Annotated in this window: 50 protein-coding genes, 2 tRNA genes, 2 pseudogenes and 1 other annotated feature (1 of these 55 only partly in view); of the genes and pseudogenes, 26 read left to right on the top strand and 28 right to left on the bottom strand. The window is 53.3% G+C overall.

Annotation, left to right across the window (positions count from 1 at the left end; all coding sequences use genetic code 11):
• Window positions 1–196: 196 nt before the first annotated feature.
• The 4 genes from nac to HFD92_RS09425 all read right to left on the bottom strand — a co-directional run bounded on the left by nac (window position 197) and on the right by HFD92_RS09425 (window position 5056).
• Window positions 197–1114 (bottom strand): nitrogen assimilation transcriptional regulator NAC, encoded by a 918-nt coding sequence (gene nac, locus HFD92_RS09440; protein ID WP_009089395.1) that lies wholly within the window; start codon window positions 1112–1114, stop codon window positions 197–199.
• Between the two features lie 452 nt (window positions 1115–1566).
• A complete protein-coding gene (locus HFD92_RS09435; protein ID WP_181161923.1) occupies window positions 1567–2592 on the bottom strand; it encodes an ABC transporter permease in 1026 nt (341 codons plus the stop codon).
• Between the two features lie 23 nt (window positions 2593–2615).
• Window positions 2616–4100: a sugar ABC transporter ATP-binding protein gene (locus HFD92_RS09430; protein ID WP_046102148.1), complete on the bottom strand. Its 1485-nt coding sequence runs from the start codon at window positions 4098–4100 to the stop codon at window positions 2616–2618.
• A 32-nt stretch (window positions 4101–4132) separates the two neighbouring features.
• Window positions 4133–5056 (bottom strand): sugar ABC transporter substrate-binding protein, encoded by a 924-nt coding sequence (locus HFD92_RS09425; protein WP_009089392.1) that lies wholly within the window; start codon window positions 5054–5056, stop codon window positions 4133–4135.
• A gap of 505 nt (window positions 5057–5561) precedes the next feature.
• Here HFD92_RS09425 and HFD92_RS09420 point away from each other — a divergent pair.
• The 3 genes and pseudogenes from HFD92_RS09420 to HFD92_RS09415 all read left to right on the top strand — a co-directional run bounded on the left by HFD92_RS09420 (window position 5562) and on the right by HFD92_RS09415 (window position 7012).
• A tRNA-Asn gene (locus tag HFD92_RS09420) sits at window positions 5562–5637 on the top strand.
• A 199-nt stretch (window positions 5638–5836) separates the two neighbouring features.
• Window positions 5837–6088, top strand: a pseudogene (locus tag HFD92_RS21895) (integrase); the annotation flags it as partial.
• A gap of 345 nt (window positions 6089–6433) precedes the next feature.
• Entirely contained in the window at window positions 6434–7012 is a 579-nt protein-coding gene (locus tag HFD92_RS09415) for a hypothetical protein (RefSeq protein ID WP_167428824.1), read from the top strand.
• 158 nt (window positions 7013–7170) lie between these two features.
• Here the strand turns inward: HFD92_RS09415 and HFD92_RS09410 are convergent, their stop codons facing one another.
• Window positions 7171–8553, bottom strand: coding sequence for a DHA2 family efflux MFS transporter permease subunit (locus HFD92_RS09410; RefSeq protein WP_167428823.1), 1383 nt, complete (start codon window positions 8551–8553; stop codon window positions 7171–7173).
• Window positions 8554–8989: 436 nt separating this feature from the next.
• Here HFD92_RS09410 and HFD92_RS09405 point away from each other — a divergent pair, with 436 nt between their 5' ends.
• Window positions 8990–9877, top strand: coding sequence for a LysR family transcriptional regulator (locus HFD92_RS09405; RefSeq protein ID WP_111208619.1), 888 nt, complete (start codon window positions 8990–8992; stop codon window positions 9875–9877).
• Window positions 9878–10016: 139 nt separating this feature from the next.
• Here the strand turns inward: HFD92_RS09405 and HFD92_RS09400 are convergent, their stop codons facing one another.
• From HFD92_RS09400 to HFD92_RS09375, 6 genes and pseudogenes are all read right to left on the bottom strand, one after another.
• Window positions 10017–10853: an MBL fold metallo-hydrolase gene (locus tag HFD92_RS09400; protein WP_111208618.1), complete on the bottom strand. Its 837-nt coding sequence runs from the start codon at window positions 10851–10853 to the stop codon at window positions 10017–10019.
• 10 nt (window positions 10854–10863) lie between these two features.
• Complete coding sequence (locus HFD92_RS09395; RefSeq protein WP_167428822.1) at window positions 10864–11190, bottom strand: hypothetical protein; 327 nt, start codon at window positions 11188–11190, stop codon at window positions 10864–10866.
• A gap of 59 nt (window positions 11191–11249) precedes the next feature.
• Window positions 11250–11717 carry a peptidylprolyl isomerase gene (locus tag HFD92_RS09390; RefSeq protein WP_233501049.1) on the bottom strand — a complete coding sequence of 156 codons (468 nt, stop codon included), beginning with the start codon at window positions 11715–11717 and terminating at the stop codon, window positions 11250–11252.
• A gap of 190 nt (window positions 11718–11907) precedes the next feature.
• Window positions 11908–12684, bottom strand: coding sequence for an alpha/beta fold hydrolase (locus HFD92_RS09385; protein WP_111208615.1), 777 nt, complete (start codon window positions 12682–12684; stop codon window positions 11908–11910).
• 470 nt (window positions 12685–13154) lie between these two features.
• A pseudogene (locus HFD92_RS09380) lies at window positions 13155–13553 on the bottom strand (cell envelope integrity TolA C-terminal domain-containing protein); the annotation flags it as partial.
• Between the two features lie 104 nt (window positions 13554–13657).
• The gene (locus tag HFD92_RS09375) at window positions 13658–13930 is read right to left on the bottom strand and encodes a hypothetical protein (RefSeq protein ID WP_167428821.1); all 273 of its coding nucleotides are present in this window, start codon (window positions 13928–13930) and stop codon (window positions 13658–13660) included.
• A gap of 614 nt (window positions 13931–14544) precedes the next feature.
• Between HFD92_RS09375 and HFD92_RS09370 the strand changes: the two genes are divergently transcribed.
• On the top strand, window positions 14545–16467 hold the full coding sequence (locus tag HFD92_RS09370; RefSeq protein WP_167428820.1) for a methyl-accepting chemotaxis protein: 1923 nt from the start codon (window positions 14545–14547) through the stop codon (window positions 16465–16467).
• Window positions 16468–16677: 210 nt separating this feature from the next.
• Here the strand turns inward: HFD92_RS09370 and HFD92_RS09365 are convergent, their stop codons facing one another.
• Entirely contained in the window at window positions 16678–16938 is a 261-nt protein-coding gene (locus HFD92_RS09365) for a hypothetical protein (RefSeq protein ID WP_009089378.1), read from the bottom strand.
• A 224-nt stretch (window positions 16939–17162) separates the two neighbouring features.
• Between HFD92_RS09365 and HFD92_RS09360 the strand changes: the two genes are divergently transcribed.
• Complete coding sequence (locus HFD92_RS09360) at window positions 17163–17861, top strand: RluA family pseudouridine synthase (protein ID WP_111208611.1); 699 nt, start codon at window positions 17163–17165, stop codon at window positions 17859–17861.
• A gap of 16 nt (window positions 17862–17877) precedes the next feature.
• Here HFD92_RS09360 and HFD92_RS09355 read toward each other — a convergent pair whose 3' ends face one another.
• A complete protein-coding gene (locus tag HFD92_RS09355; RefSeq protein ID WP_111208610.1) occupies window positions 17878–18417 on the bottom strand; it encodes a DUF2058 domain-containing protein in 540 nt (179 codons plus the stop codon).
• A gap of 139 nt (window positions 18418–18556) precedes the next feature.
• Here HFD92_RS09355 and HFD92_RS09350 point away from each other — a divergent pair, with 139 nt between their 5' ends.
• From HFD92_RS09350 to HFD92_RS09340, 3 genes are all read left to right on the top strand, one after another.
• Window positions 18557–19189, top strand: a complete 633-nt coding sequence (locus HFD92_RS09350) for a TetR family transcriptional regulator (protein WP_009089375.1) — start codon at window positions 18557–18559, stop codon at window positions 19187–19189.
• An 83-nt stretch (window positions 19190–19272) separates the two neighbouring features.
• Window positions 19273–20655 (top strand): D-arabinono-1,4-lactone oxidase, encoded by a 1383-nt coding sequence (locus HFD92_RS09345; protein ID WP_167428819.1) that lies wholly within the window; start codon window positions 19273–19275, stop codon window positions 20653–20655.
• A gap of 8 nt (window positions 20656–20663) precedes the next feature.
• Window positions 20664–21494 (top strand): glycosyltransferase family 8 protein, encoded by an 831-nt coding sequence (locus HFD92_RS09340; protein ID WP_009089371.1) that lies wholly within the window; start codon window positions 20664–20666, stop codon window positions 21492–21494.
• A 68-nt stretch (window positions 21495–21562) separates the two neighbouring features.
• On the opposite strand, the gene HFD92_RS09335 is transcribed toward HFD92_RS09340, so the two are convergent.
• Window positions 21563–22684, bottom strand: a complete 1122-nt coding sequence (locus HFD92_RS09335; protein WP_167428818.1) for a Gfo/Idh/MocA family protein — start codon at window positions 22682–22684, stop codon at window positions 21563–21565.
• 333 nt (window positions 22685–23017) lie between these two features.
• On the opposite strand from HFD92_RS09335, the gene HFD92_RS09330 reads away from it, so the two are divergent.
• A tRNA-Asn gene (locus HFD92_RS09330) sits at window positions 23018–23093 on the top strand.
• Between the two features lie 362 nt (window positions 23094–23455).
• On the opposite strand, the gene HFD92_RS09325 is transcribed toward HFD92_RS09330, so the two are convergent.
• The gene (locus HFD92_RS09325) at window positions 23456–24145 is read right to left on the bottom strand and encodes a hypothetical protein (RefSeq protein WP_140028955.1); all 690 of its coding nucleotides are present in this window, start codon (window positions 24143–24145) and stop codon (window positions 23456–23458) included.
• Window positions 24146–24213: 68 nt separating this feature from the next.
• Between HFD92_RS09325 and HFD92_RS09320 the strand changes: the two genes are divergently transcribed.
• The gene (locus HFD92_RS09320) at window positions 24214–24453 is read left to right on the top strand and encodes a hypothetical protein (RefSeq protein WP_033736515.1); all 240 of its coding nucleotides are present in this window, start codon (window positions 24214–24216) and stop codon (window positions 24451–24453) included.
• Between the two features lie 435 nt (window positions 24454–24888).
• On the opposite strand, the gene katG is transcribed toward HFD92_RS09320, so the two are convergent.
• Entirely contained in the window at window positions 24889–27120 is a 2232-nt protein-coding gene (gene katG / locus HFD92_RS09315) for a catalase/peroxidase HPI (protein ID WP_167428817.1), read from the bottom strand.
• A gap of 388 nt (window positions 27121–27508) precedes the next feature.
• Complete coding sequence (locus tag HFD92_RS09310; protein WP_046102167.1) at window positions 27509–28531, bottom strand: LLM class flavin-dependent oxidoreductase; 1023 nt, start codon at window positions 28529–28531, stop codon at window positions 27509–27511.
• Window positions 28532–28750: 219 nt separating this feature from the next.
• Here HFD92_RS09310 and HFD92_RS09305 point away from each other — a divergent pair, with 219 nt between their 5' ends.
• From HFD92_RS09305 to HFD92_RS09295, 3 genes are all read left to right on the top strand, one after another.
• Window positions 28751–29524 (top strand): phosphate/phosphite/phosphonate ABC transporter substrate-binding protein, encoded by a 774-nt coding sequence (locus HFD92_RS09305; protein WP_167428816.1) that lies wholly within the window; start codon window positions 28751–28753, stop codon window positions 29522–29524.
• A 153-nt stretch (window positions 29525–29677) separates the two neighbouring features.
• Window positions 29678–30592 carry a ketopantoate reductase family protein gene (locus HFD92_RS09300; protein WP_167428815.1) on the top strand — a complete coding sequence of 305 codons (915 nt, stop codon included), beginning with the start codon at window positions 29678–29680 and terminating at the stop codon, window positions 30590–30592.
• A gap of 132 nt (window positions 30593–30724) precedes the next feature.
• Complete coding sequence (locus HFD92_RS09295) at window positions 30725–31786, top strand: LacI family DNA-binding transcriptional regulator (RefSeq protein ID WP_154927660.1); 1062 nt, start codon at window positions 30725–30727, stop codon at window positions 31784–31786.
• Between the two features lie 96 nt (window positions 31787–31882).
• Here the strand turns inward: HFD92_RS09295 and tmaR are convergent, their stop codons facing one another.
• The 3 genes from tmaR to dacD all read right to left on the bottom strand — a co-directional run bounded on the left by tmaR (window position 31883) and on the right by dacD (window position 34854).
• Entirely contained in the window at window positions 31883–32209 is a 327-nt protein-coding gene (tmaR, locus tag HFD92_RS09290; protein ID WP_004571340.1) for a PTS system regulator TmaR, read from the bottom strand.
• 160 nt (window positions 32210–32369) lie between these two features.
• The gene (locus HFD92_RS09285) at window positions 32370–33428 is read right to left on the bottom strand and encodes an FUSC family protein (protein WP_009089353.1); all 1059 of its coding nucleotides are present in this window, start codon (window positions 33426–33428) and stop codon (window positions 32370–32372) included.
• A gap of 262 nt (window positions 33429–33690) precedes the next feature.
• A complete protein-coding gene (gene dacD, locus HFD92_RS09280; RefSeq protein WP_009089351.1) occupies window positions 33691–34854 on the bottom strand; it encodes a serine-type D-Ala-D-Ala carboxypeptidase DacD in 1164 nt (387 codons plus the stop codon).
• A gap of 528 nt (window positions 34855–35382) precedes the next feature.
• Between dacD and HFD92_RS09275 the strand changes: the two genes are divergently transcribed.
• The 3 genes from HFD92_RS09275 (at window position 35383) to sbcB (ending at window position 38648) form a co-directional block, all read left to right on the top strand.
• Window positions 35383–35904, top strand: coding sequence for a DUF2778 domain-containing protein (locus HFD92_RS09275; protein WP_167428814.1), 522 nt, complete (start codon window positions 35383–35385; stop codon window positions 35902–35904).
• 242 nt (window positions 35905–36146) lie between these two features.
• Window positions 36147–36638: a type VI secretion system tube protein TssD gene (locus HFD92_RS09270; protein ID WP_009089346.1), complete on the top strand. Its 492-nt coding sequence runs from the start codon at window positions 36147–36149 to the stop codon at window positions 36636–36638.
• Between the two features lie 582 nt (window positions 36639–37220).
• Window positions 37221–38648: an exodeoxyribonuclease I gene (sbcB, locus tag HFD92_RS09265; RefSeq protein WP_167428813.1), complete on the top strand. Its 1428-nt coding sequence runs from the start codon at window positions 37221–37223 to the stop codon at window positions 38646–38648.
• 56 nt (window positions 38649–38704) lie between these two features.
• Here the strand turns inward: sbcB and HFD92_RS09260 are convergent, their stop codons facing one another.
• The 5 genes from HFD92_RS09260 to ltnD form a co-directional block, all read right to left on the bottom strand.
• Window positions 38705–40060, bottom strand: coding sequence for a GntP family transporter (locus HFD92_RS09260; protein ID WP_111208601.1), 1356 nt, complete (start codon window positions 40058–40060; stop codon window positions 38705–38707).
• Window positions 40061–40186: 126 nt separating this feature from the next.
• Complete coding sequence (locus tag HFD92_RS09255; RefSeq protein WP_167428812.1) at window positions 40187–40972, bottom strand: HPr family phosphocarrier protein; 786 nt, start codon at window positions 40970–40972, stop codon at window positions 40187–40189.
• Window positions 40972–41616, bottom strand: coding sequence for an aldolase (locus HFD92_RS09250; protein WP_009089340.1), 645 nt, complete (start codon window positions 41614–41616; stop codon window positions 40972–40974). Before HFD92_RS09250 ends, HFD92_RS09255 begins: the two co-directional genes overlap by 1 nt.
• Window positions 41609–42871, bottom strand: coding sequence for a 3-oxo-tetronate kinase (gene otnK / locus HFD92_RS09245; protein ID WP_167428825.1), 1263 nt, complete (start codon window positions 42869–42871; stop codon window positions 41609–41611). The genes HFD92_RS09250 and otnK overlap by 8 nt, the downstream gene beginning before the upstream one ends.
• Complete coding sequence (ltnD, locus tag HFD92_RS09240; RefSeq protein ID WP_167428811.1) at window positions 42871–43776, bottom strand: L-threonate dehydrogenase; 906 nt, start codon at window positions 43774–43776, stop codon at window positions 42871–42873. The genes otnK and ltnD overlap by 1 nt, the downstream gene beginning before the upstream one ends.
• Window positions 43777–44029: 253 nt before the next feature.
• Between ltnD and ygbI the strand changes: the two genes are divergently transcribed.
• Window positions 44030–44791, top strand: a complete 762-nt coding sequence (gene ygbI, locus HFD92_RS09235) for a DNA-binding transcriptional repressor YgbI (protein ID WP_046102172.1) — start codon at window positions 44030–44032, stop codon at window positions 44789–44791.
• A gap of 50 nt (window positions 44792–44841) precedes the next feature.
• Here the strand turns inward: ygbI and HFD92_RS09230 are convergent, their stop codons facing one another.
• Window positions 44842–46200 carry an APC family permease gene (locus HFD92_RS09230; RefSeq protein ID WP_009089331.1) on the bottom strand — a complete coding sequence of 453 codons (1359 nt, stop codon included), beginning with the start codon at window positions 46198–46200 and terminating at the stop codon, window positions 44842–44844.
• Window positions 46201–46602: 402 nt separating this feature from the next.
• A complete protein-coding gene (locus HFD92_RS09225) occupies window positions 46603–48021 on the bottom strand; it encodes a glutamine synthetase family protein (protein ID WP_181161925.1) in 1419 nt (472 codons plus the stop codon).
• A 201-nt stretch (window positions 48022–48222) separates the two neighbouring features.
• Here HFD92_RS09225 and puuD point away from each other — a divergent pair, with 201 nt between their 5' ends.
• From puuD to HFD92_RS09195, 6 genes are all read left to right on the top strand, one after another.
• Window positions 48223–48987: a gamma-glutamyl-gamma-aminobutyrate hydrolase gene (puuD, locus tag HFD92_RS09220; RefSeq protein WP_167428810.1), complete on the top strand. Its 765-nt coding sequence runs from the start codon at window positions 48223–48225 to the stop codon at window positions 48985–48987.
• On the top strand, window positions 48980–49537 hold the full coding sequence (gene puuR / locus HFD92_RS09215; protein WP_009089325.1) for an HTH-type transcriptional regulator PuuR: 558 nt from the start codon (window positions 48980–48982) through the stop codon (window positions 49535–49537). The genes puuD and puuR overlap by 8 nt, the downstream gene beginning before the upstream one ends.
• Before the next feature lie 19 nt (window positions 49538–49556).
• On the top strand, window positions 49557–50834 hold the full coding sequence (locus HFD92_RS09210; protein ID WP_167428809.1) for an FAD-binding oxidoreductase: 1278 nt from the start codon (window positions 49557–49559) through the stop codon (window positions 50832–50834).
• Window positions 50835–51146: 312 nt separating this feature from the next.
• Complete coding sequence (locus HFD92_RS09205) at window positions 51147–51506, top strand: GtrA family protein (protein ID WP_111208224.1); 360 nt, start codon at window positions 51147–51149, stop codon at window positions 51504–51506.
• Window positions 51503–52426: a glycosyltransferase family 2 protein gene (locus HFD92_RS09200; protein WP_167428808.1), complete on the top strand. Its 924-nt coding sequence runs from the start codon at window positions 51503–51505 to the stop codon at window positions 52424–52426. The genes HFD92_RS09205 and HFD92_RS09200 overlap by 4 nt, the downstream gene beginning before the upstream one ends.
• A 185-nt stretch (window positions 52427–52611) precedes the next feature.
• Window positions 52612–54054: a glucosyltransferase domain-containing protein gene (locus tag HFD92_RS09195; RefSeq protein WP_167428807.1), complete on the top strand. Its 1443-nt coding sequence runs from the start codon at window positions 52612–52614 to the stop codon at window positions 54052–54054.
• A 460-nt stretch (window positions 54055–54514) separates the two neighbouring features.
• Here HFD92_RS09195 and HFD92_RS09190 read toward each other — a convergent pair whose 3' ends face one another.
• Window positions 54515–55342, bottom strand: a complete 828-nt coding sequence (locus HFD92_RS09190) for an NAD-dependent epimerase/dehydratase family protein (RefSeq protein ID WP_167428806.1) — start codon at window positions 55340–55342, stop codon at window positions 54515–54517.
• 179 nt (window positions 55343–55521) lie between these two features.
• Here HFD92_RS09190 and hisL point away from each other — a divergent pair, with 179 nt between their 5' ends.
• A complete protein-coding gene (hisL, locus tag HFD92_RS09185) occupies window positions 55522–55569 on the top strand; it encodes a his operon leader peptide (RefSeq protein WP_100396937.1) in 48 nt (15 codons plus the stop codon).
• Window positions 55545–55665: a sequence feature (His leader region), on the top strand. Its footprint overlaps the gene before it by 25 nt.
• Window positions 55666–55713: 48 nt before the next feature.
• Window positions 55714–56570, top strand: partial view of an ATP phosphoribosyltransferase gene (gene hisG / locus HFD92_RS09180; RefSeq protein WP_009089318.1) — the 5' portion only. 43 nt of this gene lie beyond the right edge of the window; 857 of the gene's 900 nt are visible here — the first part of the coding sequence; its start codon is at window positions 55714–55716; the stop codon falls past the right edge of the window.

Here is a 56570-nt window from a genome sequence, read left to right as displayed (position 1 = left end):
TAAGGGGCGGGCGTCCGCCCCTTGACGCGTCCGCCTGCACGGGCAGGCTGAAACTCCCTCACGCCTGGCGGGCGAAATCTTCTCAGAGCCAGCCCGCCGCCAGGTAAACACTCCCTCACGCCTGGCGGGCGAAACCTTCCCAGAGCCAGCCCACCGCCAGGTGAAAACGCCCCGCGCCTGGCAGGCCCCCCCACCATTAACTCACTAACATCAGCTCCCGCTCCTCGTTCAGTGGCGTGTTCAGCAGCGACAGCAGGATGTTTTTCACCGCCTGCGCGGAAGGCGACAGCGGCAACCGCGCGGAGATGTTCAGCGACAGCGGCAGACTGAGTGAGGGACTGTTGATGCGCGCCATCCAGGCATCCGTCGAGCCCACCAGCGAACGGGCGGCGGATTCCGGTAATACGGTTACGCCCATGCCGCTGGAAATGGCGGCGGTCAGGGTAGAAATCGATTCAATCTCACCGATAATGCGGGCGCTCAGGCGACGCAGGGAGAACGCCTCATCAACCCGCTTACGCACCGCACTGTAGTCGCGCGGCAGGAACAGGCTCATCTGCGCCACATCCGCCAGATCGACACTGGCTCCCGGGCAGTCGGTGGCGCCCACCAGATAGAGATCCTCTTTCATCAGCGGCATGCTGTTGATCCCGGCGGTGGGCGCGCGGTCGTAGAGCACCGCCATATCCAGCTGACCGGACATCACTTTCTCATTCAGTACGCTGCCGCTGTTTTCGTGCAGGTAGACCAGGACTTCAGGAAACTGATCGCGAACGGTCTGCAGCAGCGGCATCGTCAGCGAAGAGGCTGCGGTGCCTGGTGCCAGACCAATTGAAACCTGACCACTGAGGATCTGACCGGCATTGATGACCGCCGTCTGGGCCTGCTCACACTGGCGCAGAATGGTGCGCGCATGACCATAGAGAATCTTACCGGCCTCTGTCGGCGTGACGCCCCGCTTGGTGCGGATCAGTAACTGCTGATCCAGTTCATTCTCCAGCGTGGCGACCTGCTGACTGAGTGCAGGCTGGGCGATATGCAGCACTTCCGCTGCCTGCGTCAGACTGCCGATATCGACGATTTTCACAAAGTATTTCAGTCGTCTTAAATTCATCTTGCCTCCGTCACTAGCCCTGAATAGCGAATAGGATCTGCGTCCTTCGCCTGATGAGAGGGATTTTGCAAGATGCAGGCCAGGTTTAAATCTCGCTCCCTGACCAGGCTCAGGATTTTTCCTAACGGCCCGGAAAATAAGCGTTTCTGATTACCTCTTAGGGGTTAATAAGGATCGGGAATGGCTGAGCCGGGAAGCCAGACCGCCCGGACGCACTGTGACAGTGCATTTGCTGCGAGGCGGGTGTGCAGAAAAGTGATGACGGGTTGTACAGTTTTAGTGCAGTGAAAGGGCATGACATCGGCTGAAGGCCTGTCTGGCCTGCATCGCGGCTTAACCGGCCTGAAAACGATGTAACCGCTATCAGCGGGATTTCTTATCACAAAGCGCCGTGATGAATAAACAGCAGGTGCTGCCCTCTCCCTGTCGCTGAAGAGGGCAACGGTTGCCGGTCAGCGTTTTTTGCGGTTGCGATGCATATCGATAGAGACGGCGGCCACGATAATGATCCCTTTAATAATGTCCTGAATGTAGGCATCGACACCCACGAAGGTGAATCCGCTTTTAATCAGGCCGAGGATCACCGCACCAATCAATGTACCCGTGATACGCCCGACGCCGCCCATCAGACTGCTGCCACCGATAACGGCTGCAGCAATGGCGTCCAGCTCGTAGGACATCCCCATGCTTGACTGACCGCTGCTGACGCGCGCCGCCAGAACCACACCAGCCAGACCCGACAGGGCACCCGCAATGGTGTAGACAATGATCAGATACTTATTAACGTTGATCCCGGAGACTTTCGCCGAGGTCATGTTGCCGCCGATGGCATACACATATTTGCCGTAGCGGGTATGTTTCAGGGCGATATGGAACAGCAGCGCGACCGCCAGGAAAATCACGACCGGCATGGCGCCCTGGCCTATGGCGGTAAAGCCGTCAGAGAGGAAGCTGATCGGATTGCCCTGAGTGTAGTACTGCGCAAGGCCGCGAGCCGACACCATCATACCCAGCGTGGCGATAAAGGGCGGAATACCGGTGCGGGTAATCAGCACCCCGTTGACCAGCCCTGCCAGCAGCCCGACCCCGATACCGGCAGCAACCGGGATGACCGCGGGCATATTGACCAGTGACGGAAACATCGGTGAGAGACTGTCGGAGGTCTGTGCCAGACTTGCAGCCACCACCGCCGCCAGGGCGATCACGGAGCCGGAGGAGAGATCGATGCCGGTCGTAATGATGACCTGGGTCACGCCGACGGCAATAATCCCGATAATCGCCACCTGCAGCACAATCAGGATCAGGCGATTGGTGTTGAGCAGGAAAGACTGGTCACGCACATACCAGCCGAACATTTCAAAAATCAGTGCAATCCCCACCATCACCACAAAAATGCCGGTATCTTTTGGCAGCTTATGACGCAGACTGGCAAAAAAAGAGGGTTGCTGCGGGGCTGCCGGGGTGGCAGTAACTTTCATATTGCTCATAGTGGTTTCGCGCCTCATTCGGATGCCAACGACAGAATGGTTTCCTGATCGGCTTCTTCTTTATCGAGGATGCCGGTTATACGCCCGCCGTGCATGACCATCACCCGGTCGCTCATGCCAAGGATTTCCGGCAGTTCAGAGGAGACCATGATGATCGCCACGCCACGGTTGGCGAGTTCACTGATTAAGCGGTAAATCTCCGCTTTTGCGCCGACGTCAATGCCACGGGTCGGCTCGTCCAGAATCAGAATCTTCGGCTGAGCCAGCAGCCAGCGGGCAATCAGGACTTTCTGCTGATTCCCGCCGCTGAGGTTATTGATGATCTGATCCATGGTCGGGGTTTTGATGTTGAGACGGCGGATTTGGTCCATGCAGTCCTGCGCCATCTTCACATGGCTGACAAAGCCGCTTTTACCGCTGTACTCCGGCATATTGACGATGCTCATGTTCTCCATCACTGAGAGCACCAGAAAGAGTCCGGATTTCTTACGGTCTTCGGTCAGGAACGCCATGCCCTTTTCGATCGCGGTGGACGGCGAGTCGATCGTCACCGGTACGCCATCAATTAAGATCTCGCCGCTGTCGAAGCTCTCCATGCCAAACAGACTCTCCATCACCTCGCTGCGACCGGCGCCCACCAGCCCGGCGACGCCGAGGATCTCTCCGCGCCGCACGCTGAAGCTGACATCGGTGAAACGATCTTTGCAGGTGAGGTTTCGCACCGTCAGCACCTCTTCGCCAATGGCGCTGTTAAATTTCGGAAACAGCTGGGTCAGCTCACGCCCGACCATCTGGGTGATCAGCGACTGGCGGGTATACTTCTCCGTCTGGTCGCTGGCGATCCAGCTGCCATCACGGAAAATGCTGACCTCATCGGTGATGGTGAAGATTTCATCCATCTTGTGACTGATGTAGATGATCGCTTTGCCCTGCTCGCGCAGGTCGCGAATGATGGTGAAGAGGTGCGCCACTTCGGTTTCCGTAAGCGCGGAGGTGGGCTCGTCCATGATGACGACGTCCGAGTCCCAGGAGACCGCTCTGGCAATCTCGACCATCTGCTGTGAGGCGATGCTCAGTTCACCCACCATCCGATCGGCTTTCAGGCGGATATTCAGGCGGTTGAGCAGCTCCTGTGTCACCTGATTGAGCCGGGCGTGATCGACAAAACCAAATTTCATCGGCTCGCGGCCCAGCCAGATATTCTCAGCGACGGTCATGTAGGGCACCAGGTTAAGCTCCTGGTGAATCATCGAAATGCCGGAACGCAACGCGTCCATGGTGTCGTGAAACTGCACCGGCTCCCCTTTAATTTTGATGGTGCCCTTATCGGGACGATAGATCCCGATAAGGCACTTCATTAAAGTGGATTTGCCCGCGCCATTTTCGCCCATCAAGGCATGTACCGTTCCCGGACGCACCCGCAACGAGACGTTGTCGAGGGCTTTCACGCCGGGGAAGAACTTGCTGATGCCTTCGGCTTCAAGCGCAAACGCGTTCATACATCACCTCCGTCAGGCTGAGTCGGGAACGATTATTTCAGGTTACGCTGGGTAAACTGCTCCATGTTCTCTTTGGTAATCAGCTGGTAAGGGATGTTGATAATTTTCTGGACCTGTTCGCCTTTCACCAGTTTGATCGCCGTCTGCACCGAGCCTTCGCCCTGCCCCTTCGCATCCTGGAAGACGGTGGCGACCATCTTGCCCTGCTTCAGCATCTGCAGTGCATCCGGTGTACCATCGACGCCAGCAATCAGGATTTTGTTCGGGTTTTTACCCAGTGCCTGCAGCGCACCGATTGCCATTTCATCGTTGTTCGACGCGATAGCATTGATTTCATCACCGGCCGTCATCCAGTTACTGACCACATCCACCGCGTCGTTACGGGTAAATTTGGCGGTCTGCTTCTGAACAATTTTGATGCCAGGATATTTAGCGGCCACCTCTTCCACACCTTTGGTACGGTCGCGGGTCGATTCATTCGCCAGGTCACCCATCAGAATGGCGACGTTGCCTTTGCCGTTCATTGCTTTAGCCAGCGCTTCCATCTGTAACCGGCCGGCCAGTTCTGAATCGGACCCCACATAGGCCATTTTGCCGGTGAGTTCAGCTCCTGGACGGCGGTTAACAAAGATCAGCGGGATGCCCGCTTTGCTCGCCTGATCCATAATCGGTTTTACCGCGTTGGTGTCGACCGGGTTGACGATCAGGGCATCGACACCCTGACCGATAAAGTTCTGCACCTGCTGCAGCTGCTGTGAAACGTCGCCTTTTGCATCCTCAACCTGCCCTTTAACGCCATCTTTCTGCATCTCTTTCTGCATGGCCGTGCGCAGAATGGTGAGGAAGTTGTCATCAAACAGCGCCATTGAGACGCCGACCGAAATATCTTTTGCCATAACCGCGGCAGGTAACATGCAGGCTAACAGTGAGGCGACAATCGTTTTTTTGATGTTCATAGGGACCCTTCTTATTTGTTAACTTGCTCAGCGGCTGTGACCGCGAATGAAAAATATCTTTTACATTCACCCAGCCTGTCTGGCGTCTGTTTCGGGAATTTTGAGGTTAGACTTCGGCTTCTGGCTATTTTTGTGATCGACCACTCCTTTTCACAATCACTTGATCTGCAAACAGTTACTTCCGACCTGCCGTTTCAGTTTCCGAGAAAAGTGGCGACCGTAACGCTAAGCAGTTTATTTATTCCATAAAATCTCGTTTTGAAATTTTTATCATAAAAGCACTGAAACGGCTGTTTTGACATCGGCAAAGAACAAAACTTTGACATGCCTCTAACATCTGCAGAGAAATGCCCGCAAAGTGAGATCCTGTTGGCAGTTTGAAAAGCCAGCAGATTCGGGAAAAATTCACCAATCCGCTGCTTTTACGAGCATCCGAACGCATTTCGTTAAACAGGGCTTTGACAAGCGGGATCGGCGCCGCTAATATTCGCCCCGTTCAAGCGATTCCTCTGTAGTTCAGTCGGTAGAACGGCGGACTGTTAATCCGTATGTCACTGGTTCGAGTCCAGTCAGAGGAGCCAAATTAAAGAAACCAGATGTCTGCTGACGTCTGGTTTTTTGCTTTTTGTCAATGGGTTACCCCTTCTTTCACGTTCACCCTCGTTTACTAAGAACCACCCGAAGCCCTGTCCTTTGATGATAAAAATGCTGGTAATGCGGGTTCGATTTCCCCTTTAAGCAACAAACGAGGGTAGGCTTTCATGTCACTGACTGATATCAGAGCAAAATATCTTCTCTAACAGTGTCTACCCTGCTGTTTCACTTGCTGATGCAAGACAACGGCGTAATGAGACCACAAGGCTTCTTGCTCCATGCATCGACCCTGATGCAAAGAAGCAGGCAGAGGTTGAAGAGCTAAAGGCCAGATGTGATAAGACACGCTGCTTCGCTATAGTGGCCAAAGCCGGTTTTGACACGAAAATAAAATGGTCAAAAGATTCGGGTGATTCCGTATGGAAGCGCCCTGAAACCTGAGCCTTTCCGGCGAGGGGAGATAAAGAAGTTTTTCATACAGGGCGTGGCAGAAAATGAAAGCGCAAATGCCCTCAATATGAGTCTGTTATTCTTTCTTCACGTATTACTCAGCATATAATTGACCTTTATCAATTAAAAATTGATTAACTTTTTACCTTTTAAGGCGACCATGAAGATAATTCCCTCTTTATCCTGACAAGGGAGTTTGTCGAATGGCTATTCCGGTTTATTTATGAAGATGTGCTTATTTTAAATATGCAGATTTAGCTTACGAGAAAATCACGTGGCATATCTGGATGGCAAGATTATTCATCTCTGACCCATGGAAAGGATAAAGGTGAAATGAAATATCTCCTCTTTGCTCTTTGCGTAACATCCTGCGTTGCGACGGCTACGCAGATGGAAGGTTTTGGTGCCAGCTACTACCAGGACGATTCATCCATCTCTGACTACGACACTCACAAAAGCTTAGTGCCGAGTATTATTGTCGGAGATAATGTTTATACGATGGAATTAAGCAGGCTTACAGACATGGCAAAAACGACTGGCGTGACTGTTAATCAAGACAACCATGCATCGTGGCTGTGCCTCGCTTCTGAAGGTGTTAACTACTGGTTTATCTCTGATAATGAGATGGGACATGGGGATTTAACATCAATTGCCATTGCCAGGGCAGAGCAACAAGGAAACTGCTCTCCTTATAAAGGTGATTTGAGCATTACAATCAAGGGAACGCCTTTACTGGATGCTTCATTTGAAAAGATCTCGTCAATCTTCCTGAACAAACCAGATGGAAATATAGTCCAGTACTGTACTAACACAAAAAACTATGGTGATTTTACTCAAATGAACTGCCTCCAGTATTTTTTTGAAAACAAAAGTATCAAAGGTGTGATTATTAGTCAGGTTACATCGAACTAAATATCAGCCTTTCAGAAAAGCCCGCTCAGGGAAACCTGAGCGGGCTTTTTGCTTTTTCGCTTTTGAAAATTGTCACCCGAACCCGCTATAACTTCCCTGGTTTCGCCTTTTCGTCTTTCCTGATCACAGTTTCAGGGGCGCTTATCGGGTTCAGAGGTTTATTGATGCAGACGCAGCATGCTTGAGATCGATGATAGCGCAGCGATCAGACAGGCCAGTCCAAAGAGATAAATGGCGAACTGCGCGTCTGCGCCTTCCATTAAGCCGTTCAATAAGGCTATTACCATCGCAACCAGTGCTGCGCCGATAGATTGGCCTGCCGTTCTTGCCGTTGATAATAGACCTGACGCCGTGACAGTCCGGTTTTTGGCAACGTTCGAAAACATTTCTTTATTGTTTGGCGGAAGAAAAAGCCCATAACCTATGCCGCAAACAGCTACCCGCCAGATGAAATCAGCGGTCGTGGCTGCCTCAGGTAACAGTGCAAGTGATCCTAAACCCAGGCTAAAAATCACTACCCCAACCGTTGAAATCTGAGTGGGATTCAGATGATTCGATAGCCTGCCAGCAACAGGCGCGCAAATAGCTACAGCAATCGGCCAGGGTGTAAAGATGAATGCTGATTTCAGTACAGAGTAGTGATAGGTGTGCTGCAGGACAAAAGGTAAACCCACCATGGCCATCCCCTGAGCGACAAACATTGAAAAGGAGGAAATAACAGCGAAGGAATACCGCCGTGAATGAAAAATATCCAGAGGCAGTAATGGGTGCTTAGATCGCATCTGAGCAATAATGAAAATTGCCATTAATATTCCTGACGTCATGCCGCATAGAATCAGGATGTGACTCTCCCAGCGCCCGATTTGATCGACAGCGACAACCATCAGTCCCAAAGCCGCAGCAGAGGTTAAAGCCCCTCCCCAGTCAAAGCCTTTTTCCCGTTTATCATCAATGCCAAGTGAAATCAGCGCGAACACGGTGGCAAGCACGCCAAGTGGAATATTGATATAAAATAACCAGGGCCAATCGAGCCAGGAGATAATCAAACCACCCAACGCAGGACCGATGGCCGTCCCCACTGCGAAGGCCAGCGCATTCAGTCCCAGAATTGTGCCTAACGCATTAGGGGGAAAAATCACGCGGTAAAGCCCTAATCCCACACTGATCATCACGGCATAACTCACTCCCTGCAGGACCCGCATAGCAACCAGCATACCGAAGGTTGAAGAGAGACTGCACCCCAGCGATGCCAGTGTAAATAACACCATACCCGCTGTATAAAAGCGCCGCTCTCCTAACCTTGATCCCAGCGATGCGCAAATCAGCATCGTCGCCGCGCTAGCGACCTGATAACCGTTGGTAACCCAGATGACCGAGGCTGAATCTACGTGCAGGGCCTCAGCAATAGAGGGCAAGGAAATGTTGACAATGGAACCATCCAGCGCTGCCATGACCACGCCTATCAAAATGGCCGCGGCAGCCAGATAACGCCTGGGCGCTTCAAAACCTTGTTCTAATGTACTACTGCTTACCAACGACATATCCCGGATATCCTTAAGTTTGAAGCACGGTCTCGTCAGTCAGAACCTGACTTAAAAAACTCACAATTCATTGATTTAAAATGAGATTGCCCTGCTACTTATTAAAATCGTAATTGCCATAGGCTGGGAAAACCAGTGAATAAAACCGGGGTGCTCATCGAAAATATTGATGCCCGTGAAATCATTCACAGCGACAGTGGGAGAACAGGCAGGCTGAAGAAATAGCGATGAAAAAAAAGCGGAATCTGTCGTGAAATTTTTCTATCCAGGATTATTCTCTATTAAAAGAACAACCATAATGCTCTGCTCTCAAAATGCAACTTCCTTTTTTATTACTCTCTCCAGGGTGATAGCCGTAAATCTGATGACAAATTTATTAATAAATAATATAAATAATTGCTGTATAGATAGACCATCTTTAAGCATAAGGTTTGAAATGAAGATAAGTGAACTTCTTGCATTCGTGACAGTCGTGGAGACAGGGAACATAACCCAGGCAGCAGAGCGCCTTAATCGAGTGCAGTCAAGTATTTCCCACCGGATCAGGAGCCTGGAAGATAATCTGGACGTAACCTTACTGGATCGAAAAGCCGATGGCTGCACCCTGACACCACAGGGTCAGATACTTTATGACTATGCGCTTAAAATACTGAACCTGGCAGAAGATTGTAAAAACAACATCACCTGTTCGAAAAACAGCCAGTTAAATATAAGAATTGGTATAATAGAGTGTCTGCCGCCCTATATCGTGAGTTCATTAATTGACCTGGGCCATGACCTCGGATGGAATATCGATATCTCGATCGGAAATACTATAAGTCTGCTCAATGCGTTCAACCATAATGAGTTTGACGCCGTCATCGTAGGCGCGGGATTTTCAAACACTCAACATCCCTGCTCTACGCTCCTTTCGAGTGAGCTTGTTATTATTACTGAGAAGAGCTATCCGGATGTTAACGATCTTTCGATTCTGCATGGAGAGGTTTTTTTACTGAGCAGTAAAAAATGTGCGACCACGACGCGGAACTATAATTACCTGTTTAAAGAAGGGCACATTACACCTAAACGTATTGTTGAATGCGGATCTTATCCCGTTTTGTTTTCCAGCATAGCAGCGGGTAAAGGTGTGTCACTTGTATTACGTTGTTCGATCAGTAGCGAAGTAAAAAATAAAATAAAAATTCATGAACTTAACGGTCAGTTCAAGGACTTCAAAATAGAACTGGTTTATCGTACAGAATCTATGCAAATGGATGGCGCTAAATTCAGAGGGATAATCGGCTCCGTTTTTCAGGATCCGCGGCTAAAGACTCCCGGCTACTGAATTTTTATCAGCTTTTCTGTAACCCCTATTTCGCTGAAAAGCCTGTTTCGGCAATACATAAAAACTGGCAGGATAGCAGTTATTTACCAGTGCATTGCCGTTCAGGAAATAACCATCCAGCACAAAAATCAGATTAGGACTATTCGTTAATTACAATTCGATATCCCGCCCCATGCTTCTCGATATAACCAAAACCCTGTTCGCCAAAATGCATGCCGCCGATAAGAATCTTATCGGAACTCACTGCACTCAGTATTCGGGATCGTGTTTCAGCAGCCATATGAGGATCGTAATCAAAGGCTATCGCCACCTCCGGCCTGGCGAGTTGAATATAAGGGAAATGAACAATGTCTCCCCAAATCATTAGACTCTCTCGTTCTCCTTCTATCCGATAGCCCGTATGACCAGGCGTATGCCCCTTCAACGGTATTGCAAAAATGCCAGGAAACGCCTCGCCCTTATCGATCAGACGAAGTTTTTTCTGATACTTTTTAAATATACTTCGGGCCAGAAGAAAATTACCTTTTATACGGTCACTGACTGATGCGAAATTTTCATCGCTTTCAAGATAATTAAATTCGTCACTGCTTAAAATCAACTCAGCATTTTCAAAGACAGCCTCGCCTTCAGAGTTTAACAATCCGCCAATATGATCAGGATGAGCGTGAGTAAGAAGAACCGCATCAATGTCTGCTGGCTGGATATCAAGCCGGCTAAGATTCGCAACCAGCCTGCCGCCCCAGCCCTTTACTCCACCTGCACCGCTATCAATAAGGATATTCTTACCATCACAGCGCACTAAAAAAGCATTAATATGAACAGCATTCAGTTCATTAATTTTTGCGTCGCGTTGAATTCTTTCACACTCTTTGTCATCAACATTCGACAGCATGTTAAAGCCGACTTCAAGGTATCCATCGCTGAGGGCTATCACCTGGATATTACCCAACTCTTTTGCAGGAAAAATGTCATTCATAAAATGCTCCTTAGTTTTTTCCATAAATATTACTTGCGTCAAAAGAAAAACAGCGAATCCTCGCCGAAACGCCTGTCCTTTCCTTAATTAACAAATCAACCTGATGTGTAAATTCTTCCATCAGGGATGCCGTTCTGAAGATCTCCTGTCTTAACCTTGCTTCGAAATAGATTGGCGTGCCAAAACCTATTTCCGCGGTGACATAGCTGATGTGAATATTGTTCTCTTTCGCTTTAAGTATCTCTCGGGCAAGACCAGCTAAAGCGGTTGAGAATGTTGCAAAGGATTCTGCCTCAAAGCGATGGTTTTCAGACGCATAAAGAGTAATGCTGGGCATCCTGTATCGTTTCTCCGTATGATTAGCAGGTGCTTAAGATGGCTTTAAACTGCACTGGCTTACGCTAATATTAAGCGCTTTATTTTTTCTGGATTAGCTACCGCCCCCGTTTCGTGCTCACCATAGCGAAGTTGCTCCACGAACTGCATGCCATCTGCGACTTTCCCAAAAACTGTATATTTCTGATCTAAATATTTCGCTCTTGAAGTCGTGATAAAAAACTGGTGAGTGGCACTATTGGGATGCTTTGAACGCGCCATGCCAACCGTACCCCGTTCAAACGGCAGACTGCTGAATTCTGCATCCAGTACAGGCAAGCGCCAGTGGCCGGCTCGGGAAACTTTTACCGGGTCACCCGTCTGTACCATAAAATCCTTCATGACTCGCGCAAAAGGCATACCTTCGTAAAAACCCGCCTGTACCAGTGCCTTAATACGCTCAACATGCCGTGGTGCTAAATCGGAAAACAGTTGAATAGTCACTGTTCCGCTTTCAAGTTCCATTTTCAGAACATCGCTATGATTCATTACTCCTCTCAGCATACCGGGGAGTAAAAACGAGCCTGCGCACAGGCCCAATCCGCCGCTAATAAACGTTCGTCTATTCATTTTTTCCCATCTCTGATTAAGACTTTTTATCGCCTGCCATGCCGATGGCATTTATCAACACAGTGCAGATAAATTTTTTCACAAACCGATCAGGCTGGATAATTCAGAGTCATTTGTTGGCCTCTATGAATGAAATAATCTCACTGGTTAGCGCGTCAGGCTTTTCAAAATTAGGCAGATGGGCTGCACCGGGTATGGTATGCAACTGTGCATTTCGCTTTTTGGCCAGACGTTGTGCAAAGTCCGGAGGCGTCAGCTGATCCTCGCTTCCCCTGATTACAACAGCCCTCACTCCGGGAATGCTCATATTGGTTAAATCAGTATTGGCAATTGCATATGAACAACCTGCGAATGCTTCGACTGACGTCCGACGCAGCATTTGTTTCATACCATCCGCATAGGGAGAATCAATAAATTCAGGTGTCACCCATTTACTTAAGATTCCCATTTCGAGATGTTCAATACCGTGCTGAAAAACATCTTCAGCACGAGCTCTCCAGAGTGCTGGCGGTGCAGCGTTTACCAGAGCCGTATCCACGATAATCATTCCCTGAACGCGTTCGGGTATCCTGAAACCAATCCACTGCGCAATCGTTCCACCAATTGACACTCCGGCAACATAAAACCTGTCAATGTTAAGGTGATCCAGAACGGCTATGACATCATCTGCTAAATCTGACATTGAAAATTCCGCAGAATCGACGGCGCTCAATCCATGGCCCCGGATATCAAGACGAATAACGCGATAATGTTCGCTCAGGCGTGGCATTTGCAAATCCCAAAGATGCAAATCTGTACCCAGCGAGTGAAGAAGTACCAGCGTTGTCGCATTGGCTGGCCCCTGCACATCGACGTGCTGGGTTAATTTGAGTGGCCGAATAAACATTGGCTATGCCTTATCCCTGTTCTTTATTTATTACGTCGGCTTGCCCAGACAGAGCCCATCAACCGACGACCTGACTCGATGTAAACGTTCAATCCTTCGCTACTAAACATTGCGTTGTCCGCTTAATCCTCTCCTGAGACAGCCTGAAATCAAAGACTCTTAGCTTTAATATTCAATCCTCTGGCGACATCATTAATATAATGATTCGGCCCTGCTCTCTAGCGAATAATTTCGATGCCGCTATCGAATTTATTAATACTGTAATAAATTAAAGCTTTAAATCCTGCTTTAATATATCTGTATTGTGTCAAGCCGCTATACCTGTCATTGCGAAAAATTGATGCTTCACAATGAAAAAACATCTTTCTCGCTCATAACTATTCACAGAAAAAAATGCAGGGACTTTGCTGAGCGGGCAGAAGCCCGCAATGCGATAACCGATTTTTCAGGCTTACAGATGTTTCGGACCAGGGTTGACCTTCCATATTCCAGCGCGCCGATCCCATGACATCAAAAACATGCTGGTCACTAAACTCTGGAAATCTGGCGTTTTTAGCCGCCTCTTTAAGCGCATTACAGTACGCCTTGTCTCCGCCCTTGATGATAAAATGCTCCAGCGTGCCATCTTTCCTGAAATCAAGATGAGCATTACAGCGTTTTCCATTCCAGGCGTGCGGTTGTGATAACGCGGCATCCAGTGCTTTTTTGATGCCAGATGCCTGCTTACCATAAATGTTATTGTCTCCCACCTTCCCTGAGCGATTATAACGGCAGGAATCAAGAGCACTGCTTTTATCTCACTCATGTGGTTTAAGAGGCGTACAGCTCACAATAGCGGCAGAAAGCAATATCAGAATAATCTTTTTCATCTAAGTCCTTTTGGAATGATATCCGGCTGAATTATTTGAAAGCGGCGCGCGGTTAAATCAGGTTGCAGGTAACTGAATTAACTCGCATGACTATCGAGAGTGGGCTATTTCTTACGCCAGAAAATAAAGGTTACGACTGCTGTTAAAATACCAATAAGCGGCATCGCACCAGCACCTGCCAGAAAGTTATCTCGATCAATGTTATTATTCTTTGTGATATCAGCAAAGCGTTCAGTGGCCTGGCGTTCACTGGCTGCATGTACTTCCTCAAACTCTTTGCAATAACCCTTAGCTAAAAGATCACAGGCTCGTTTTACCTCTGATTTTCTCAGAGCAACGCTCTTTTTCCCCAGGGGGTAGATACAGTAATCAGGCATGGCCTTGCTCCTCGTCAGAATTCAGCTTGTACTCTATAAGATCCTGCCCAGAGTGGATAACATTTATTACATAGCACTTTTATACGTAACGTCACTTACCCTCCGACAACATTATGATTAAGCCTGTACAACGTCATGGAGAGTGTAAGAATGCTGTCTAACAAGCCACTCTTTCTTCTTCGTCTTTATCATCAGAGACAGCCGGGACCGCAGACACATAAAATTATTTTCAGCACCCATTCGCTAACACTATAATTTTTGAAGACATTTCAGCGTTTCATAATCATTAACCTGAACAACTGTTTGCCGTCTGTTGTCAGGTCAGCATTGGCCTTCGTTAATCTGGCCAGATAAATTTATTAATTTGATTAAGATCAATAATTATTATCTTAATCGCCTCCGGCACAGCAAAGACAGCCATTTATAGCGGATTACTCACTGAAAGTTAGGCCTCATATAGTTATTGAAATTATCATATCTGTTCGATTAGTTAGCTATATATCGAATCATAAATAAGGTTAAAGCTTCACCCCACCCTGACGATAAGAAGAAGATGACAGAGATTATTTAATCGCCTCTCTCCCGCTTCAGAAACCTCATTAAAGGTGAAACTTATGGGCCTTGCTCAACACATCTCCGGTATTAAAATTGGGAAAAAACTGGGTGCCGGTTTTATCATCGTCATCGCCGCCTCTCTGGCTATTACCTGGCTCGCTTTCGATTGCTTCAGCCGTATCAAAGATAACTCGGCACGACGCACCATCACCGTTCAGATGGTAAACACCTTAAGTAATGCGCGCCTTAACCGCACGCTCTACCAGTACACCAAAGACCCGGAATTTGCCGCCCGTAACGTGCAGGCGCTGAAGGAGTTAGATACGCTGTATCAACGCCTTAGTGGCTTTCAGTGGGACGAACTCGGTCAGCAGAAAGTCGCGCTGATGGGGCAGTTGCTTAACGATTATCAGAAGCAGCGACAGAAATTTGTCACCGCCGCACAGACCACATCCCACGCCTTTGATGCCATTAAACCGGACGCCCTGATTGCCCTTGCGCATCAGTCGGAGTCACTGGATCTGGCACTGACCCCTGATGCCGGATTACCGGTCATGCGTCTGGCCGCCGCGCTGTTTGATGCCGCAAACATTGAACAGGCGTTTCTGGAAAAACCGTCTGAGGCCAGCAGAGAGTCGGTCGTGGAGGAGTTCACGGCGATCACCACTCTGAGTGAGCAGCTGGACAGCTTTGCACAGCCTGCAATTAACGAGGTGTCCCGCACGGTCCTCAGCACCCTTGCGCAGCAGCGCGAGGCGTTAACGCGCTATGTCGATGCTGCAGAGAAAGAGAAAAGTGAGTCGGCGGGTCTGACCACCAGCGCCGAGCGTCTTAATGCGGCGGTTTCCGATACATTCGCTTTCCAGTCACAGCTCTCTGCGGAATTTATCAAACAGGCAGAGTGGCGCATTGCTTTTGCCGCACTGATTTGCGTGGTACTGAGTCTGCTGATCGCCTGGCGGATCACCCGAAGCATTACCCAGCCTCTGAAAGAGACGCTGAGCGCCGCGCAGCGTATTGCCGGGGGAGATTTAACCACCTCGCTGACCACAACACGTGGCGATGAATTCGGTCAGCTGATGCTGGCGGTCGATGCCATGAACAGCAGCCTGCAGAACATCATCACCAACGTGCGTGACGGCGTCAGCAGCGTGGCACGTGCCTCAGCGGAAATCGCAGCAGGCAATACCGATCTCTCCTCCCGTACAGAACAGCAGTCTGCGGCCGTGGTCCAGACCGCAGCCAGTATGGAAGAGCTGTCGTCGACGGTTAAACAGAATGCGGAAAATGCGCATCATGCGAGTCAGCTGGCGACAGAGGCGTCGGTGAATGCCGGTCGTGGTGGCGAGATCATCCGTGACGTGACGGTGACAATGAACAGCATCAGCCAGAGTTCAGGCAAAATTGGTGAAATCATTCACGTCATCAACAGCATCTCCTTTCAGACCAATATCCTGGCGCTCAACGCCGCGGTCGAAGCCGCACGTGCCGGTGAACAGGGACGCGGGTTTGCGGTGGTCGCGGGTGAAGTGAGGAATCTGGCACAGCGCAGCGCGCTGGCGGCCAAAGAGATTGAGACGCTGATCCGTGAGTCACTGGACCGGGTCAGTGAAGGGTCCGGATTTGTAGAACGCGCGGGGTCCACCATGGATGATATCGTCCGCTCCGTCAGTCAGGTGAAAGATATCATGGGCGAAATCGCTGCGGCCTCGGACGAGCAGAACCGGGGGATCTCCCAGATCGCCGTGGCGATGGCCGAGATGGACACGACGACCCAGCAGAACGCCGCACTGGTTGAGGAGTCCTCTGCCGCAGCGAGTTCACTGGAAGCACAGGCAGAGGAGCTGGAAAAAACGGTAGCGGTGTTCCGCCTCTCAGATGCTCAGCACGCCGTCAGCCGCCCCGCGCCTGCTTCAGCGCCTCGCCTTGTTCCGGCCGTGCCGCTTAAGGCTTCTGCAGAAAGCAGCTGGGAAAGTTTTTAACAGGGTATCGTCTGGCCAGTCCTGATCAACAGGGCTGGCTGCGCGAGGATCGTTCAGGCTGTGGGGAGATAAAAAGGCTCTGGCGAGAGGAGTGTCGTCCATGACAGTTTCTCCGGCCGGTATACGCTTTCGCGCAACCTGTGAGGTTATTCGCTTCGTCGTTTTCCGGCCGGAGCCGGACTACGTCCACTGGTGTCAGTTCAGTTACAGCTAGTTCAGTTCGTCGTTCAGGCCTGTAAGTGTCTGCAGATACGGCACCTGTTGCTGGGCAATCGCCGGAGACGTAAAACTGCTCAGCCAGCTTCTGGCCTCGGAGATTTGCGTCAGCCGGTCGGGGTTGCTCTCGGATTTCGCCATGTATCCCAGTTGAGTAAAGAGTGATGCGATACTGATTTCTTTCTCACCCAGGGCAAGGCTCAGTGCCGCTTCGCCAATAATTACGTGGCCTTTCTCGTCGTTTTGAATTAACACAGAAAATCCTCCATTGGTACGAATTGAAAACAACCTCACCAGAGACTGTAGTCGTAAAAGGAAGAACTGCCCGAATTTTTCACTAAAAATTGCGCAAGCTGCTGAACAAAATACTAAATGTTTTTTTGGTATCCCTTCAGTTTATCTCTGCCCTGCCAGGCCGGGAGTCGTCACTCAACACGCAATCGGTTATGATCCTCTGCCCTTCATCGTCCGGTTTCACTATGTCTGCCATTGTCGATACGTTTATTGCTCCGCCCTGCCATGACGTGATAACCCTTCTGTTTCAGGATGATCATCTGCTGGTGGTGAATAAACCCAGCGGGCTGCTCAGCCTTTCCGGTAAGAATCCGCAAAACCTCGATTCAGTGCATCACCGGCTGGTCAGACTGTTTCCGGGCTGTACGCTGGTGCACCGGCTCGATTTTGGCACTTCGGGACTGATGGTCGTCGCGCTGAATAAAGCGATCAACGCGGCGCTCAGTCGGCAGTTCAGCCAGCGCAGCGTGAGCAAAACGTATCAGGCGCTGCTGTGCGGCCATCTGGCTGAGGATGAAGGTGTGATTGATGCCGCCATCGCGAAAGATCCGGCGCAGTTTCCCCGCATGACAATCTGCCCGCTTCAGGGCAAACCTGCGCGATCGCGCTTCCGGGTTATCGCGCGCGGCCACTGGCAGGGACGAGAAGGAATGGAGGTGGCGGCTACACGGGTTGAGCTGACGCCGGAAACGGGGCGTACCCATCAGCTGCGCATTCACTGTCAGCAGCTGGGGCACCCGATTCTGGGCTGTGATCTCTATGGCGGGCAGGTGCTGCCGGGCGCTGAGCAGGCGGAGAGGCTGATGCTGCACGCCAGTGGATTAGCGTTTACACATCCGGTCAGCGGTGAGCCTCTACACTTCTCAGCCGCCAGCCCCTTCTGACTGCCTCAGTCCGCGGTTACCACATTAAGTCGTCCGGCACTTTGAAATCGGCATAGGGATCATCTTCGTCCTGCACGTCTTCGCTCAGTGCGCTGTTCAGGACGATAGCACTGGCATCACGCTGGGCAATTTTATCCGCCACGCTGGCCGGGATAATGGCGTACTGGCTTTCGCCATTTTTGTCAGCAGTCAGGCGGGCAATGGCGAGACGGCCATTAATCAGCTGGGTCTGCGTCAGTTTATCCACCACGATTTTTTTAATCAGGTTGTTGTCGGTAAAGTTAAAGCTGATTTCGCCTTTTGCCACCTCGATTTTGTTCATTTCGATCAGCTGTTTGACCTGTGCTTTGTACTCTTTCGACAGGGCGGCCAGTTTCTGCTGCTCGTTAAGTTGCTTATCACGCTCAAGCTGCGCTTTTTTGTTGTCTTCGACCGCTGCTCTGGCTTCACGCGCCTGAACCCGGGATTTCTTCGCTGTGCGCTGAACCTTATCCATTTTTTTGCTGGATACCAGGCCTGCTTTCAGCATCTGTTCTTGTAAGGTGAGTTTTGTCATTGTCGTCTCTGAATCTGTTAAATATTGTTCAGGATTATACCTGTAATCTTTCGGGCTATGCCAGGCGGACGCCGCGATTGCAGGCTACGCCTCAACACTGTGCTACCATTCCCCGGTCAGAATCACCTTATTGAGCACCATGTCCGAAATTACGAAACGCAAAAATGACCCGGAAGGGCTGAAAAAACGCATCATCGCAGGCGCACTGAAAACCTTCGCAGAGTTTGGTATGCAGGGTGCCAGACTGGAGCAGATCGCCGAACACGCTCAGACCACCAAACGTATGGTGGTCTATCACTTCGGCAGCAAGGAGCAGCTCTACATCGAAGTGCTGGAGCAGGTCTATCAGCAGATACGCGCGCATGAAACCGACCTGAACCTGGCCGCAATGACGCCGGAGCTGGCCATGACCCGCCTGGTGGAAGCGAGCTTCGATTACCACGTTGCCCATCCCGACTTTATGCGGCTGGTCTGCAGTGAAAACCTGCTGCGCGGTCGCTACATCACGCAGTCACCGCAGATTAAAGCGCTTAACCGCAGCGCGCTGGATCTGCTGGACGACATCCTGGCCCGCGGTCAGCAGGAGGGCGTGTTTATCGCCGATGTGCAGACCATCGACGTTCATCGGCTGATCAGCAGTATCTGTGTTCATCACGTCTCAAACCGCTACACCTTCAATGCCCTCTTCAGTCCGGATAACAGCGAAGAAGAGAGTATCCGGCGCAATCGTCAGCTCGCTGTCACCGCCACACTGCGCTATATCCGCAAATAATTGCTCACCACTCTGGCTCCGCTTACTCATGGTCTACGCTTAGTAAACATTCGTCATTAAATTGCCATAAAAGGAACGCTGTTGTGAGCAGAGACGCACGCCTCTATCCGCTTCGCCAGACTTATGTTGAACCCGATGATGATGCGCTCTGGAACTGGGCGCAGAACGCTAAAATCGGCAGCCGTCATCAGGTTCAGCGCCCTGCCAGCGAAGCGGAATTACAGACGCTTATCCGGGAGTCACGCGGCCAGATTCGGGTCATCGGCAGCAAGCTCTCCCCCGGACGGATGCTGCACGTCAGTCAAGATGATTTACTGCTCGACCTCAGCGCGCTCAGCGGTCAGCTCGCCAGCGATGAGGATAGCGTGACCTTCGGGGGTGCCACCCCGCTGGAACAGGTTTATCGCACCCTGACCCGCATGAACCGCATGCTGGCGTCGTCGCCGGGTGTGATTGCCATTCAGACCCTGGCAGGGGCGATGGCCACCGGCACGCACGGCCAGGGATTGCAGCAGAGTTCGATTGCCGATGAAGCACTGGCCATCCGCATGGTGCTGGCCGACGGCAGCGTGCGCGAGTTTGTCCGGGGCGACGCGGATTTCCCGGCAGCTCAGGTCTCTCTGGGGGCGCTGGGTATTGTCACCGCCGTGACGCTGCGCACCGGGCCATACCGCATCTTCACCTGCCATAAGAACGCGGTCTCTGCCGATACGCTGGAAGAGGATCTGCTGCGCTGGAACAACGACTACCCTCTCAGCAAAGCCTGGTGGTTCGTTGACGACAATCTGATGCATGTCTGGAACGCCCATGAAGCCAGCGAGGAGGAGCGCCAGCGCTATGAGCAGCAGGGGCGCAAAGTGGTGGAACATGAGGGCGAAGCGGATGACAGTCTGAACGAGACGATCGATCAGACCCTGGCGCACATGCACCGCGATACCCAGATTCAGGGGAAAGGCGGCAAGCAGTTTCGCACCGTGACCCGTTTTCGCGACTTCACGGATGTTACCGGTGACATCTATCAGCTCTTCTGCCGGGGCATTGCGGTGCCACAGATCAACGTGGAGATCGGCGTCCCGCTGGCAAAAACGCCAGCCATCATCCGCCGGATAAAGCAGTGGTATGCAGAGAACCGGCCGCATATGCACTACCCGATTATCCTGCGCTGCACCGGCGCCTCCTCTGCCTGGCTCAGCCCGGCCGCCGATCAGCCCACCTGCTTTTTCGGCTTTGTCGTCTATTACGCCGACGATGGTTCGCTGTCGCAGGAGGGACTGCACTTCCTGACGGAAGTGGAGAAACTGCTGGCCGAAGAGGGAGGACGCCCGCACTGGGGCAAATATTACGATGAAGAACGCTACAACTGGCGTGAGATCTATCCGCAATGGGACGCCTTCCGCGCCCTGCGCAGCCAGCTCGATCCACAGGGACGACTGGGTAACGACTACATCACGCCACTTTTTGACTGAGGAAAGCCATGTTTGCCTGGGTAACGCTGTTAACACAACCCGATTATCTGGTGGGCGTACAAGCGCTGCACCGTTCGCTGCAACAGAGCCACAGTCAGTGGCCACTGGTGGTGATGACGACTCCCGCCATTTCTGAGGCGGACTGCCAGCGTCTGCAGGATGCAGGCTGCGTGATTGAGCCGGTTGAGCCACTCTATCCGCGTGAAGATCTGGATCAGCACTACGCCTCGGCACAGTTCGGCGAGGTCTGGACCAAGCTGCGCGCCTGGCAACTGACGGACTATGAGCGCGTCGTTTTTCTGGATGCGGACATGCTGGTGCTGCAGAACATGGATGAGCTGTTTACCCTGGATCTGGGTGATAATCTGCTGGCGGCCTGCCACGCCTGCCGCTGCAATCCCAACCAGATCGCCTCCTATCCGCCAGAATGGCAGCCGGAGCAGTGCCACTACACCTGGCAGGCCCGCGGTGAGACAGCACCACAGAGTGTGGATCTTTACCTCAACGGCGGTTTTCTGGTGCTGAAGCCCGATAATGCGGTGTTTGAGGCGATGGAAAAACGTATTGCCGCCATTGATGACCTGAGCGCCTATCCTTTCTCGGAGCAGGACCTGCTGAATGAAATCTTTGCCGACCGCTGGAAGCCGCTCTCTTATATCTACAATGCGCTGAAAACGCTGCCGTTTCAGCACCGCGGGCTCTGGCAGGACGATGAGGTGAAAAACCTGCACTACATACTGGCCAAGCCGTGGAAGCGCGATCTTAACCAGCCTGAGAGCCAGCGCGATCGCTTCTATGCGCTGGATAAGCTTTGGTGGGAGAAAAGCGGCCTGATCTGATTTTAAAGGGCGGGAAGCTCTCTTCCCGCCCTGCCCCCTTCTTATCTGACACCCTTCCTGATCTGCCGTTACACTTCTACCCAGCGCCGCTGCTCAGCAGAGTGCGCGATCGCTTCCAGCACCTTCTGCACCTGTAACCCCTCGGCAAAATCGGGCCACATGCGGTAGTCCGCCGCGATACCGTTAATCAGATCGCGGACCTCCACCGTTTTCTGGTCGTTAAAGCCGATGCCATGTCCGGCTGAAACACAGAAGTTCGCATAGTCAGGATGGGCGGGTCCCGTCAGAATCGTTTTAAATCCCTGTCGCCCGGCGGGCTCGTCATGCAGATAAAGCTCAAGTTCAGCCATGCGCTCCTGGGTGTAACGCAGCGTGCCTTTGGTCCCGGTCACGACATAGGTCAGGCCCATTTTCGCGCCGCAGGCGATACGCGAGGTTTCAATGACGCCGTGCGCGCCATTGCGGAAGCGCAGCAGCGCACTGGCCTGATCTTCGTTTTCCACCGGTAACTGACGTCCGGGCGCTTTCGGGTCGGGTCGTGCGGTGATGACCGTCATCATGTCACCGCTGACTTCCGCAATATCACCGACCAGATAGTGCGCCATGTTGACGATATGCGCCGCCAGATCGCCCAGCGCACCCAGCCCTGCCAGCGCTTTCTGACAGTGCCAGTCGAGCGGTGTCTCCGGTCTGGCAAGATAATCCTCGTTATGCGTGCCGTAAAAATGGACCACCTCGCCAATTTCTCCGCGGGCAATGATCTCTTTCGCCAGCTGGCTGGCCGGGTTCTTCATGTAGTTAAAGCCGACCAGCGTTTTCACCCCTGCCGCCTGCGCAGCGCTCACCATCTCCTGCGCATCCGCCACGCTTAATGACAGCGGTTTTTCTGAGTAGACATGCTTGCCGTGGCGTATCGCCGCCAGCGCCATCTCTTTGTGCAGAAAGTTGGGGGCGCAGATATCCACCACATCAATGGCGGGATCGCTGACCAGCTCGCGCCAGTCTCCCGTAGAACGCGCAAAGCCAAAGGTGGCTGCCTGACGGGCCGCCAGCTCTGGATTTACCTCGGCCAGCATCTCCCGCACGATCTCACCTTTCAGCGCAAACACGGTCGGGGCCTGAGCATAAGCAATCGCATGGCAGCGCCCGATATAACCACTGCCGATCATGCCGATTCGGACTTGTTTCATTTCAGCTCCGGATATTCATTTCAGGGTTGAAATGAAATCTACGTTTCGTTTTATCTGCTGACAAAGGCGTAATGAAAACTTTGTGACGGCAGTAAAAAACTATCCGGGCAAACCACGCCTCGTGCCGCCTGGCAAGGGAGGCAGAACGGTAAAACACCTCATAAATACCTCAGTCTGCCGCACGGGCTGTTACACCCCTTTTCAGCGTCTGACGGACTTCTTCTGGTGTATTAAACGCCGTACTGGCGACTATTTCAGCAGTCGCGCAGATTTATGAAAAAGAGCTTTGACATGGCTCAGCGTGGCCGTTACTATGCGCCCCGTTCAAACGATTCCTCTGTAGTTCAGTCGGTAGAACGGCGGACTGTTAATCCGTATGTCACTGGTTCGAGTCCAGTCAGAGGAGCCAGATTAGAAAAAGCAGATATCTTCGGATATCTGCTTTTTTGCTTTATAACGATCGCACCCACCTTCCTCTCAAAGTCACCGCTGTTAAACCATGCCAGGCTACCTCTTTAACGGATAAAAGTGATCCTGACCTGACCCGGCTTACCTGTTCTCATCAGCTGCCTGACAAAAAACGTTGTCGGAATTGCTGACAGGACGGACTTCAGTAATCATAATGCTGACGATGCGCCGACCATTCCGCGATGCCATAAAGCCGACGCACAGTCGCTTACAAAATCTGATGCCACAGGCTGCATATGACGTTCGTCAGAAACACCTGTAGCAGGACTTCTGCCGGGTCAGACTCAGAGTAAGGTTTTATGGTTACGTCAGGTTTTTAATAATTGAGACAATACGATCTTCCCCACGCAAACCCATAGATTTTATTAAGGCTTTATTTATTCTCTCACTAACAAGGAAGTAGAGCATTTCCATATTATTATTATAGAGAACCGTATAAAGTGCTGGGGATATTATTTTTAAATTCCTTGCTGCTAATGCAGCCACCTGAACCTTTCCATAAAGAGACGCCACAGTAACGATGAGCAATGCATAGTTATTTAACTGAGTCATTACTTCAGCCTTGAAATTAAAGGAATTGACTATGACTATTGATAGTGAATTTGCAATTGCAATTTTAGTTGCTTTTCCACCATAATAGTCAGCTATCTTTTTTGTCAGCACCATATCAAGAGACTGTATCTGGCTATTACTTATATTTTTTAGCTCCTCGTTAAAATACATTTTCATCATGTCACGAATGATGTCTTGTCTTTTGTATATTTCAAATATATTTTTCAGAAACCGTTTGTCTTCTTCTTTAAGAATAGCGCACTCGCCCGCGTACTTATCAAAAAGGCATGAGCTGTACCACGACGCTCTCTCAACCCCTGATTTAACATCCTGCAACACGCTTTTATTATTCTGCGCTACCCCATACATGGCCCGCTCGAGCGCTTCGGCTGCACTCCTGTCATTATTCATTCTGAACTTCACTATTGATGATACAGACATTGTAGGCTTTCCTTTCCTGTGGTAAAAAGTACATGATAGTTTGCATACTATATCATGAGGATTTTACTTTGAAGAAATGGACTTTTACTGCTCTTACTTTTATTTTTTCTTTTATTATTTTAGTTGTGCTGCTCTTTGAATTTGTATTCCGCTTATTGACTGCTGACTTTGTTATCAGTTTAATGGATAAGTTAAGCTTCCTGGGTCTTAATGCCTCTCTGGAAACCCTTGTTGCGCTGTTGGTTTTATTTTCAGCTTTGGTTGCTCTTATTATTTCTGGCTTGATTTATTCAAAATTTAGAAGGTGAAATGATGAGGTTTTTTTCAGCATTCATCAGGGGCCAGCTTGGCTACATCAGTGCGCATGTCATCGCTATATGCCTTTTCCTGTTCTACTATTTTGTCATTCCTGATTACTGGTTTTTATGTACGTTGCTTACAATAGTGACAGGTGGAGCGATTAGTATCTACAGGGCCACTAAAAATAAAAAAAAGCACTGAAGTGGATTTCTGCGTCCAGAGTTCTGTAAATTAAACATTCATTTGAGTAAAGCCGGATTGTACAGTTTCTGAAATTCCACTCAAGCCCCCGCACCGGGATCCAACGCCACCGGCGGGAATTTTCCACTCTCCTTTTACCGGAACATCCTGACCAGCCTGAGATGAGAGGCAAAAAAAACTGCACCCTACTCAGTCGGGTCTCCGACCTTTGGGGTGCAGCTACGTTTTAGCTTTTACAGCTATCAGAGTTTAAAGCGATCCAGATTCATCACTTTTGTCCAGGCGGCCACAAAGTCTTTGACGAATTTTTCACGGGCGTCGCTGCTGGCGTAAACTTCCGCCGAGGCGCGTAACACCGCGTTGGAGCCGAACACCAGATCGGCGCGGGTCGCGGTGTAGCGGGTTTCACCGCTGACGCGATCGCGTCCGATAAAGGACTCGTTGCTCGCATCGGCAGCCTTCCACTCGGTGCGCATATCCAGCAGATTGACAAAGAAGTCCGTGTTCAGCGAACCCACCTTGTCCGTGAAGATGCCGTGCTGGCTGCCATCGAAATTAGCGCCCAGAGCACGCATCCCGCCCACCAGTACCGTTAACTCCGGCACGGTCAGGGTCAGCTGCTGCGCCTTGTCGATCAGCAGGTTTTCGGTGGTGGTTTTGCCGAAGCCGGTGCCATAGTTACGGAAACCATCGGCACGCGGTTTCAGCAGGTTGAACGACTCAATGTCGGTCTGATCCTGACGCGCATCGACACGTCCCGGCGTAAAGGGCACGTCGACGGTCACGCCTGCCGCTTTCGCCGCCTGCTCAACCCCGACCACACCAGCCAGCACAATCACATCCGCCAGCGAAGCCTTGTTCACTTCACGCTGAACCGCTTCCAGCGTCGGCAGCACGCGCGCCGCAACGGCGTTAACGTCCCACTCGCGCTGCGGCAGCAGTGCCAGTCGGGCACCGTTGGCACCGCCCCGTTTGTCGCCACCGCGGAAGGTTGACGCCGAGGCCCAGGCAACGGAAACCAGCTCGCTGACGCTGAGACCGGATGCGGCAATCTTCTCTTTCAGCTGCGCAATATCCGCGACGGTCGGATGATAAACCGGTGCAGGCAGCGGATCCTGCCAGATCAGATCTTCCTGTGGTACTTCAGGTCCGATGTAGCGCGCTTTCGGCCCCATATCACGGTGCGTCAGCTTAAACCATGCACGGGCAAACGCTTCGTTGAACGCCTGCGGGTCGTTGAGGAAGCGACGCGAAATTTTTTCAAATTCCGGATCAAAACGCAGCGTCAGGTCGGTCACCAGCATGGTCGGCTTGTGTTTTTTCGCCGTGTCAAAGGCATCCGGGATAATTTCCGGCGCATTGACCGCTTCAAACTGGATAGCGCCTGCCGGGCTGCGCGTCTGCACCCACTCATATTTGAACAGGTTCTCGAAGAAATAGTTGCTCCACTGGGTAGGCGTCTGCGACCAGATCACTTCCAGGCCAGAGGTAATCGCATCGGCACCTACGCCGCTGCCGTGGCTGTTGACCCAGCCCAGACCCTGCGCTTCAATCGGGGCGGTTTCCGGATCGACACCGACATGGCTGGCCGGAGCGGCACCATGAGTTTTACCCAGCGTATGGCCACCCGCAATCAGTGCCACGATCTCTTCGTCGTTCATGCCCATGTTGCCAAAGGTGGCACGAATAGCCGGGGCGGCAGAGGCGGGATCGCCACTGTGTTCCGGGCCTTCCGGGTTAACGTAGATCAGACCCATCTCGGTCGCGCCAAGCGGTGACTGCGCCAGCGATTCCGGATGACGATGTTCCAGCCAAGTCGCTTCTTCGCCCCAGTTCACATCCATATCCGGTTCCCAGACATCTTCACGTCCGGCACCAAAGCCGAAGGTGCGGAAGCCGGAATTTTCCAGCGCGACGTTACCCGCCAGGATGTAGAGGTCGGCCCAGGAGATCTTCTGACCATACTTCTGTTTTACCGGCCACAGCAGGCGGCGGGCTTTATCCAGGCTGACGTTGTCCGGCCAGGAGTTTAACGGAGCGAAACGTTGCTGACCACGACCTGAACCACCACGTCCGTCTACGGAGCGATAGGTTCCGGCGCTGTGCCAGGCCATACGAATAAAGAGACCGATATAGCTGCCCCAGTCAGCGGGCCACCAGGCCTGTGACTCCGTGAGCAACCCTTTGATGTCCGCTTTCAGCGCTGAGTAGTCTAGTTTTGCAAATTCTTTGCGGTAATCGAAGGATTCATCAAGGGGGTTTGAACGGGATGAGTGCTGATTCAGCAGGTCAACGCGCAGCTGATTAGGCCACCAGTCACGGTTCGTTGTTCCGCCGCCCGGCGCCTGATTTGGCTGCGCTGACTTCCCTGCATGAAAGGGACATTTGCCCGCTGGTGCTTCGCGGTCAGCTTCACGGTCGGCTTCGACGATTGGCTTTGCATCTTTTGCATCTTCATCAATGGAATTGCTCATGGTCACACCTCTTTTTGTATTTTCATCGCTACTCTATAGAGGATTTTCAGGAAGGCACACCTGTCTTATCCTATATGATTGATAGCTTATCCCTTTGAATAAGGTCTTATTTAACAGCTCCCAACGATGGCAAACGGCTGTTATCCGCGTCACCTTCAGCGAAACGACACCGTTCTTCATCAGACTATTCTGACAAACCGCGTTTAACAACCGGCTGGTGAAAGAGTTGCTGACCGGTAACGCAATCCGGTGCATAAAGCGTGCGTGATCTGTTGCCAGAACAGCCTGGAAAAGGCGTCGCGAATACAGAGAAAAGAGGTGGGGCTGACGAGGGGATCGGATCAGGAATAAAACCGCAGCGCCCTCCGCAGGAGAGCGCTGCCGGTCATTAACGCCAGCCCAGCTCCGGGGCGACGTACTTCAGAATCGCTTCAATCACATGGGCGTTATAAGCCACACCCAGCTGATTTGGCACGGTAAGCAGCAGCGTATCGGCTTCAGCAATCGCCTCATCCTGCGCCAGTTGCTTAATCAATACCTCTGGCTCAGCGGCATAGCTGCGGCCAAAGATGGCGCGGGTTTTCTCATCTAGAAAACCGACAGAGTCACGGTCGTTGCCGCTACGGCCAAAGTAAGCGCGGTCCATGTCGTTGACCAGCGCAAAGATGCTGCGGCTGACAGAGACACGAGGGGTATGCTGATGCCCCGCCGCTTTCCAGGCTTCACGGTAGGCGCGGATCTGCTTCGCCTGCTGAATGTGGAACGGCTCGCCCGTTTCATCATCTTTCAGCGTCGAACTCTGCAGGTTCATGCCCATTTTCGCCGCCCACTCCGCCGTTGCGTTGGAGCCGGAGCCCCACCAGATACGGTCGCGTAACCCTTCAGACAGCGGCTCTGGTCGCAGCAGTCCTGGCGGGTTCGGGAACATCGGCTGAGGGTTCGGCTTAGCAAAGCCTTCTCCGCGCAGCACCTCCAGAAACTCCTCGGTGTGACGACGGCCCATATCGGCATCGCTTTCCCCTGGTTTGGGTTCAAAACCAAAGTAGCGCCAGCCATCAATAACCTGCTCCGGTGAGCCGCGGCTCAGACCGAGCTGCAGACGACCGTTGGAGATCAGATCGGCCGCGCTGGCATCTTCCACCATATAGAGCGGGTTTTCGTAACGCATGTCGATTACGCCAGTGCCGATCTCAATCCGGCTGGTGCGTGCCGCGACCGCCGCCAGCAGCGGAAACGGTGAACTGAGCTGACGGGCAAAGTGGTGGACACGGAAGTAAGCGCCATCGGCACCCAGCTCTTCCGCGGCAACCGCTAAGTCGATCGACTGCAGTAATACATCCTGCGCCGTGCGGGTGGCAGACTGTGAAGAGGGGGTCCAGTGACCAAAAGATAAGAAGCCGATATTTTTCATCTGTCATTCTCCTGACGGGGTAAACGCCCGTGGATGTAAGGCAATTTCTGATAGGCAAAGGTTACGCCCTCCGCGCTGCAACTGATAGTCAATATCTTTCAGCGCTATATTCAGGAATTTCGACATAGCCAGGCTGATTATCTGCTTTGCTTATTTATCCCCTGATGCAGCCCGATCTTCGCGCGGGGGAGCTACCCTATCCTGACCGGGAGAAACCTGATGACTAACCGGCTCGCGCTGCCCATGTATGCGATTCACCCGCCCGCCACCCGGGCGCTGATGCAGGCCATTAAGACGCTGCTGGCCCGGCGTGGCATAGAAGCGCAGCCGGTCTGGCCTGACGACCTGCAGGCACACTGGCAGGATGCGCATCTGCTGCTGAGTCAGACCTGTGGCTATCCACTGGTCACCCGGCTTACCGCGGTCCAGCCTGTCGGCACCTTTCACTATCGGGCGCCCGGCTGCAGCGGTCGCGACTATCGCAGCTGGCTGGTGGCGCGGGATAAACAGGCGACGCTGGCCGATTTCACTGACCAGCGGGCGGTGGCGAACAGCCTGGACTCTCACTCCGGCTATAACGCACTGCGGTTTGTCGCGGCGCGTCAGGGCGTCACCTTTTCTCAGCTCATCCTGAGCGGGGGGCATCGCCGGTCGCTGGCTGCGTTGCAGCAAGGCGATGCCGATATTGCTGCGATCGACTGCGTCAGCTGGGCGCTGCTGGCGCGTTATGAACCGGAAGCATTGGATGGCCTGCATATAATCGGTGAAACACCCCGGGCACCCGGACTGCCGCTGATCACGGCAGCGTCAACCTCCTCCACCCGGCTGGCGCATCTCCGGATGGCGCTGCATCAACTGGTGCAGGAGACGGCCTGGCGTGGCGTCTGCGACGACAATCTGATCGGCGGATTCAGCCCGGCAGAGCGGGACGATTATCAGATTGTGCTGGAATGGGAGCACGACGCGGCTGCGCAGGGCCTCCCCCGGCTTTAACGTTTTACGCCCTTCCGGCCCGCCGCTCCGTCAGCGGAAGCCCTGCTCTGCCCGTCGGTGACGACCCGCATCGATCCTTTTCTGCTGACGTCAGCACTGGTAAGCCCGCTCACACCGCTTTAAGGTAGAGGTTTTCAGCAACGGGAGATGCAGATGCGCATTCTGATGGCAGGAGCCGGCGCGACCGGCGGATATTTTGGTGCCCGACTGGCTCAGGCGGGTCAGGACGTCACGTTTCTGGTGCGCGAACGCCGTTTTCAGCAGCTGCAGACGAATGGACTGGTGTTACAGACGCCGCAGGGAACGGAAAAGCTGCAGCCGCAGCTGATCCAGGCCCGCTCGCTAAGCGGCCACTATGACCTGATCATGATTACCGTAAAGAGTTTTGCGCTTGAACAGGTCATGGAGGATATCGCGCCTGCGGTCGGCCCTGACACGCTGATCATGCCGATTCTCAACGGGATGCGACACATCGCAACACTGCAGCAGCGTTTCGGTGACGATAAGGTGATAGGCGGCCTGTGCAAAATCAACGCCACGCTGGGTGACAGCGGTGAAGTGATCCAGATGACGCCGCTGCATCAGCTTTACTACGGTGCGCTGGATGGTAATAACGATGCGTGCCTGCAGCGGGTTGACGCCGCCCTGCGCACCAGTCAGGTCGATAACCGCTTCAGCGATAACATTATGGATGAGCTGTGGGAGAAGTGGCTGCTGCTGAGTACGCTCGGGGCGGTCTGCTGCCTGGCGCGTGGCGATACGCAGCAGATACTGACCACCCGCGGGGGCGAAGCGCTGCTGCAGGGGATCTTCAGCGAGATTCTGGCGGTGATTTCCGCCGAAGGGTATCAGCCGCGTCCGGCCGTCACCGCCCGCATTTTTGAACTGCTGAATAACCCGGAGACCCCGATGACCTCCTCGATGTATCGTGACCTGACTCAGGGATTTGATATCGAAGCCGATCAGGTGATCGGTGACCTGCTGCTACGGGCAAAACGAAAAGGTCTGATGACTCCGCTGCTTAACGCGGTCGATGTGAATCTGCAGGTCTATCTGCAGCAGCGCTAAGCCGGATAGCGATAATCCGTTCTGACCGGGGCCGCATGGGTCCCGGCTGGCAAAAGAGTGAATGTGTAATGAGCAGCAGCAGTGTGGCAGGAAATTTTGTTACACTCGGCGCTTCATCTTTTGGAGAGTGCAATGACTTCCCGCTCCGTGACCCTTGATGATGTCGCGCAACTGGCCGGCGTCTCATACCAAACCGTTTCACGTGTTTTAAACCGTTCTGAACAGGTGTCAGCCCGCACGCGGGAAAGGGTTGAGGCGGCGATGCAGCAGCTCAATTATGTGCCTAATCGCGTGGCACAGCAGCTGGCAGGCAAGGCGACGCGCACGCTGGGTCTGGCTACCAGCGACCTGGCGCTGATGGCACCGGCTCAGATCGCCTCGGCGATCCAGCAACGGGCCGCCGCCGCGGGGTATCATCTGGTGATTGCGATGGAGAGCGGTCATGATGCGGCCGCTACCGTGAATGAACTGCTGGCGCAGCGGGTCGACGGACTGCTGATCAACCTGCCACTGGCGGCGGATGAGGCGCAGCAGATTCAGCTGTTGTGTGGCAGTAAGCCGGTGCTGTTTCTGGATGTCGAACCGCGTGCCGCGGTGGCGCAGTGTCAGTATCCGAACACCTCCGGCGCGCGTGCCGCGGTTGAACATCTGGTGGCGCTGGGTCATCGCCGGATTGGCCTGCTCAACGGGCCGCTGCGGTCGGTCTCGGCGCGTCAGCGTGAAGCGGCCTGGCTTCAGGCGCTGGCAGACCATCAGCTCACCCCGCACTGCTCTCTGCGCGGCGACTGGAGCGCGCAGTCGGGCTATCAGGCGCTGATGTCGCAGCTGCCGGACGCCCTGCCTCAGGCACTGCTGGTGGCGAACGATCAGATGGCGCTGGGTGCGATGCGGGCGCTGCATCAGTATGGCGTGGCGATTCCGGGCGAGATCTCAGTGATTGGTTATGATGACACCGCGGAAAGTGCCTGGTATCAGCCGCCGCTGACTACGGTGCGCCAGGATTTGCATTATCTGGGCGCGCAGAGCGTTGAGCGGATGCTGGCCCGGCTGCGCGGCGAAGAGGTTTCTGACGCTGCGCTGGAAACCACGCTGGTTATCCGGGAAACCACCGCCCCGCCAGCCGATAACCCGCTCGATTTAGCTGCGCTGTCCCAACAGCTTCAGGCGATCGCCCGTCGGCTGGCCGGCCAGTAGTACCAGCTCTGCCAGCCGCCATAAAAAAACCCGCGCCACCGGGGTGGATGCGGGTCATCTTCAGTAACCGGAGCCGCTGCGCTCCGTTATCGGCAATCAGGCTTTCGGATGTTCACCCACGCCCATAGCTTTGATCTTTTTCGACAGCTCGCGACGCTCTTTCGAGAGGTCGGCGTTTTTGATGATGTATTCATCCACGCGATCTTCATAATCCACGCGCATGCTGGCAATGATCTCCTGAATAGCCTCAACGCTCATACCCGGCTTGATATATTCGCTCAGGTTGTCGAGCAGCAGAACGCGCTTCTGGTTGTCACGAATTTTCTTCTCGTTGTCGACAATTTCACGCTGCAGTTTGTTTTTGCGGCGGAACATACGCACGAACTCCAGTACGTCCTGAAATGACTGCTTGGCATTTTCCATGATGGCACCTTTCTTTAAGCCTGCTGACGCAGGGAGAGAGTCAAAACGATCAGCTTAGCGGCTAGCCCGCCAGGTAAGCAATTTTCACAGCTAAATTCAGACTGGCTCTTATCTTAGCGCAAAGAAACCCCGTTTCACATTAAGTCATTGTCTGAGGTGATTATTTGCGCAGCGCCATCCGCATCAGATCGGTCATCCGCTCCAGCTGTTTCGCCAGTTCCAGCGTCAGCCAGACGTAGCCGTAGATCGGCGTCTCCTCCAGCGCGTCGCTGCCCGCCTCCGCAATCAGACGCCGCAGTTCATCACTGATTTCAGTCAGTTCATGACTGTTGGCGACCACCTCTTCCGTTTCCCCCTCGATTGCCATGACGGACAGCGCCCGCAGCGTGTTCTCGGTCATCTGCTGGGTGCGGCGCAAGGCGGGTGCGTTGAGCATAATCAGGTGGCTTTCACGCGACGCCCACCAGGCATTAATCTGCATCTCAATGGTGTAAACCATATTACGGTTAATGGTCTGAATGGCTTCCAGCACCGACTTCGGGATGCGCGTCTCTTTGCTGGACGGCTCCAGCAGCGCCCGCATTTTGATGACGCTGCTCAGCAATTTGCCCAGCGGCTTGTTAAGGCGCGGCTTTTCGACCAGATTGGGTGAGAAACCGGCGTGGTAGATTTTTGCCATCTCCGCCAGCGTGTCAGAGAGCTGGATGCGCCAGTGGGTATAGGCGCGCTGCGCCCAGATGGCGGTGAACAGCAGCGCCATCAGCGACCCCAGAATCACATCCCCGCCGCGCCACAGCGCCATCGTGAAGTCACCGGTCGGTGCCCCGACGACGACGCTGAGCGTAATCCCGATCAGCAACGCCATATAGGGGTGCTTGCCCAGCGTCAGGAAACCACTGATGAACATGATCATGCCGCACCAGGCCAGCATCATCGGCATGGAGATCAGCTCCAGCTTCAGCGCAATCAGACCGGAAATCGAGCCGGCTACGGTGCCGCTGATGCGCTGCAGGGCGCGTGGGAAGACGTTTCCCCACGTAGAGATGGGCCCCATCACCACCACCAGCGTGATCAGGGGCCAGGTGCCTTCAGGGATATGAGTGGCCCGGACAAAGATAAAGCAGAGCAAAAAGGCGATGGCAATGCGCACGCCATGAACGGCGCGATAGTGACGGTAAAACCAGAATTCCAGTTTTGAAATGGGTTTATCAGAACGCAAAGTGACTTTCCGGTTGCGGGATTATGTTGCCGCTATCTTAACCCCGAACGGGGTTCAGGCTTAGCCTGCGCCCGCTATTTCCAGACCATTTTGACGTTATCTTACAAATATCAACATCCGGCTCACATTGCCGCCCGTAAATTAAAAACAATTTATTACTGCTCGTTAACTTTGACGGACGCCGGATCAGACGGGAAGCTGACATCCCTGTAAAAACGGGCAGCTCAGAGGCTGCCCGTTTCAGTGGTGGCCCATTGACCGATCAGAACTTCTGTTTGAGATAGTCGGTCAGGCGGGTAATGACACCGGCGGGTTCAACCGCACTCAGCGCCACCAGCGGATAGTGGGCGATCTCCTGATCTTTATCCATCACCTGAATTTCACCGATCACCTCATTGGCTTTCAGCGGCGCCTCAAGATCTTTGCGGTCGATGACATATTTCGCTTTCACGTTCTGCACTTCACTGCGCGGCAACGACAGATAGATATCCTCTGCAGTGCCGACCTCGACCTGATGCGGATTGCCGTACCAGACGTTTTCGCTGCCAATCTTCTTACCGGCGTGGAACAGCTGAACGGTATCGAAGGTGTTCTGGCCCCAGACCAGTAGTTTACGCGCCTGCTCTTCACGCCCTTTCGCGCTTTTCCCGCCCATCACGACAGCAATCAGGCGATGCTTACCCACCACGTTGGAGGCGATGATGTTAAACCCGGCCGTTTCGGTGTGGCCGGTTTTCAGCCCGTCGACATGCAGGTTATTGTCCCACAGCAGACCATTACGGTTGTTCTGGGTGATGCCATTCCAGGTCAGGGTCTTCTCACTGTACATCGCGTAGAAGTCAGGCTCACCGTCAATAATCGCGCGGGAGAGTTTCGCCATATCCAGTGCGCTGGAGTACTGACCCGGCGCATCCAGACCGTGAACCGTTTCAAAATGGGTATTCTGCAGGCCGAGTTTCTCAACGTAGTGGTTCATCATGCCGACGAAATTCGCTTCGCTGCCTGCGACATAGTCGGCCAGGGCCACGCAGGCGTCATTCCCGGAATCAATGATGACCCCGCGGCTTAAATCCCGGACGCTCAGCTTATCGCCGGGCTTCAGGAACATCAGCGAGGAGCCTTTGAACACCGGATTTCCCGCCGCCCACGCATCTTTTCCCACCGTAACCATGTCGTCACGGCTGATTTTCTTCTGGTCAATGGCGCGGTCGACCACATAGCCGGTCATCAGTTTGGTCAGGCTGGCGGGATTGCGGCGCTCATCGGGATTACCGGCAGTCAGAACCTGCCCGGTCATGGCATCCATCAGCACCCAGGAAGCGGCATCAATTGCCGGCGGCGTCACAGGAAACGGGATCGCATCGGCCTGTGCCAGCGAGGCCCAAAAAACAGTAGCGGTAACAGTGAACAGCAGACGCCTTTTCAACACTTCATCCTTAATTACACGGGAGAGAAAATTTCTAAAACGAAACGGAAACAGCCGCACGTTTTACGGCAAAAGCGTTGTGAAGGTTTGAATAAATTGAAAAAAAGTATGAACCGGCGTGCCTCTGCCTTACCCGGGACAGCCCTTAACTTCTGACGCGTGACAATAGGGTTTACCATAGAGACAGGCCCGGAACCGCTAAAGTGGTTCGGTCACGCTGAATCATCAAGGCGTGTAACAGACCACCATCTTCACTCACCCTGCTGCGTGCAGAGGCGCAGAGAGCGGACAGAAATACGGAAGTGTCTCACTTCAAATCTTATGCTTACCTCTTATCCCCCCTAATTGCGCAGAACATAAGAGCAGTTATTTTAAAGGTATTGACAGCCCGTATCAGATCACTTTTCTGTTTACAATATAACCCGAAGACCTTATTTTTATTAAGGTTAATTACTTTGCTATAGCAGGTGGCACCCAGAGATTTATCCGGTGAGTAATTAACTCTCACTTTTTGCTAAGGGATTGAGCATGGCACTACAAGGAAAAATGATTCTCAATGGCGCTGATTACGCGCCATTTAATCTGTACGGCGTTGGGGTTTTTATGGCGCACTCCGGGCTGAGCGTCTATCGAAACAATGCGAATTGCGCAGCTATTCCAGACGTTGGCCCCACGCCTCCCGGTAAATACTGGATTGTTGATCGCAGAGAAGGTAACTGGTTCTCTCAAAAAAAAGCAGAAATCCATGATGGACTGAATAAGCTGGTGGGTCGTCGAGAGTTCGGCAGAACTGATTGGTTTGCTCTCTGGCGCGATGACTGGGCGATAGATGATTATACATGGATAGAGGGGGTTGAGCGGGGAAATTTCCGGCTCCATCCAGGAACCGTGTCTAAGGGCTGCATTACCATTGCACACAATTCAGATTTTGCAATGATCAGAAATGCTCTGATGAATACTTCTCTTATTTCTGTTCCCTGTAAACGGTCACTTATGGCACGCGGCTGGGTGGAGGTGGTGGCCGGTGGCTATAAAAAAATTTGCCCGTAGTTTTGTCAGATTAGCTTATTTTGTAGTGCTGTTTTTTTGCACTGGCCATGGTTTGCCTTCGCCAGAATGTTACATTGACTATGAAATGGCCAGGAAATTAGCATTAATTATCAACGATAATGAAAATGCTGATTCTATATATGATGCCTATTCATATATAGACTTATTTATAATGCTGACTATCAGCACTCTTTTTTATATCGTAACAATGAAGTTAATCAGAAGATTAAGGAGCACTTAGAATGCCAATTCCTCCCTATATGTGGCTCAAAGACGACGGCGGCGCAGATATTAAAGGTTCCGTTGACGTGCAAGATCGTGATGGTAGTATCGAAATTATCGGGCTCAGCCACGGTATAAATCTGCCTGTAGACAGCGCAAACGGTAAAATAACGGGTACGCGGCAGCATTCACCCATGATGATAGAAAAAGAGGTTGATAGCTCTACGCCCTATCTCTATAAAGCTGCGGCCACAGGCCAGACACTTAAAAGTGCTGAGATAAAATTTTATAATATTAACGATGCTGGCCAGGAAGTTTGTTATTACAGCGTCTTGATGGAAAACGTTAGAATCACTGGCGTTAATTGTAGCGTCCCTAATGTTAAACTTGAAGGTAATAACAAGATGAATCATACTGAAAGCGTGAGCATTCAGTATGAAAAAATAACGTGGAAGATCGTAGATGGTAATATTCAATATGCAGATGCATGGAATGAAAGACATACGGCGTAATTAATAAAAAACCCGGTGAAAGCCGGGTTGATGTTGGCAGATAAAAAGTAAAGCCAATAGCATCGGAAAGGGTTTATGAGTACGGGTATTATTAACCACGCTACCGCACATCCAACTATCACCGATTACCGCGCCATCCTCCTTTTCACTACCAGCCTCCCTGCATCTGCGACCAAAATACACGCAGTATTACAAGTGCTCTAATCCGATTGCAGGCATACTGAAGAGTAAGTGCAGGATATCAACTGAACTTAGCCGCTGGGCTTTTACCGTTCAATTTGTAGGTATACTGAATCAGTATCCCCCTGTTTGGCGATATGTGTCCCCGGCCCATCAGCATCTGAAATTTCAGCCGGGCCGGATTATGGTTTACCATGTAGGGAGCGTAATTAAGGGTCACTCAGCGCCTTAATAATTTCTGGTACACAGCAAAATGTGCTTCTGGTACGCATCCGGAACACGATGTTGCCGGTATAACAGCGAAAAGTAACGAAAGGCAAATGTGAACAAACCCAGGCAATGAAATGATGAAAATTGTTTTAACTCAGCAAGTTAATGAAAAATGACGAACGGTAACGCACATTGAAAAACGACCCCGGACAACCTACCTTCCTCTTTCACGATTACGAGACCTTCGGCACCAGCCCGTCTCGCGACCGCCCTGCTCAGTTTGCCGGGCTGCGCACTGACAGTGACTTTAATCCGGTGGGTGAACCCGAAGTCTTCTACTGCCGTCTGCCTGATGACTATCTGCCGCAGCCCGAAGCGGTGATGATTACCGGTATCACGCCTCAGGTGGCGATGACGCGCGGCGTGAATGAAGCGGAGTTTGCTGAACGTATCCATTCCCTGTTTACCACGGAACAAACCTGTGTGGTGGGCTACAACAACGTGCGCTTCGACGATGAAGTCACACGCAATATCTTCTATCGCAACTTCTACGATCCCTATGGCTGGAGCTGGCAGAATGGCAATTCCCGCTGGGACCTGCTCGACGTGATGCGTGCCTGCTATGCGCTGCGGCCGGATGGCATCAACTGGCCGGAGAATGAGGAAGGCTTTCCCAGCTTCCGGCTGGAGCATCTGACCAAAGCCAACGGTGTGGCGCATGAAAATGCGCATGATGCGATGTCCGATGTGTACGCCACGCTGGCGATGGCGAAGCTGGTGAAAGAGAAGCAGCCAAAGCTGTTTGAGTTTTTGTTCACCCATCGTAACAAGAACAAGCTGATGACGCTGATCGACATCCCGCAGATGAAGCCGCTGGTGCATGTCTCAGGTATGTTCGGTGCCGCGCGCGGGAATACCAGCTGGATTGTGCCGCTGGCCTGGCATCCCGATAACCGGAATGCGCTGATCGTGGTGGATCTGGCGGGTGATATGTCGCCGCTGCTGGAACTGGATGCCGGAGCACTGCGTGAACGCCTCTATACGCCGAAAAACGATCTCGGCGATCTGCCGGCCGTGCCGGTTAAACTGGTGCATATCAATAAGTGTCCGGTACTGGCCCCGGCCAGCACGCTGCGCCCGGAAGATGCTGCCCGGCTGGGCATCGATCGTCAGCACTGCCTGGCGAATCTGGCCCTGCTGCGCCAGCAGCCCGACGTGCGGGAGAAACTGGTGACGCTGTTTGCCGAAGCCGAGCCGTTTACGCCATCAGACGACGTAGACACGCAACTCTATGATGGCTTCTTCAGTGATGCGGATCGCGCGGGGATGAACATCATCCGCCAGACCGCCCCGGCGAATCTGCCTGCGCTGGACCTGACCTTCGAGAGTGCGCGGGTGGCGAAACTGCTGTTCCGCTACCGGGCGCGTAACTTCCCCGGCACGCTGGATGATGCCGAGCAGCAGCGCTGGCTGCAGCATCGGCGTGAAGTGCTTAACAGCGATCGGGTGCAGGCGTTTATGCAGGAGCTGGAGTCGCTCGCCAGTCTGCATGAAGCCGATGCGGAAAAACTCGGACAGCTGAAAGCGCTCTATCTCTACGCGCAGGATCTGGTCTCCTGAATCCTGAATGCCGCCCGGCATCCTCAGCCGGGTCCGGCACCGGGCTGTGTCGTGGATTACAGCAGTGTCCATGCCAGCCAGGTCAGGGCAAAACCGCTCAGCCCCATTAAGGTGGTCAGTACCGTCCAGGTGCGCAGACCGTCAGCCACTGACAGCCCGAGATAGCGCGTCACCACCCAGAAACCTGCGTCATTGACATGTGACAGTCCCAGCCCGCCAAAGCAGGCCGCCAGCGTCACCAGTACCCGCTGCATGTCCGATACGCCGGTCACCGCCTGCGTCAGCAATCCGCTGGTCGTCAGGATCGCCACCGTGGCGGAGCCCTGTGACGCACGCAGCGCCAGCGACAGGATGAACGCAGCAGGCACCAGCGGCAGATGCAGCGTTTCAAGCGTGACCGCCAGCGCTTTGCCGACGCCCGACTCCACCAGCACTTTGCCGAAAGCGCCACCGGCACCCGCCACCAGTATCACACTGGCAGACGTGGGGATCGCCCGGCCGGTCAGGTCTTCCAGCTTATCTTTGCTCCAGCCACGTCGTACCCCCAGCAGCCAGGCCGCCAGCCCCAGAGCAATCAGCAGAGCAATGGGCGGGGTACCGATTACGGTCATCACGCTCCGTAGCAGATTGCCCTCATCCATCAGGGTGTGGGACAGCGTGCCCAGCACAATCAGGACAATCGGCACCACAATCAGCCCGCTGATGGTCAGCGCGCCAGGCGGTGCGGGCTCATTCTTCTTTTCCTGTCCCTCGGGTTTTGCCATCTGCAGCTGTTCGAGCACGTCCACTGACAGATGATAGTGGCGACGGTTCATCACCTTCGCCACGTAGTAGCCGATGATCCCGACCGGAATCGAAATGGCGATACCCAGCATCATCAGCCAGCCCATGTCGGTGTGCAGGATCCCCGCGGCGGCGGCGGCACCGGGATGGGTCGGCAGCGCCACGTGCACCGTCAGCATCACGCCCGCCATCGGCAGGCCAAACTTCAGGGGTGAGACCCGCGCCACTTTGGTAAATCCATAGATCAGCGGGATAACAATGATGAAGCCCACTTCAAAAAAGACCGGGATTCCGAGGATAAAAGCCGCCATGGTCAGGGCCGCCACGGTCCGTTTTAACCCCAGCGTTTTACTGAAACGCTGCGCCAGCGACTCGGCGCCCCCAGAGGCTTCGATGATCGCGCCGAGCATGGCACCGAGAACGATAATAATGGTGATGTGACCGAGCAGCCCGCCCATACCGGTAACAATCGTCTCCATGATTTTTTCGGCCGGGATGCCCGTGGCGATCGCCACCAGCAGACTGACAATTAACAGGGCGACAAACGGATGGACTTTAGCTTTGATCACCAGCAGCAGCAGGATCACAATGCTGGCGGTCGCTATGGCTAACAGCAGTGCGGTGGACATAGTAAGCCTCAGAAATGGTTATATTTTTTAGGTTATCGGGGTACAGGGAGAGCAGGTGCAGGGCCAGAAAAAGGGCAAGCCGCTCCCTGCCGGTGCCGGAACACCGGTTTTTTACAGCGCGTTAAATCAGGCTTTTATCTTCCAGGGCGCAAACCAGCCTAGCCCCTCGGTAGTGCGACCGCGCGGGATATACTCGCAGCCCACCCAGCCGCTATAGCCGACTTCATCCAGCAGCGAGAAAAGGTACGGATAATAGATTTCACCCTCATCCGGCTCATGACGGTCCGGTGCTGAGGCGATCTGCACGTGGGCATAGCGCCCGGCATAGTGACGAATCAGGTGCGTGAGATTGCCATCCACACGTTGTGCGTGGAAAAGGTCGAGCTGAGTAAAGACGTTAGGGCGATCGATCTGTTCTGCCATCTCCAGCGTCTGATACTGGCTGGCGTAGAGATACCCCGGTTTGGTGGTCGGATTCAGGGCCTCAATCAACAGATTGATGCCGTGCGGCGCGAAGCGCTCCGCGGCATAACGCACGTTGTGAATGAAGGTGTCGGCATAGCGCTGACGGTCAGCACCCGGCGGCACGGTGGCCGCCATGACATGCACCTGCGGGCAGTTCAGCGCCAGCGCATAGCTCAGGGCGCGATCGATGTCTGCTCTGGCATCCGCTTCCCGGCCAGGAATAGCGGTGACGCCCCACTCTCCCGCTGCGACGTTGCCGGGAGCAGTATTGAAGAGCACGAGCTGTAGCTGATGCTCATCCAGCCACGTTTTGATCTGGCTGGCGGGATAGTCATAGGGAAACATAAACTCTACGGCGCGGAAGCCCGCATCAGCCGCCGCCGCGAAGCGCTCCGCGAACGGCAGTTCCGTAAACAGGGTGGTCAGGTTAGCAGCAAACTTTGGCATTATCGGCTCCTTAATTCCGCCACTTCGGCAGCATTGAGATAACGAATGGGCCGGTCACCCAGCGTAAAGATTAACCGGGCCGTCTCTTCCAGTTCTTCCGTGTTATCGGCGGCTTCCTGCAGTGATTTTCCCACCACCACCGGGCCATGATTCGCCAGCAAAAAGGCGCGATAGCGGGGGGCCAGCCGCGCCAGATCCTCCGCCAGTCGCCCATCGCCGGGCTTATAGTAGGGCACGACCGGCACATCCCCGACACGCATCACCACATAGGGGGTGAACGGCCGGATACAGTTGTCCGTGTCCAGCCCCTGCAGACAGGAGAGCGCCGTCAGGTAGTGGCTGTGCAGATGCACCACCGCCCGGCAGTCGGGATTATTCAGGTAGAGCGCGCGGTGGAAAGCGATCTCTTTGGAGGGTTTGTCGCCAGAGAGCCACTCCCCCTCCGGCGTCACTTTTGCCAGCCGATCAGCCTGTAACTCGCCGAGGCACGAGCCGGTCGGCGTCGCCAGCAGATTACCGTCTTCAAGCAGCAGGGAGAGGTTGCCCGCCGAACCGGTGGCATAGCCGCGCTGAAAAAATGAGGCCCCCAGCCGCACCATCTCATCACGCGCCTGCTGCTCAGTTAAAGAGAAAGATTCAGTCATAGGTAAACTCCGTTTGCGCGCGGCGGAAAAAGTCTTCGTCGCCAAAATTCCCCGACTTCAGTGCCAGAGAGAGCGGCTGGTGGATATCACGCACCCAGGGCACGCCCGGCGAAATTGTCGGGCCGATGTGAAAGGCGGTCACGCCCAGGCTCTGCGCGACCACACCGGAGGTTTCTCCCCCGGCCACAATAAAGCGCTGCCAGCCGCGCCATTTCAGCTCCCGCGTTACGGCGGCAAACAACTGCTCAACGGCCTCACTGCTGCGCTGCGCACCATAGCGCTGCTGGATCGCCTGCAGCTGCTGTGCGTCGGTGGTGGCATAAAGCAGCGGAGCCAGAGAGTGCTGGCTGTTGGCTTCTGTCCAGTCACAGAGCTGGCGGGCATACTCATCCACACCCTGCAGGCAAGGTTCGACCTGCACTTCGCAGGCCGGTGCCTGCTGGCGATAGAGGCTGACCTGCCGGCAGGTCATCTGCGAACAGGAGCCCGACAGCACCACGGCACGCCCACCCTGCGGACGCCCTGCCTGCTCTGCCTGAGCATCCGCTCCGGCTCTCGCCCACTGCCGCGCCAGACCGATAGCCAGCCCGGAACCGCCGGTCACCAGCCGCAGATCGCTCAGGGCTGCGCCCAGCGTCAGCAGATGCTGGTGATGCAGCGTGTCGATCACCACGTAGCTGACGCCCTGCTCTGCCAGCTGATGCATCGCCTGCCGGACGGAGTCGGCGCCCAGGTCAACCTGCGTGGCCGCAATCAGTCCGGCTTTGCCCGTCGCCTGTGATGTCATCAGACGCTGCAGGTTGCTCTCGCGCATGGGCGTAACCGGGTGATGACGCATCCCCGACTCCGACAGCAGCTGGTCACCAACAAACAGATGGCCCTGATAGACCGTGCGGCCATTGACCGGCAGAGCCGGACAGATAACGGTCTGCGTCTCACCCAGCGCCTTCATCAGGGCATCGGTCACCGGACCAATATTGCCCTGAGCGGTGCTGTCGAAGGTGGAGCAATATTTAAAGTAGAAGCGCTGGCAGCCCTGCTGCTGTAACCATGCCAGCGCAGCCAGCGACTGAGCAACCGCCTGCTCTGCCGGACAGGAGCGACTCTTCAGGCTGATCACCATCGCCTGGGCATCGGTGGCGATTTCACCGGCGGGAATGCCGTTGAACTGAATGGTGCTCAGCCCGTTCTGCACCAGAAAGCTGGCGATGTCGGTGGCACCGGTAAAATCATCTGCGATTACACCAAGACGCATCATCCCTCCTCCTTCGCCTGCGGCAGCGTTATGCCGCTGAAGATCTTGATCACGGCGCTGTCATCCTCACGACCATAACCGGCGTTGCTGGCTTCGGTGAACATAGTAAGCGCGGTGGAGGCCAGCGGCAGCGGAAAATGCAGTGCTTTGGCGGTGTCGGCCACCAGGTTAAGATCTTTCACAAAGATATCGACGGCCGATTTCGGGCTGTAGTCACCGTCTACCACATGCTTCATACGGTTCTCGAACATCCATGAATTACCCGCAGCGTTGGTGACCACTTCATACATCGTTTCCAGCGGAATACCGGCCCGTGCCGCCAGCGCCATCGCTTCTGCCCCCACCGCGATGTGAACGCCTGCCAGCAGCTGATGGATGATTTTGACGGTGGAGCCCGCCCCGATCTCACTGCCCACGCGATAGACTTTGGCCGCGACCGCATCCAGTACCGGCTGCAGCTGGCTAAACGCCACCTCACTGCCTGACGCCATGACCGTCATCTCACCGCTGGCCGCTTTGGCAGCCCCGCCGGAGACCGGTGCATCGAGCATCAGCAGCTGATGCTGCGCCAGCTGCTGCTCAATCTGCTGCGCGTCGCTGGCTGACAGCGTGGATGAGACCATCACCACGGTCCCCGGACGCAGTTTTGCCGCCAGGCCATTTTCACCAAACAGAACCGCGTTCACCTGCTGTGCATTGACCACCAGCAGCAAAACAGCATCGAGCTGGTCAGCAAAGGCAGATGCCGAGGGCTGCGCATCGCGCGCACCTGCCCGTCGCAACGTCTCAAGTGCGGCCGGATTTAAATCGACGCCCCAGGTGTTGAGACCGGCGCGCAGGCAGGATTGTGCAGCCCCCATGCCCATGGATCCTAACCCGATAACACAGATGTTCTTCGCTGGCACGTTACGCCCCCTGTTAAATTAAGTGATTATTTGTTTGTTACTGTTAATCGTGCCAGCATCCGGCGACTGAAAATGTGTCACGTCTCACAAAAAACATCACAGCTTCGTCAGAGAACAATTTTTAACACGGTCGGACTTCCCTGCTCTGTCTGCGAATCTGAACATACTCTCAGCCCTGACCCTGTGATTATCTGTTCTGATAAACCATGAAATGCTCTACAATGTGAAAAAATGGTAAATAGCAGGAGCAGGTATGATTCCGGTTGAACGTCATCAACAGATCCTTGCCTTGGTGGCCGATCGTGGCGTGGTGAGCATTGCCGAGCTGACGGAGCGGCTGGGGGTCTCACACATGACGATACGTCGTGATGTGCAGAAACTGGAGGAACAGGGTGCGGTGCTGTCAGTCTCCGGCGGCGTACGCACAGCCGATCGGCTGGCGGCTGAGCCTTCACATCTCACCAAAAGTACCCTCTTTAACGATGAGAAATATGCGATTGGCCGCGCCGCCGCCCGGCATATTCCCCGCAATAGCTGCATCTATCTGGATGCCGGCACCACCATGCTGGCCCTGGCGAGAGAGGTAGTGGATCGTGATGATTTACTGGTGGTGACCAACGATTTTATGGTCGCGAATCTGTTGATGGAGGGCAGTCAGTGCAGAGTGATCCACACCGGCGGAACGGTCTGCCGGGAAAACCGCTCCTGCGTCGGCGAATCGGCAGCAAGAAGCCTGCGTCATCTGGCGATTGATATCGCGTTTATCTCCGCCTCCTGCTGGGGGCCGCGAGGCCTGTTTACGCCCGATGAAGATAAGGTCACCGTGAAGCAGGCGGTCAGCGAGGTGAGCAGTAAGCGCGTGCTGCTCAGTGACAGTTCGAAGTACAGCCGGATAGCGACGTTTCTGGCGTTGCCGCTGGAGAGGTTTGATCAGATCATTACCGACAAAAAGTTGAGTGAAGCGGCGCTGGAACAGTTAAATGCGGGGAGCTGGGAGCTGGTACTGGCAGGTTAGGTTATTGCCGCCTTCCCGGATGAGCCGGAAAGGCGGCAACGTCGTCGCGATTAAATCTCTTCGCTGAACTGCGGCACCGGATTACGGAAGCTGCGGGTCACGAAGGCCAGGTAGATAATCCCGATGGCGGCCCAGATCAGGCCCAGCACCATAGAACTCTCTTCCAGGTTCACCCACAGCGCACCGACCGTCAGCGCGCCGAGCAGCGGCAGCAGCAGATACTGAACGTGATCTTTCAGCGTGCGGTTACGCTTCTCACGGATCCAGAACTGCGCGATCACCGACAGGTTCACAAAGGTAAACGCCACCAGCGCACCGAAGTTGATCAGCGCCGTCGCCGTGACCAGGTCGAAGTTAATCGCCATCAGCGCAATCGCGCCCACCAGCAGCACGTTGAGCGACGGGGTACGCCATTTTGGATGGATGTAACCGAAGAAACGCTCCGGGAACACGCCATCACGACCCATGACATACATCAGGCGCGAAACGCCCGCATGCGCCGCCATACCGGATGCCAGCACCGTGACCACCGAGAAGATCAGGATGCCGACCTGCAGCGCTTTACCGGCGACGAACAGCATGATTTCAGGCTGTGACGAGTCCGGGTCCTGGAAACGGCTGATGTCCGGGAAGTAGAGCTGCAGGAAATAAGATGCCGCGATAAAGATCACACCACCGATCAGCGCCGTCAGGAAAATCGCGCGCGGGATGGTGCGTTCTGCATCTTTGGTCTCTTCCGACAGCGAACTGATGCCGTCAAAGCCGAGGAACGAGAAGCAGAGGATCGTCGCACCGGTGATCATCGGCACCACGTGCGCATTCTCAGACCAGAACGGTCTGCTGCTCACCAGCGTGCCTGAACCCACGCCGCTTGCCACACCGTAGATCACCATACCGGTGATGCCGAGCATAACAACAACCTGCAGCACCACAATGACGCTGTTGAAGTTGGCGACAGTTTTGATGCCCTTGAGGTTAGAGAGCGTCATGAAACCGACCAGTAGTACCACAAAAATCCACGACGGGATGCCGGGCACCAGCGACTCAAAGTAGTTTTTTGCCAGCAGGATGTTGATCATCGGCATGAACAGGTAGTCCAGCAGGGATGACCAGCCAACCATAAAGCCGACGTGCGGACTGATTGCCTTCTGAGCGTAGGTATAAGCGGAGCCCGCAGAGGGGAAGCGGCGTACCAGCTTACCGTAGCTTACGGCAGTGAACAGAATCGCAATCAGCGCGAAAGCATAAGCAGTGGCAACGTGACCATCGGTCAGACCAGAAACAATACCAAAGGTATCGAACAGGGTCATAGGCTGCATGTAGGCTAAGCCCATCATGACGACCGGAAGTAACGTTAGCGTTTTTTTGAGTTGCGCACGCTGCGGTGCGGCGGAGGTATTAAGCGACATGCTTCAGTCCCCCATGTGCGACAACCTGGCTGGGCTGGGTCACAGGGCAACTGCGCATTAAGCGACAGGGAGTAGGGTTAGCGGTTAACGCGGCGCCGTAATCATCACGAAAACGCGTGCCAGCATTGACTGGCAGTGTGGTAAACATCCCCATCTTTGTAATCCTCAATCTCACGCGTGTGCGTGTTTTCAGTGTTTATCTATCCGGGTGCGTGCCCGGCCTCGGTTAAGTCAGCAAAAATGCTCTGTTAAAACTGAATGCAAAAAAATAACCGGCGCTTAAAGCGTCGGTTATCGTCTGATTTTGCAGGCCGCGTATTCTGCCCAACCGCGGGCAGAAATTCAAGCCGTCGGGGCATCATAAGCAAAAAAAGCAATTCAGATTAGCGATTAACGCCCCGGTCAGGCATTTTTCAGCATCCAGTCAATTTCCGTGGCGGTGATCAGCCGTTCAAACTGCATCAGCTCATGGTGTTTGCAGCTGTGCCAGACGCTGGCAAAGCGTTCGCCGAGTAACTTCTGCAGCGGATAGCTGCTGTCAAATTCATACAGGGCATCGCTCTGCCGGATCGGCAGGGCCAGGCCTTCCGCATGATGCCCGTTGCCGGTCACCGGCTGCGGCAGCGGCAGTTGCGTATCCAGTCCGTGCAGCATACCGGCAAGAATAGCAGAAACCACCAGATAGGGGTTGGCATCCGCCCCCGCCACCCGATACTCAATGCGATGGTTGTCGATATCTCCGCACGGCACACGCAGCGCGACGGTACGATTGTTATGGCCCCATGAGGCCTGTAACGGCACATACGCATCCGGGACAAAGCGGCGATAGGCATTCACGTTGGGCGCCAGCAGTGCCATCGACGCCGGCATCAGGTCGATCATGCCAGCCAGCGCCCGCTTCATCAGCGGCGAATCACTGCCATCGTCACAGGCGAAGGCGTTATGATCGGCGGCATCCAGCATGCTGATGTGCACATGCATCCCGCTGCCCGCATACTCTTCATAGGGCTTAGCCATAAAGGTGGCGGTCATACCGTGGTTCTCCGCCACCTGCCGGATCAGCCGCTTAAGCTGCACTGCATGGTCGCAGGCGCGCAGCACGTCGCGGGTATGATGCAGGTTGATTTCAAACTGTCCGGGCGAGGCTTCCGCCAGTGCGCCATCGGCCGGTATCCCCTGCTGACGCGCCAGATCGTCAATATCACGCAGCACATCCGCAAAGTGGTCGAGGTTATCGACCGAATAAACCTGGCTCTGCATGTTGCGTTCATCACTGCCCGGCGCACAGGGCGGCTGGATAAACCCTTCAGCATCGCGCTTTTTGTCAACCAGATAGAACTCCAGCTCTACCGCTACCACCGGAAAGAGGCCTCGGTTGCGCAGCTGTTGCCACAGCCGGTTGAGGACATTTCGGGGTTCAACGTCAAAGGGAGTGCCATCTTGGTTGCACATAGTTAACAGGAGCTGCGCAATGTGTTGAGGATCGGAGGCGGAGGGAACTAAGGTGCCGCTGACCGGCAGGCAGAGATTGTCGGGTTCGCCCAGTGACTGGCCAAGTCCCGCTTCTTCCACCGTATTGCCGAGGATATCCATGGCGAATACCGAGGCGGGGAAATAACACCCTTTTTCCAGCTTGGGCAGCGCGGAGACCGGAATGCGCTTGCCGCGAAACACACCATTTAAATCATTTAACAGGATGTCGACATACTGCGTTTCAGGATGGCGCTCCAGCCAGGTTTTCACCTCAAGCTGGAACGCGCTGGTTCGTTTCTCTTCACTGTGAAGCGTGAAGTCTTCCACTTCTACCAGGTTAGTCATGATCTCACCCGCCCCTATAAGGTTTGCGTAATGCTCAAAATAACGGCCACACCACTAACATAGCGCCAACATAAAAAGTGTGCAAATGTAACAAATCTGTTTGAAGAACAATCAGCAGATTGCTAGATTGAAAAAATATTGAACACTTAACCGCCAGACGTGCCCTTTCGGTAGATATTTCGAACAGCGAAGCGAGGACGTGAGATGGGCATTATTTTTGACAAGCCGTTGATTGGCGTAGTGATGTGCCAGAAGGATACCGGCGGTCATCCGACTCAGACGGTGCACAACAAATATTGCGATGCACTCGTTCAGGCGGGAGGCGTACCGCTCGCCCTGCCCCACAGTCTGATTAACGCCCCTCATCTATTAGAAAACGCTATGGCTGTGCTGGATGGTCTGCTGCTGACCGGCAGTCCCAGCAATATCGAACCCTGGCACTATGGCGAGGCCGGTGAGGAGCCGAACGCCGATCCGGGTCGTGACCGCCTCGCCTTTCAGCTGATCACCTGGGCCACCAGCCACAAAATGCCGATGTTTGGCATCTGCCGGGGACTGCAGGAGCTGGTGGTGGCGAATGGCGGCAGCCTGTGGCGGGATCTCAGCGCCCGGCCTGACGTTCAGCGTCATCATGAAGATGAGACGCGCCCCCTGGCTGAGCAGTATGCGCCGGTGCATCAGGTGACCGTCGAACCGGACGGCGTGCTGGCGACGCTGTTTGCCGACAGCACCCTGGAGGTCAATTCTCTGCATCATCAGGGCATCCGCGAGCCGGGACCGCAGCTGCGCATCGAAGCACGCGCAGCCGATGGTCTGGTCGAAGCCGTGAGCCTGCGTCATCACCCTTTCGCCCTGGCGGTGCAGTGGCATCCCGAATGGCAGCCGGAAACGACGCCGGGCTCGCAGGCGCTGTTCAGCGGATTTATTCAGGCTGCCATTGATTATCACAGGGGAAAAGACGATGAGTGATGCCACGCTGGCACCGGGACGGCGGCTGGCGGAGATCCGGCAGACGCTGGGGCTGTCGCAGCGCCGCGTGGCTGAGCTGGCCGGATTGACCCACAGCGCAATCAGCACCATCGAACAGGATAAGGTCAGCCCGGCGGTCAGCACCCTGCAGAAACTGCTGAAGGTCTATGGCCTCTCCCTGTCGGAGTTCTTCTCCGATCCCAGGCCGGATGCAGAGCCGAAAATTATCGTCCGGCCCGGCGAACTGCTGGAGATTGGCAGTCAGGGGGTCTCGCTGAAACTGATCGACAACGGTAAAGCCCAGCGTTCGCTGGGGATGCTGCTGGAAACTTACCAGCCCGGTGCCAGTACCGGTGAGAAGCTGCGTCATCCTGGTGAAGAGACCGGTACGCTGCTGGAGGGGGAAATTATCCTGATGATCAACGGGCAGCGCTTTCATCTCTCTGCCGGAGAGAGTTATGTGATTGATACGGGCTTACCGCACAGCTTCACCAACAGTGCCGATATCCCCTGTCGCATCGTCAGTGCCCACACGCCCGCTAACTTTTAGGCGCATTCAGGAGGTTGTTATGAATTATGTGGAGAGTTATTACGCGGCAACCGCCAATGCCCATGAACCCTGGCCGACGTTGCAGGAGAGCATCCAGTGTGATGTCTGCATTATTGGCGGCGGCTTTACCGGCCTCTCTGCGGCGCTGCATCTGACCGAAGTTGGCTATGACGTGGTCGTGCTGGAAGCCGCACGCATCGGCTTTGGTGCCAGCGGACGTAACGGCGGCCAGGTGGTCAACTCCTACAGCCGCGACGTGGATGTGATTGAGCAGCGCTACGGCAAAGAGAGCGCCCGCATGCTGGGCAGCATGATGTTTGAAGGCGCAGCGATCATCCGCGATCGCATTGATCGTTACGCGATTGACTGCGATTACCGGCCTGGCGGCATCTTTGCCGCCCTGAATGCTCGCCAGATGGCACATCTGCAGAAACAGAAAACCCTGTGGCAGCAGTATGGCAATCACGATCTGGAGCTGCTTGATGAACGGGGGATCCGCCGTGAAGTGGCGACCGAACGTTATGTCGGCGGGCTGCTGGACCGGCGTGGCGGCCATCTGCACCCCCTGAACCTGGCGCTGGGCGAAGCGGAAGCGATACGGCGACATGGCGGACGCATCTACGAACAGTCTGCGGCCCTGAAGGTGGTTTATGGCTCACCGAATCGGGTAAAAACCGCCCAGGGTGAGGTCAGCGCCACCTTTGTCATCTTCGCCGGTAACGCCTATCTCTCGCCGCAGCTTGAGCCGCGACTGAGCAGGAAAAGCATGCCGTGCGGTTCACAGATTGTGGTTACCGAGCCGCTCTCACCCGATCAGGCGTTGTCGCTGCTGCCGAACAACTACTGCGTGGAAGATTGTAACTACCTGCTGGATTATTTTCGTCTGACGGCGGATAACCGGCTGCTCTATGGCGGCGGCGTGGTCTATGGGGCACGGGAACCGGCAGATATTGAAGCGTTGATCCGCCCCAAACTGCGCCGCACCTTCCCCCAGTTGCAGAACGTCAGGCTGGACTTTAGCTGGAGCGGCAATTTCCTGCTGACGCTCTCGCGCATGCCGCAGTTTGGCCGGCTGGAGAACAATGTCTATTTCATGCAGGGTGACAGCGGTCATGGCGTGACCTGTACCCATCTGTCCGGCAAGCTGATCAGTGAAGTTTTACGCGGCGATGCTGAGCGTTTTGACGCCTTTGCCCGTCTGCCCCATCTGCCCTTCCCCGGCGGCAGACGCTTTAAGGTGCCACTGACAGCGATGGGCGCGGTGTGGTATGCGCTGCGGGATCGGCTGGGGGTGTAAGGTAATTTGTTGCCCCACCCTCACTAAGACCTAATCATGCGGCGTTGCTACTGATAATTTGATATTTTAACGCCTGGAAAAGCAGTGAATCTGTCACAGGCGTAGATTGCGCTGCTGAATCAAATACGCCTTGCGTGCAATTTCAATTATCGCAAGGCCTCACTGAAAAGTGCAGCCTACGCAACATCCAAATCCTGCTGTAAATGCACATAACCACTCTCTGCATGAACTGGCATAACGACCTTAACAATTTCTTGATCCTGGCGCTGCCAGGTGTCAGGATTTGCACCTCACTTTTTACAGAACTTTGCCATGCTGAAACTTTTTGCACGATACATGTCAGTTGGTGTGATTAACACGCTTATTCATTGGGTTACCTTCGCCATCTGTGTAGAGAAGGGTTTACAGCAGTCACTGTCCAACTTTATTGCATTCTGCGTTGCTGTCACCTTCTCTTTCTTTGCAAACGCAAAGTGGACGTTCAGTTCAGAAGCCACAACGATCCGCTACATCATGTATGTGTTTTTCATGGGCATGGTGGCCGTCATGATTGGCTCCTATGCTGACCGGATGAAGGTCAATCCGGTCGTAACCCTTATCGTCTTCTCAGCAATAAGTCTGGTATGTGGCTTTGTCTATTCGAAGTACATCATTTTCCGGGATAAGAAATGAAAATATCGCTTGTTGTGCCCGTCCTGAATGAGCAGGAAGCCCTTCCTGTTTTCTATCAGACGGTAAGAAATTACACGCCGCTGGCAGATGATGAAATTGAGATTGTTTTCATCAACGATGGCAGTACAGATAATACAGAATCTCTGATTCAGGCGATCATGAAAAATGACGCGTTAGTTAAATATGTTTGCTTTACGCGAAATTTTGGCAAAGAACCTGCCCTGTTTGCAGGTCTTGAGGCATCGACCGGAGATGTGGTTATTCCTATCGATGTAGACCTGCAGGATCCCATCGAGGTAATCCCGCTTCTGATTTCGAAGTGGAAAGAAGGCGCAGATGTTGTGCTGGCTAAACGGGTTGATCGCTCATCCGATAGCCATCTGAAGCGTAAAAGCGCTGAATGGTTCTATAAATTACATAACATGATCAGCAAACCGCAGATTGAAGAGAATGTGGGCGATTTCAGGCTGATGTCGCGCCATGTAGTGGATAACATCAAGCTTCTGCCTGAGCGAAACCTGTTTATGAAAGGTATTCTTTCATGGGTGGGTGGAAGAACAGAGGTAGTCGAATACACGCGCGCTGAACGCGTCGCTGGGTCGACAAAATTTAATGGATGGAAACTCTGGAACCTTGCGCTGGAAGGTATAACGTCATTCTCTACGTTTCCTTTACGCATGTGGACCTATATCGGTTTCTTTGTTGCCGGGCTCTCGTTTTTTTATGGCGTGTGGATGATTGCAGATAAGCTGATCTGGGGAAATCCTGTAGCCGGTTATCCGTCAATTCTGGTTTCGATTCTTTTCCTTGGCGGCATTCAGCTAATTGGTATCGGTGTGCTGGGAGAATATATCGGCAGGATTTATATCGAGACCAAGCAACGCCCGAGATACATTATCAGAAATGATAGCGATATTTAGGGAAAAGGTTTGATAACTTTTTTAATGTTCAGGCGGAACTCATGAATTTAGAAATTATAAAAAACAAAAAGTATCCTCTCAACGCTACAATATTTTTAATATTGGCCTGCTCGGTGACTATATCAGAAGGATTTATATCGAGACAAAGAGAAGGCCAAGATTCATAAAAAAGAAGGAAAGCATTAATGAATAAATATTTTTTTGAACCCAAAGAGGCAATGCAGCAATTATTTTTTTCATTGTTTTTTTGCATTATAGCTTATGGGTTCTCTTTATCTAATCATACAATTTCAATAGACGTAGATGTTATGGATAACTATCTCCATACTATTGACTTAGGCAGATGGGGACATGCAATACTAAAAAGATTCGTTTTCCATGAGCCTTGGATTCCGTTTTTTTCCCTGGCTTTCTCTTTGATATGCTTGTCAGCTTCATCAGTTATAGTGTCAAGTTACTTGCAGCTATCTAAAATTAATAGCCTGATATTTTCAGCTTTGTTTGTAACATTTCCTCAGATGGCTTATCAGCTTCAGTTCAGCAATCAAGCTGAAACTGTTGGCTTGGCTCTTTTAGCGTGCTGTTATAGTGTTTTGCTATATTCTCGCCAAGGGATAAAAACAAAGATTGCATTTATACTAATTAACATCTTTGTTATATCTATATATCAATCATTCACCTTCCTGCCTGTCACTCTTATTGCATTGTATCATTTCAAGAAAGCTAATGACGGAAATGGAACGCTTAGGTCTTGGTTCCTCGATTCAGTTATTGTATCTGTTTTAACCGTCATATCTGTAAGTGTTTATTTTTTGATATCCAAACAAATAAAAGCTTACTACCACATTAACGACGTAAGTTATTTTTCTGCGCTCATATCATGGGGTAAAATTGGTTTTATTGAAGCTATAATAGGTGTCTACAAATTCATCCTGTACCAGTGCTATATTGCAACATGGTATGGGTTTAATCTATATTTCCTTTCCGCAGTAGCGATTGCAGCAATAGCTATAAGATCTATGCGTAATGGAGCAAATCACTTTTTAACCACGATAATTTTATCAATCGTAGTTATCCTGTCACCATTCATATTAAATATTTTGATTGGTGCGGGCACACCTGCAAGGACTTTGAGCCAACTTCCATTGGTGTTCGCTGCAACAATAGCTATAGCCATGCAAAATGTCAGAAAAGAGTCTTTTAAGGTTCTTGTAACGATAGCAATTGCCCTCTCAAGTTGCGCCTATATAAACATTCTTTTTTATTCGGATAAGGTTTCTGATGAACAGACCCATTCTTTATCCGAAATGATAATGAACGATATGTATCGCACATATCCTGACACTGCCAGAAGAGAAACGCCGGTTTATTTTTATGGGAAGCTTAGTTTGAGGAATCCATGGAAGCCATCTGGTGCGGATGAGTTTGGCATTTCATTTTATGAAAGGGGGGAGTCAGATAGGATTGGTAATTACATAAGAAATACTGGCCTGGCAAATATATTGCAAGTTGGCAAGTATGACGTCAATAACGAACAAAAAGAGGCCATAAAGAATATGCCAGAATGGCCAACACCTGGCTATATAAAAGAAGTTGATGGGAAAGTGTTAATTAAAATATCAAATTAGTATTATAGCCCCGCTAACGGGGCTTTTTTATTACAAGCAAGGAATGGAGAGTCCAACCCTCAAGATGGTACAAAAAGAGATTATTGTGGCTGCAAAGTTCAAACGTTCAAAACTAATGAATTGGTATTGATATCCGGGATTGGCAAACAATGATGGCTGGACCTGGTAGACCCTGCCGCCAGCACAACAAATATTCATTGTCGTGCCAGGGTAAGACTGAACAGTGGCTGTGCCGGATGGAAATTAAAGCCACCTTAGAAAAAGACAGTTTTTTAACTAAAATAAGCTATCTGGGTCATTACAAGTAGAATACTCATTGAAATAACAGTGAATTTAATTCTGAACTGTTTGTTTAACGCTGTTTTTGTCGCGGCGGGATTTCATCAACCCGCCCAACAAAAATGAAGCAAATAGCCGATAGCTTAAAGCTACTTTCTCTGCACCTTCCATATGGTGCCATTCACTCCAGCGGCATCTTCACCGGATCGTCATAGCGATACTCAAACCCCAGCTCGCTGCAGATACGCGACCCGTCAATCAGCTTACCGCTCTCTTTCACTGCCTCTGGCGCGAACTGCGGCGGCTGCAGCCCAAGCTGGCGCGTCACCGCCGGGTAAAAGGTGTCGCGTGAGGGGTGCCTCAGCGCACAGAGGTTATAGGTCCGGCCTCCTTTGGGCGACTGCAGCAGCAGCGTAATCGCCTCAACCACATCGTCGAGGTGCACCAGATTGACGCCCTGCGAACCATTAGCCACATCCTGTTTCCCCGCCAGGAAGCGTCCCGGATGGCGTTTTGGCCCGACCAGCCCCGCCAGACGAACCACATCGACGCTGGTGCCAGGCAGATCGTGCAGCCAGTTTTCCAGTTTCACCAGCGTCTTTCCGGCGACGGTTTCGGCGTTCAGCGGGCTGTTTTCCCGCTTAGGCCCGGAGCTGCTGCCATACACAGAGGTGGAGCTGGTAAAGATAATGCGTGGCACCCTGTAAACCAGCGCGGTGTCGACCACATTCTGCACCGCCTGCAGATAGGCCTCGCCCCCTTCTGCTGTGCGGCTGGCGGGCAGCGTAACGATCAGCGCATCAACATTGAACAGCGGTTCGATATCGGCGGCATCACACACCAGCTCAGGCGTCAGCTCCAGCTGAAAGGCCTCAATGCCGCAGCGGCGGGCCGCCTCAACACCGTCCGGCGTGGTTTTACTGCCTGTTACCTGCCAGCCCCGCGCCGTTAACGCCGTGGCCAGCGGCATGCCCAACCAGCCCAGTCCCACAATCGCGACCTTCTTCATATTGACTCCTGACGTAAAACATCCACCCTGACTTCACCGTAGTTTGCCCCCGGATTGCAAACCAGGACAACCTGTTTCAGTGCTTTCCGAACCGGGTCTATAAAAAAGTGTTGCCAACGGCACGCATCTTCGCTAGGTTAAACCCCACAAATGAATACTCATTCATCGACGAGATTATTATGACACGCGTTCAGTTTAACCATCACCACCACCATCATCCTGACTAGTCTTTCAGGCGATTGGTGCTGGAAGACTTTCAAGATCTTCCAGTGGTGCGAACGCAAGAGAACCCCCGGAAGATCGTCTTCCGGGGGTTTTTTTATGGGCTGACGTAACCACACATTCAGGACAGGATTAAGAGGACAGGAACCATGTTAGATAACACCCGTTTACGCATAGCTATGCAGAAATCTGGCCGTTTAAGTGATGATTCACGCGAACTGCTGGCGCGCTGCGGCGTTAAAATCAACCTTCAGCAACAGCGCCTGATTGCGTTTGCGGAGAACATGCCCATCGACATCCTGCGCGTGCGCGATGACGATATTCCTGGCCTGGTCATGGATGGCGTGGTCGATTTAGGCATCATCGGTGAGAACGTGCTGGAAGAGGAGTTACTCTCACGCCGGGCGCAGGGTGAAGACCCGCGCTATTTCACCCTGCGCCGCCTCGACTTCGGCGGCTGCCGCCTGTCGCTGGCGATGGGAACCGATGACGAGTACACCGGCCCGCAGTGCCTCGACAACGCCCGTATCGCCACCTCCTATCCGCACCTGTTAAAGCAGTACCTCGACAAAAAAGGCGTCAGCTTCAAAACCTGTATGCTGAACGGTTCCGTTGAAGTTGCGACCCGCGCCGGTCTGGCTGACGCCATCTGCGACCTGGTCTCCACCGGGGCCACGCTGGAGGCCAATGGCCTGCGTGAAGTGGAAGTGATCTATCGTTCAAAAGCCGTCCTGATTCAGCGCGACGGCGAGATGCCTGCCGCCAAGCAGGAGCTGATTGACAAGATGATGACCCGTATTCAGGGCGTGATCAAAGCGCGCGAATCGAAGTACATCATGCTGCACGCGCCGAGTGAACGCCTGGAAGAGGTGATCAGCCTGCTGCCTGGCGCAGAGCGCCCGACTGTGCTGCCGCTGGCGGGTGATGTCAGCCGCGTGGCGATGCACATGGTCAGCAGCGAAACCCTGTTCTGGGAAACGATGGAAAAACTGAAGTCACTGGGTGC

Origin of the sequence: Pantoea sp. EKM101V, from assembly GCF_011800325.1 — a bacterium.
Taxonomy (GTDB): Bacteria; Pseudomonadota; Gammaproteobacteria; order Enterobacterales; family Enterobacteriaceae; genus Pantoea; species Pantoea anthophila.
Note: the sequence above shows the minus strand (reverse complement) of the source record. Positions and strands in the feature narration are given on the sequence as shown.

What these genes read in the sequence shown, in the direction of transcription:
- nac (WP_009089395.1), bottom strand. Translation starts at nt 1,114, where the DNA reads ATGAATTTAAGACGACTGAAATACTTTGTGAAAATCGTCGATATCGGC.
- HFD92_RS09435 (WP_181161923.1), bottom strand. Translation starts at nt 2,592, where the DNA reads ATGAAAGTTACTGCCACCCCGGCAGCCCCGCAGCAACCCTCTTTTTTT.
- HFD92_RS09430 (WP_046102148.1), bottom strand. Translation starts at nt 4,100, where the DNA reads ATGAACGCGTTTGCGCTTGAAGCCGAAGGCATCAGCAAGTTCTTCCCC.
- HFD92_RS09425 (WP_009089392.1), bottom strand. Translation starts at nt 5,056, where the DNA reads ATGAACATCAAAAAAACGATTGTCGCCTCACTGTTAGCCTGCATGTTA.
- HFD92_RS09415 (WP_167428824.1), top strand. Translation starts at nt 6,434, where the DNA reads ATGAAATATCTCCTCTTTGCTCTTTGCGTAACATCCTGCGTTGCGACG.
- HFD92_RS09410 (WP_167428823.1), bottom strand. Translation starts at nt 8,553, where the DNA reads ATGTCGTTGGTAAGCAGTAGTACATTAGAACAAGGTTTTGAAGCGCCC.
- HFD92_RS09405 (WP_111208619.1), top strand. Translation starts at nt 8,990, where the DNA reads ATGAAGATAAGTGAACTTCTTGCATTCGTGACAGTCGTGGAGACAGGG.
- HFD92_RS09400 (WP_111208618.1), bottom strand. Translation starts at nt 10,853, where the DNA reads ATGAATGACATTTTTCCTGCAAAAGAGTTGGGTAATATCCAGGTGATA.
- HFD92_RS09395 (WP_167428822.1), bottom strand. Translation starts at nt 11,190, where the DNA reads ATGCCCAGCATTACTCTTTATGCGTCTGAAAACCATCGCTTTGAGGCA.
- HFD92_RS09390 (WP_233501049.1), bottom strand. Translation starts at nt 11,717, where the DNA reads ATGAATCATAGCGATGTTCTGAAAATGGAACTTGAAAGCGGAACAGTG.
- HFD92_RS09385 (WP_111208615.1), bottom strand. Translation starts at nt 12,684, where the DNA reads ATGTTTATTCGGCCACTCAAATTAACCCAGCACGTCGATGTGCAGGGG.
- HFD92_RS09375 (WP_167428821.1), bottom strand. Translation starts at nt 13,930, where the DNA reads ATGCCTGATTACTGTATCTACCCCCTGGGGAAAAAGAGCGTTGCTCTG.
- HFD92_RS09370 (WP_167428820.1), top strand. Translation starts at nt 14,545, where the DNA reads ATGGGCCTTGCTCAACACATCTCCGGTATTAAAATTGGGAAAAAACTG.
- HFD92_RS09360 (WP_111208611.1), top strand. Translation starts at nt 17,163, where the DNA reads ATGTCTGCCATTGTCGATACGTTTATTGCTCCGCCCTGCCATGACGTG.
- HFD92_RS09355 (WP_111208610.1), bottom strand. Translation starts at nt 18,417, where the DNA reads ATGACAAAACTCACCTTACAAGAACAGATGCTGAAAGCAGGCCTGGTA.
- HFD92_RS09350 (WP_009089375.1), top strand. Translation starts at nt 18,557, where the DNA reads ATGTCCGAAATTACGAAACGCAAAAATGACCCGGAAGGGCTGAAAAAA.
- HFD92_RS09340 (WP_009089371.1), top strand. Translation starts at nt 20,664, where the DNA reads ATGTTTGCCTGGGTAACGCTGTTAACACAACCCGATTATCTGGTGGGC.
- HFD92_RS09335 (WP_167428818.1), bottom strand. Translation starts at nt 22,684, where the DNA reads ATGAAACAAGTCCGAATCGGCATGATCGGCAGTGGTTATATCGGGCGC.
- HFD92_RS09325 (WP_140028955.1), bottom strand. Translation starts at nt 24,145, where the DNA reads ATGTCTGTATCATCAATAGTGAAGTTCAGAATGAATAATGACAGGAGT.
- katG (WP_167428817.1), bottom strand. Translation starts at nt 27,120, where the DNA reads ATGAGCAATTCCATTGATGAAGATGCAAAAGATGCAAAGCCAATCGTC.
- HFD92_RS09310 (WP_046102167.1), bottom strand. Translation starts at nt 28,531, where the DNA reads ATGAAAAATATCGGCTTCTTATCTTTTGGTCACTGGACCCCCTCTTCA.
- HFD92_RS09305 (WP_167428816.1), top strand. Translation starts at nt 28,751, where the DNA reads ATGACTAACCGGCTCGCGCTGCCCATGTATGCGATTCACCCGCCCGCC.
- HFD92_RS09300 (WP_167428815.1), top strand. Translation starts at nt 29,678, where the DNA reads ATGCGCATTCTGATGGCAGGAGCCGGCGCGACCGGCGGATATTTTGGT.
- HFD92_RS09295 (WP_154927660.1), top strand. Translation starts at nt 30,725, where the DNA reads ATGACTTCCCGCTCCGTGACCCTTGATGATGTCGCGCAACTGGCCGGC.
- tmaR (WP_004571340.1), bottom strand. Translation starts at nt 32,209, where the DNA reads ATGGAAAATGCCAAGCAGTCATTTCAGGACGTACTGGAGTTCGTGCGT.
- HFD92_RS09275 (WP_167428814.1), top strand. Translation starts at nt 35,383, where the DNA reads ATGGCACTACAAGGAAAAATGATTCTCAATGGCGCTGATTACGCGCCA.
- HFD92_RS09270 (WP_009089346.1), top strand. Translation starts at nt 36,147, where the DNA reads ATGCCAATTCCTCCCTATATGTGGCTCAAAGACGACGGCGGCGCAGAT.
- HFD92_RS09260 (WP_111208601.1), bottom strand. Translation starts at nt 40,060, where the DNA reads ATGTCCACCGCACTGCTGTTAGCCATAGCGACCGCCAGCATTGTGATC.
- HFD92_RS09255 (WP_167428812.1), bottom strand. Translation starts at nt 40,972, where the DNA reads ATGCCAAAGTTTGCTGCTAACCTGACCACCCTGTTTACGGAACTGCCG.
- HFD92_RS09250 (WP_009089340.1), bottom strand. Translation starts at nt 41,616, where the DNA reads ATGACTGAATCTTTCTCTTTAACTGAGCAGCAGGCGCGTGATGAGATG.
- otnK (WP_167428825.1), bottom strand. Translation starts at nt 42,871, where the DNA reads ATGCGTCTTGGTGTAATCGCAGATGATTTTACCGGTGCCACCGACATC.
- ygbI (WP_046102172.1), top strand. Translation starts at nt 44,030, where the DNA reads ATGATTCCGGTTGAACGTCATCAACAGATCCTTGCCTTGGTGGCCGAT.
- HFD92_RS09230 (WP_009089331.1), bottom strand. Translation starts at nt 46,200, where the DNA reads ATGTCGCTTAATACCTCCGCCGCACCGCAGCGTGCGCAACTCAAAAAA.
- puuD (WP_167428810.1), top strand. Translation starts at nt 48,223, where the DNA reads ATGGGCATTATTTTTGACAAGCCGTTGATTGGCGTAGTGATGTGCCAG.
- puuR (WP_009089325.1), top strand. Translation starts at nt 48,980, where the DNA reads ATGAGTGATGCCACGCTGGCACCGGGACGGCGGCTGGCGGAGATCCGG.
- HFD92_RS09210 (WP_167428809.1), top strand. Translation starts at nt 49,557, where the DNA reads ATGAATTATGTGGAGAGTTATTACGCGGCAACCGCCAATGCCCATGAA.
- HFD92_RS09205 (WP_111208224.1), top strand. Translation starts at nt 51,147, where the DNA reads ATGCTGAAACTTTTTGCACGATACATGTCAGTTGGTGTGATTAACACG.
- HFD92_RS09200 (WP_167428808.1), top strand. Translation starts at nt 51,503, where the DNA reads ATGAAAATATCGCTTGTTGTGCCCGTCCTGAATGAGCAGGAAGCCCTT.
- HFD92_RS09195 (WP_167428807.1), top strand. Translation starts at nt 52,612, where the DNA reads ATGAATAAATATTTTTTTGAACCCAAAGAGGCAATGCAGCAATTATTT.
- HFD92_RS09190 (WP_167428806.1), bottom strand. Translation starts at nt 55,342, where the DNA reads ATGAAGAAGGTCGCGATTGTGGGACTGGGCTGGTTGGGCATGCCGCTG.